This is a genomic window from Actinomyces faecalis, from assembly GCF_013184985.2.
Taxonomy (GTDB): Bacteria; Actinomycetota; Actinomycetes; order Actinomycetales; family Actinomycetaceae; genus Actinomyces; species Actinomyces faecalis.
In genome coordinates, this window is record NZ_CP063418.1 from 2,357,311 (window position 1) to 2,414,981 (window position 57,671).

General features: G+C 63.9%; 46 protein-coding genes (2 of these 46 only partly in view). 21 read left to right on the top strand and 25 right to left on the bottom strand.

Annotated features, from left to right (window positions below; all coding sequences use genetic code 11):
* A protein-coding gene (locus HRL51_RS10130; RefSeq protein WP_172191616.1) for a hypothetical protein crosses the window boundary here: on the bottom strand, positions 1–503 show its 5' portion. Its footprint begins 439 nt before the window's first position; 503 of the gene's 942 nt are visible here — the first part of the coding sequence; its start codon is at positions 501–503; the stop codon falls past the left edge of the window.
* A 389-nt stretch (positions 504–892) separates the two neighbouring features.
* Between HRL51_RS10130 and HRL51_RS10135 the strand changes: the two genes are divergently transcribed.
* From HRL51_RS10135 to HRL51_RS10150, 4 genes are all read left to right on the top strand, one after another.
* The gene (locus HRL51_RS10135) at positions 893–1,336 is read left to right on the top strand and encodes a phage holin family protein (protein ID WP_172191618.1); all 444 of its coding nucleotides are present in this window, start codon (positions 893–895) and stop codon (positions 1,334–1,336) included.
* Positions 1,333–1,764 (top strand): DUF3618 domain-containing protein, encoded by a 432-nt coding sequence (locus HRL51_RS10140; protein WP_172191620.1) that lies wholly within the window; start codon positions 1,333–1,335, stop codon positions 1,762–1,764. Before HRL51_RS10135 ends, HRL51_RS10140 begins: the two co-directional genes overlap by 4 nt.
* Entirely contained in the window at positions 1,761–2,117 is a 357-nt protein-coding gene (locus HRL51_RS10145; protein ID WP_172191622.1) for a DUF3618 domain-containing protein, read from the top strand. Before HRL51_RS10140 ends, HRL51_RS10145 begins: the two co-directional genes overlap by 4 nt.
* 191 nt (positions 2,118–2,308) lie before the next feature.
* Positions 2,309–2,533 carry a DUF3073 domain-containing protein gene (locus HRL51_RS10150; protein WP_172119547.1) on the top strand — a complete coding sequence of 75 codons (225 nt, stop codon included), beginning with the start codon at positions 2,309–2,311 and terminating at the stop codon, positions 2,531–2,533.
* A gap of 392 nt (positions 2,534–2,925) precedes the next feature.
* On the opposite strand, the gene HRL51_RS10155 is transcribed toward HRL51_RS10150, so the two are convergent.
* From HRL51_RS10155 to HRL51_RS10190, 8 genes are all read right to left on the bottom strand, one after another.
* Positions 2,926–3,921 (bottom strand): acyltransferase family protein, encoded by a 996-nt coding sequence (locus HRL51_RS10155; protein WP_194256521.1) that lies wholly within the window; start codon positions 3,919–3,921, stop codon positions 2,926–2,928.
* 389 nt (positions 3,922–4,310) lie between these two features.
* Positions 4,311–5,468 carry a phosphoribosylformylglycinamidine cyclo-ligase gene (gene purM / locus HRL51_RS10160; protein ID WP_172191626.1) on the bottom strand — a complete coding sequence of 386 codons (1,158 nt, stop codon included), beginning with the start codon at positions 5,466–5,468 and terminating at the stop codon, positions 4,311–4,313.
* Positions 5,465–7,216, bottom strand: a complete 1,752-nt coding sequence (purF, locus tag HRL51_RS10165) for an amidophosphoribosyltransferase (RefSeq protein WP_194256553.1) — start codon at positions 7,214–7,216, stop codon at positions 5,465–5,467. Before purF ends, purM begins: the two co-directional genes overlap by 4 nt.
* Before the next feature lie 124 nt (positions 7,217–7,340).
* A complete protein-coding gene (locus tag HRL51_RS10170) occupies positions 7,341–8,405 on the bottom strand; it encodes a 1-phosphofructokinase family hexose kinase (RefSeq protein ID WP_172191628.1) in 1,065 nt (354 codons plus the stop codon).
* Between the two features lie 20 nt (positions 8,406–8,425).
* Positions 8,426–8,866 carry a sterol carrier family protein gene (locus tag HRL51_RS10175; RefSeq protein WP_172119377.1) on the bottom strand — a complete coding sequence of 147 codons (441 nt, stop codon included), beginning with the start codon at positions 8,864–8,866 and terminating at the stop codon, positions 8,426–8,428.
* A gap of 197 nt (positions 8,867–9,063) precedes the next feature.
* On the bottom strand, positions 9,064–11,484 hold the full coding sequence (locus tag HRL51_RS10180) for a bifunctional metallophosphatase/5'-nucleotidase (RefSeq protein ID WP_172191630.1): 2,421 nt from the start codon (positions 11,482–11,484) through the stop codon (positions 9,064–9,066).
* A gap of 247 nt (positions 11,485–11,731) precedes the next feature.
* Positions 11,732–13,069, bottom strand: coding sequence for an NADP-specific glutamate dehydrogenase (gdhA, locus tag HRL51_RS10185; RefSeq protein ID WP_172119375.1), 1,338 nt, complete (start codon positions 13,067–13,069; stop codon positions 11,732–11,734).
* A gap of 155 nt (positions 13,070–13,224) precedes the next feature.
* Positions 13,225–14,421 (bottom strand): nucleoside/nucleotide kinase family protein, encoded by a 1,197-nt coding sequence (locus tag HRL51_RS10190; protein WP_218957633.1) that lies wholly within the window; start codon positions 14,419–14,421, stop codon positions 13,225–13,227.
* Positions 14,422–14,684: 263 nt separating this feature from the next.
* Between HRL51_RS10190 and HRL51_RS10195 the strand changes: the two genes are divergently transcribed.
* Entirely contained in the window at positions 14,685–15,857 is a 1,173-nt protein-coding gene (locus HRL51_RS10195) for an LCP family protein (RefSeq protein WP_244960164.1), read from the top strand.
* A gap of 128 nt (positions 15,858–15,985) precedes the next feature.
* Here HRL51_RS10195 and HRL51_RS10200 read toward each other — a convergent pair whose 3' ends face one another.
* The 4 genes from HRL51_RS10200 to HRL51_RS10215 form a co-directional block, all read right to left on the bottom strand.
* Entirely contained in the window at positions 15,986–17,692 is a 1,707-nt protein-coding gene (locus HRL51_RS10200; protein ID WP_172119373.1) for a tyrosine-protein kinase domain-containing protein, read from the bottom strand.
* Between the two features lie 62 nt (positions 17,693–17,754).
* Positions 17,755–18,408: an arsenate reductase/protein-tyrosine-phosphatase family protein gene (locus tag HRL51_RS12030; RefSeq protein ID WP_425321737.1), complete on the bottom strand. Its 654-nt coding sequence runs from the start codon at positions 18,406–18,408 to the stop codon at positions 17,755–17,757.
* On the bottom strand, positions 18,409–18,687 hold the full coding sequence (locus tag HRL51_RS10210; protein WP_172191634.1) for a PqqD family protein: 279 nt from the start codon (positions 18,685–18,687) through the stop codon (positions 18,409–18,411). It lies immediately after the preceding gene.
* On the bottom strand, positions 18,684–19,550 hold the full coding sequence (locus HRL51_RS10215; protein WP_172191636.1) for a nucleotidyltransferase family protein: 867 nt from the start codon (positions 19,548–19,550) through the stop codon (positions 18,684–18,686). The genes HRL51_RS10210 and HRL51_RS10215 overlap by 4 nt, the downstream gene beginning before the upstream one ends.
* 119 nt (positions 19,551–19,669) lie before the next feature.
* Here HRL51_RS10215 and HRL51_RS10220 point away from each other — a divergent pair, with 119 nt between their 5' ends.
* Both HRL51_RS10220 and HRL51_RS10225 read left to right on the top strand, forming a co-directional pair.
* Positions 19,670–20,968, top strand: coding sequence for a rhamnosyltransferase WsaF family glycosyltransferase (locus HRL51_RS10220; RefSeq protein ID WP_172191638.1), 1,299 nt, complete (start codon positions 19,670–19,672; stop codon positions 20,966–20,968).
* Complete coding sequence (locus HRL51_RS10225; protein WP_172191640.1) at positions 20,965–21,927, top strand: glycosyltransferase family 2 protein; 963 nt, start codon at positions 20,965–20,967, stop codon at positions 21,925–21,927. Before HRL51_RS10220 ends, HRL51_RS10225 begins: the two co-directional genes overlap by 4 nt.
* Here the strand turns inward: HRL51_RS10225 and HRL51_RS10230 are convergent.
* The 3 genes from HRL51_RS10230 to HRL51_RS10240 all read right to left on the bottom strand — a co-directional run bounded on the left by HRL51_RS10230 (position 21,915) and on the right by HRL51_RS10240 (position 26,068).
* Positions 21,915–22,712, bottom strand: coding sequence for a glycosyltransferase family 4 protein (locus HRL51_RS10230; protein ID WP_172191642.1), 798 nt, complete (start codon positions 22,710–22,712; stop codon positions 21,915–21,917). The two genes, HRL51_RS10225 and HRL51_RS10230, sit on opposite strands and share 13 nt — an antisense overlap.
* A gap of 621 nt (positions 22,713–23,333) precedes the next feature.
* On the bottom strand, positions 23,334–24,278 hold the full coding sequence (locus HRL51_RS10235) for a glycosyltransferase family 2 protein (protein ID WP_172191644.1): 945 nt from the start codon (positions 24,276–24,278) through the stop codon (positions 23,334–23,336).
* Positions 24,275–26,068, bottom strand: a complete 1,794-nt coding sequence (locus tag HRL51_RS10240) for an ABC transporter ATP-binding protein (protein ID WP_172191646.1) — start codon at positions 26,066–26,068, stop codon at positions 24,275–24,277. The genes HRL51_RS10235 and HRL51_RS10240 overlap by 4 nt, the downstream gene beginning before the upstream one ends.
* Before the next feature lie 683 nt (positions 26,069–26,751).
* On the opposite strand from HRL51_RS10240, the gene HRL51_RS10245 reads away from it, so the two are divergent.
* The 11 genes from HRL51_RS10245 (at position 26,752) to HRL51_RS10295 (ending at position 41,283) form a co-directional block, all read left to right on the top strand.
* Positions 26,752–27,114, top strand: coding sequence for a hypothetical protein (locus HRL51_RS10245; protein WP_194256522.1), 363 nt, complete (start codon positions 26,752–26,754; stop codon positions 27,112–27,114).
* Positions 27,115–28,032: 918 nt separating this feature from the next.
* Positions 28,033–29,067 carry a CgeB family protein gene (locus tag HRL51_RS10250; RefSeq protein WP_172191648.1) on the top strand — a complete coding sequence of 345 codons (1,035 nt, stop codon included), beginning with the start codon at positions 28,033–28,035 and terminating at the stop codon, positions 29,065–29,067.
* 464 nt (positions 29,068–29,531) lie between these two features.
* Complete coding sequence (locus tag HRL51_RS11610; RefSeq protein ID WP_218957634.1) at positions 29,532–30,185, top strand: hypothetical protein; 654 nt, start codon at positions 29,532–29,534, stop codon at positions 30,183–30,185.
* A 15-nt stretch (positions 30,186–30,200) separates the two neighbouring features.
* A complete protein-coding gene (locus HRL51_RS10260; protein WP_172191650.1) occupies positions 30,201–30,905 on the top strand; it encodes an acylneuraminate cytidylyltransferase family protein in 705 nt (234 codons plus the stop codon).
* A complete protein-coding gene (locus HRL51_RS10265) occupies positions 30,902–33,160 on the top strand; it encodes an N-acetylneuraminate synthase family protein (protein WP_172191652.1) in 2,259 nt (752 codons plus the stop codon). Before HRL51_RS10260 ends, HRL51_RS10265 begins: the two co-directional genes overlap by 4 nt.
* A 95-nt stretch (positions 33,161–33,255) precedes the next feature.
* Positions 33,256–34,275 (top strand): glycosyltransferase family 4 protein, encoded by a 1,020-nt coding sequence (locus HRL51_RS10270; RefSeq protein WP_235954031.1) that lies wholly within the window; start codon positions 33,256–33,258, stop codon positions 34,273–34,275.
* Positions 34,272–35,315 carry a glycosyltransferase family 4 protein gene (locus HRL51_RS11615; RefSeq protein ID WP_172191654.1) on the top strand — a complete coding sequence of 348 codons (1,044 nt, stop codon included), beginning with the start codon at positions 34,272–34,274 and terminating at the stop codon, positions 35,313–35,315. Before HRL51_RS10270 ends, HRL51_RS11615 begins: the two co-directional genes overlap by 4 nt.
* Positions 35,316–35,734: 419 nt before the next feature.
* Complete coding sequence (locus HRL51_RS10280; RefSeq protein WP_172191656.1) at positions 35,735–36,859, top strand: glycosyltransferase; 1,125 nt, start codon at positions 35,735–35,737, stop codon at positions 36,857–36,859.
* Positions 36,860–36,870: 11 nt separating this feature from the next.
* Positions 36,871–38,280: a sugar transferase gene (locus HRL51_RS10285; RefSeq protein ID WP_172191658.1), complete on the top strand. Its 1,410-nt coding sequence runs from the start codon at positions 36,871–36,873 to the stop codon at positions 38,278–38,280.
* Positions 38,281–38,902: 622 nt separating this feature from the next.
* A complete protein-coding gene (locus HRL51_RS10290; protein WP_172191680.1) occupies positions 38,903–40,201 on the top strand; it encodes an ABC transporter permease in 1,299 nt (432 codons plus the stop codon).
* A complete protein-coding gene (locus HRL51_RS10295) occupies positions 40,198–41,283 on the top strand; it encodes an acyltransferase family protein (RefSeq protein WP_172191682.1) in 1,086 nt (361 codons plus the stop codon). The genes HRL51_RS10290 and HRL51_RS10295 overlap by 4 nt, the downstream gene beginning before the upstream one ends.
* Positions 41,284–41,881: 598 nt before the next feature.
* Here the strand turns inward: HRL51_RS10295 and purL are convergent.
* Positions 41,882–44,284 carry a phosphoribosylformylglycinamidine synthase subunit PurL gene (purL, locus tag HRL51_RS10300; protein ID WP_172191684.1) on the bottom strand — a complete coding sequence of 801 codons (2,403 nt, stop codon included), beginning with the start codon at positions 44,282–44,284 and terminating at the stop codon, positions 41,882–41,884.
* Positions 44,285–44,537: 253 nt separating this feature from the next.
* Positions 44,538–44,969 carry a TM2 domain-containing protein gene (locus HRL51_RS10305; RefSeq protein ID WP_172191686.1) on the bottom strand — a complete coding sequence of 144 codons (432 nt, stop codon included), beginning with the start codon at positions 44,967–44,969 and terminating at the stop codon, positions 44,538–44,540.
* Positions 44,970–45,107: 138 nt separating this feature from the next.
* On the opposite strand from HRL51_RS10305, the gene HRL51_RS10310 reads away from it, so the two are divergent.
* Together HRL51_RS10310 and HRL51_RS10315 are read left to right on the top strand one after the other, a co-directional pair.
* The gene (locus HRL51_RS10310; protein WP_172119350.1) at positions 45,108–46,538 is read left to right on the top strand and encodes a glycosyltransferase; all 1,431 of its coding nucleotides are present in this window, start codon (positions 45,108–45,110) and stop codon (positions 46,536–46,538) included.
* A gap of 396 nt (positions 46,539–46,934) precedes the next feature.
* The gene (locus tag HRL51_RS10315; protein ID WP_172119349.1) at positions 46,935–47,966 is read left to right on the top strand and encodes a hypothetical protein; all 1,032 of its coding nucleotides are present in this window, start codon (positions 46,935–46,937) and stop codon (positions 47,964–47,966) included.
* 940 nt (positions 47,967–48,906) lie between these two features.
* Here HRL51_RS10315 and purQ read toward each other — a convergent pair.
* The 5 genes from purQ to HRL51_RS10340 form a co-directional block, all read right to left on the bottom strand.
* On the bottom strand, positions 48,907–49,605 hold the full coding sequence (purQ, locus tag HRL51_RS10320) for a phosphoribosylformylglycinamidine synthase subunit PurQ (protein ID WP_172119348.1): 699 nt from the start codon (positions 49,603–49,605) through the stop codon (positions 48,907–48,909).
* Entirely contained in the window at positions 49,602–49,865 is a 264-nt protein-coding gene (purS, locus tag HRL51_RS10325; protein ID WP_172191688.1) for a phosphoribosylformylglycinamidine synthase subunit PurS, read from the bottom strand. The genes purQ and purS overlap by 4 nt, the downstream gene beginning before the upstream one ends.
* A gap of 222 nt (positions 49,866–50,087) precedes the next feature.
* Positions 50,088–51,005 (bottom strand): phosphoribosylaminoimidazolesuccinocarboxamide synthase, encoded by a 918-nt coding sequence (locus HRL51_RS10330; RefSeq protein ID WP_172191690.1) that lies wholly within the window; start codon positions 51,003–51,005, stop codon positions 50,088–50,090.
* Positions 51,006–51,151: 146 nt separating this feature from the next.
* Positions 51,152–52,405, bottom strand: coding sequence for a phosphoribosylamine--glycine ligase (gene purD, locus HRL51_RS10335; RefSeq protein ID WP_172191692.1), 1,254 nt, complete (start codon positions 52,403–52,405; stop codon positions 51,152–51,154).
* A gap of 196 nt (positions 52,406–52,601) precedes the next feature.
* Complete coding sequence (locus tag HRL51_RS10340) at positions 52,602–54,446, bottom strand: phosphoenolpyruvate carboxykinase (GTP) (protein WP_172191694.1); 1,845 nt, start codon at positions 54,444–54,446, stop codon at positions 52,602–52,604.
* Positions 54,447–54,657: 211 nt separating this feature from the next.
* Between HRL51_RS10340 and HRL51_RS10345 the strand changes: the two genes are divergently transcribed.
* Positions 54,658–55,527, top strand: coding sequence for an LppM family (lipo)protein (locus HRL51_RS10345; protein ID WP_244960165.1), 870 nt, complete (start codon positions 54,658–54,660; stop codon positions 55,525–55,527).
* Positions 55,528–55,768: 241 nt separating this feature from the next.
* Here the strand turns inward: HRL51_RS10345 and efeB are convergent, their stop codons facing one another.
* Together efeB and efeO are read right to left on the bottom strand one after the other, a co-directional pair.
* Positions 55,769–57,184 carry an iron uptake transporter deferrochelatase/peroxidase subunit gene (efeB, locus tag HRL51_RS10350; RefSeq protein ID WP_172192008.1) on the bottom strand — a complete coding sequence of 472 codons (1,416 nt, stop codon included), beginning with the start codon at positions 57,182–57,184 and terminating at the stop codon, positions 55,769–55,771.
* 49 nt (positions 57,185–57,233) lie between these two features.
* Positions 57,234–57,671, bottom strand: partial view of an iron uptake system protein EfeO gene (gene efeO, locus HRL51_RS10355; RefSeq protein ID WP_244960166.1) — the 3' portion only. The gene runs 906 nt beyond the window's last position; 438 of the gene's 1,344 nt are visible here — the last part of the coding sequence; its start codon lies beyond the right edge, outside the window; the stop codon is at positions 57,234–57,236.

Consider the following 57,671-nt stretch of genomic DNA (forward strand, 5'->3'; position numbering starts at 1 on the left):
TCCTTCGACGTCGTTCCCTGACGCAGGGCATCGTCCAGACTGACGAGGGTGGAGGAGAAGGAACGACGGCGCCCCAGGTCAATCAGCGTCTGCCGCAGGCTGGTCAGCGGCACACCGTCGCTCTCCTCAATCTCGCAGTCGGGCCGGGCGGACAGGGTCCGCGTCGTCGGTGTGAGACGTCCTCCACCACGGGCAATCTTGACCAGCTGGACCTTCTCAGGCATCGGACCAATCAGCGGGATGCCATGAAGGACCGCGGCGGACTCGCGCGCCAGGATGGCCCCTGGCTCGAGGTCGCCAGTGAGACGCATGGCACACATGCGCGTCAGGTGCTGGTCCCGCCACGTCGCCGACTCGAACTCGGACCTGTACACATAGGCGCCCGGGCGCAGCCGCAGCAGCTCAGCCCGACGTTGCCTGGCCGAACGCGCCAGCAGGTCGGGGTTCAGCATGGAATCGGCTGCGTCGCCACGCAACGCGATGCTGACTGGTGACTCCCACATGCCACTAGCGTGACGCATGACCGGCTCTCCGCACTGAGGGCCTGTGGACACAAGGGCGGGAGGGTGTCACGGGGCCGGCCTGTGGAGCCCGAGCACCCCGGCCCCGCCCTGCCTTCTCCCATATACGGACAACCTTTTCGTAACTTGGACAACATAAAACCCCGGTTCTTGGTTGTCTGACTTACGAAAAGGTTGTCCGTCCGAGGTGTGAGTGGGCGGTGGTGGGAGCGTTGGGCAGGCAGCGGTGAGATCAGGTAGTACGCCGTACGTCCCTTGCCTTCATTGGTTCCCTCCTCAGCACCTGCACGATCGCGGTAACCTTCACCTGTCTGTCATGCCCGCAAGCGGCTTAGCAGCCAGTCGCATCATGAGAAGAAGGTCGGCCCTCTATGTCTCAGAACCTGCCCCCGACACCCGAGCGTGAGGCCTCCCAGCCCACGCTCGGTGAGCTCGTTGCCCGCATCTCAGAGAACGTCTCCGGTCTCATCAAGGGTGAGATCGACCTGGCCAAGGCCAAGGGCAAGCGTATGGCCGTCAAGATGGGCACGGGTATCGCCCTGCTCGCCGTCGCCGGCGTCCTGGCCCTGTACGCCCTCGGCCTGCTCTTCGACGCCGCGGCTCACGGCATCGCGGTGGCCCTGCCCCTGTGGGCGGGCTACCTCATCGTCGCCGTCGCGATCCTCATCGTCGTCGCCGTCCTCGCCCTCGTCGGCGTCAAGAGGCTCCAGGCCGGGACCAAGGACGTGCCCGCCCCGCAGGAGGGCCTCAGGGAGGATCTGGAGACCGCCAAGACCGCGGTCCAGGCCGGTCTGAAGAAGGGAGACGCCCAGTGAGCGCCCAGGACACCGAGACCTCGCCCGCACCGCTCAGCGTCGAGCAGATCCAGGCCGAGCTGGCTGAGCGCCGAGGTCGGCTCACCCACGACCTGGAGGACCTCGGCTTCCGTCTGGCCCCCACCTCGCTCAAGATCCAGGCCCGCCACGCCGCTGACGAGGCCAAGGTCCGTGTGCGCGCCGGGCTGGCTGACCTCAGGGACCGCGCGCAGGACGCCGCTGACGCCGCGAGGGACCGCGCTGAGGACGTCGTCGACGAGCTCAGCACACCCGGCGAGCCTCTCGCTGCCGGCCCCGCCGACCACGCTCGGCGTCTTCTGGACGACGCCGCCGACGGAGACCCCCGTTCGCTCGCGATCGTCACCGGAGCGGCCCTGGCCCTGGCAGGCCTGAGCCTCTACGCCGTCGTCAAGGCTCTACGGTCATGAGCGCCCAGGACCGCAGAGCGCACGAGGACTTGACACTCGAGCGTACGCCCGAGGAGATCGAGGCGCACCTGGCCCGTCAGCGCGCGGACCTGGTGGCTAACGTGGACGCGCTGGCAGACCGCGTCTCTCCTTCCGCACAGGTGCACGAGGCCGTTGAGGAGGTCAAGGCGAGTGCTCGCGAGCTCGGGAAGTCGTTGCGAGAGCTGGGCACCAACCTGCGTGACCGAGCCAGCCAGACCCTGTCCGACGCCCGTGAGGGCGAGCCAGGCGCGGTCAAGGCGGCGGTTGCCGGCGGTGCGCTCGCCACGGCTGCGGTGCTCGGACTCGCTGTCGCCCGTCGCTCACGACACTGACTAATGCGGCCGCGGACGGCACGCTCAACGCGTACCGTCCCGGTCGGCCATCACGTGGCTGGCACCACGTCAGCCACTCACAGCTCCGAATGGTGCTCACCTATCGGTCCGTTGTAGGCTCGACCTACGACACATTTGCCCAAGTGAAGCGCGCCCAGCGCGCCCAGAGATTGTTGGAGGGGGTCGAGCCTATGGGGCGCGGCCGTCAGAAGGCCAAGGCGACCAAGGTCGCTCGTAAGCTCAAGTACTTCAGCCCGGAGACCGACTACGCGGCGCTCGAGCGTGAGCTCGTCAGTGCGTCCAGCGGCGCGGAGACTGACGACGACGAGATCGACTACGAGGAGCTGGCCTCCAAGTACAACGTCGACGACGATGAGGACGACTGGGGCACAGGCCCTGCCGGTGCAGGCAGGTAGTAGCTCTTCCTCATCACAACGGTGCAGGGCCCGCCAGGTATTTTCCTGGCGGGCCCTGTTGACTTATCAGTGGCTACTGAGAGCGATACCGAGCGACATCCAGCCTCAAAGAGGTTGCTTGGTGATCGGCGCAGGACATGAGGCAATGATGGCGCCTAATTGAAGCCAGAATCCCCTTCCGTGTGTCGCTGACCGTCACCATAATCGTTTGGGGCTCTTTGCGCCCCCACGGTGGGGAGAGTTCCGGGAACAAAGCCGTGACAACGCCCAGCGGTTGCCTGGGCGGCGCCAGCGTCGCAACCCTGACACTTGATGCTGGCCAGTAGCACTGGCCAATTGACAGCTACCAGCCGCAGCCTTATCGAGGTACTAAAGACTGCCTCGTAGCAGCTCTATCTACTCCGCTTAAGAAACGAGGGCATGGGCAGCTCGAACAGGAGCCGAACACGGTCATAGCCGTAGATCATCAGGATCGGGATCACCAACCCTCCAAGCCCGCAGGCCAGGATCAGGAGCAGTGAGTGATCCAGGGCCAGGAAACCGAACCAACGGCTGATGAGCACCTGCACGGGAAAGTGGACGCAGTAAAGCACCATGGAGCGCCGCCCAAGAAACTCAAGCGCCGGGATACGTGGCAGCCTTGGCCACGCCCAGAGAATCGCCAGGACTCCGGGCGCCACGTACGCCAGGGTCCACGGTACTTTCGGGTCCACTGACACTGCACCCATAAGACCCCCCCCCGCGATGCCGATTGCGACGACCCCGAGAAGGGCTGGCAGAACCGGTCTCAAGGACATCCACCTACTCAGCACCGGACGCAGAGACGCACCAAAGAAGAATATCGCCCCGTAAAACAGCGCCCGTCGGACCGAACCGACCTGAGGATCCACGATGACCAGCATCGCAATGAAGGCTATGGTGATAGCCCATGACGGCACCCAGCGCGTAAGCACCCCCACCATATAGGCGACAATAAGCACCGACAGATACCACATATGGAAGGGGCCGCCAATCCAATACCAGAAAGACGCAAGGTGGCTCCGCTCCCCCGCTGCAACGACGGTGATCACGCTCCACAACACAAACGGCCATACCACCTTGCAGATCTTCCCGAACCCATAAACAGGAAGAGGCTTCCTCAGTGAGCGCTCCAGCATGAGGCCCGAGAGCACAAGAAGCACCGGAATGCGAAAAGGCGCCAAGGACGCCCTCATCGCCTGCTGGAGGACCGGCGTATCAATGGCACCGAGTATCACATCCGGTACGCCAGAGGCGTGCTGCAGCACCACCAAGGTCACGGCGAGCCCTCGCAGTGAATCAGCCCAGTAGGCACGTCCACCCGTGGTGGACGCCCCCGTCAGGTTGTCCGCTTGACTATTGCGTGTCACGCGGACAAGTTTACAGTAAGAGTTTTCGGCCAACAAATTTACAATCAGGAATTATCGCCGACACATCGAGTCCCTCATACGTGCCGACAGACCTCAGGAATTGAGCACTCCCGTACCCTGAATTCCACCAATCGCCTAGGTGAAACCCCAGCATCGGTGGACTCATGATGGCCTTCATAGCCTCCAGTGACATCGCATTGACGAACGTCACCCCTATGCTTCTTGCTAGCCCCGATGGTGCGGATGACAGCAGTGCCTATTGGGGACGTGATGACTGCGAACTACTCACAATGCCACGAACAGACGAACAGTACTCAGTGCGTTATTGAGGTTCGAGAGGGCAGATCCGAGACTCATGTCAGTGCTAGGCCCGTTACCAACTGCGACGCTCATACCGTGCGGTAGCTGCCGAAGATGTCCACCGCTCCGCCGTCGACACCCTTGGTGCCCGATACCAGGCGGCCTGCCGCCTCGTAGCCCGCTGCCTCGTGGACCTCACCGAGTACCCAAGCACCGATGCCCGATCCCTCGGCCACACGGATCACCGCCTCAGCGGCCTCAGGAGCGACGACGGCAATCATGCCCACACCCAGGTTGAGCGTGCCCTCCAGGTCCTCCCACGGCACCGATCCGAGCCGCCGCACGACGTCGAAGACCGGCGGGACCACCCAGCTGGCGCGATCCACGTCCCCGACGAGGCCGGCAGGCAGGACGCGGGCAAGGTTCGCTGCCAGGCCGCCACCCGTGACGTGAGAGAGGGCGTGAACCGGGCCGGCTGCCGCACCGGTGTCCAGCGCGTTGATCATGGCCAGGCACACCCGCGTGTACAGCGCAGTCGGCTCCAGCAGCTCCTCGCCCAGCGTGCGGCCGAACTCGGGAACCTCACGCTCCAGCCCCCAGCCCGCGTGCTCGACGACCCGCCGTACCAGGGAGTAGCCGTTGGAGTGCAGGCCGGAGGAGGCCATCGCGACCAGCACGTCACCAGCGCGGACCCTGTCCGCCCCCAGCATGCGGTCCGCCTCGACGACGCCGGTGGCCGCACCAGCGACGTCGTACTCGTCAGGCGCCATGAGACCAGGGTGCTCGGCAGTCTCCCCGCCCAGCAGCGGCGTGCCGACGGCGGCGCAAGCGTCGGCCACACCGCGCACGATGTCCGCGATGCGCTCCGGCACGACGTGACCGCAGGCGATGTAGTCGGTCATGAGCAGCGGGGTCGCGCCGACCACGACGATGTCGTCCACGACCATACCCACAAGGTCCTGACCGATGGTGTCGTGGACGTCGAGGGCCTGGGCGATAGCGACCTTCGTCCCCACGCCGTCGGTCGAGGTCGCCAGCAGCGGGCGGCGGTACTCGCGCAGCTCGGAGACGTCGACGAGTCCGGCGAAGCCTCCGACGCCGCCGACGACCGCCGGGGTCATCGTGGCCGCGACCGAGGCCTTCATCAGCTCCACCGCGCGGTCTCCAGCGGCGGTGTCCACCCCGGCCGAGGCGTAGGTGATGCCCTGCTCGTCAGTGCTGGGGACAGGGGCGGAAGTCTGGCTCATCGGGTCTCTCCTTGGGATGCTGCGGAGGCGGGGCTGGCTGAGGACGGGCTGGTGGGCTGAGGGCTGCCGGCGGCGAGGTCAGGCCGAGTCACCTCGTCGATACGCACGGGCGCGGCGTCGCGACGACGTCGGTAGACCGAGGGCACGCGGCTGACCGGCAGGGTACCGATCGGCACGCCCTCGACCGGGGGCTTGACCGGGTAGGAGCCGGTGAAGCAGGCCATGCACAGGTCGTCAGTCTTCTGCCCGGAGGCCTCGACCATTCCGTCGACCGACAGGTAGCCGAGGGAGTCTGCACCCACGGACTCGCGGATCTCCTCCACGCTCATGCCTGTGGCGATCAGCTCGGCGCGCGTGGCGAAGTCGATGCCGTAGAAGCACGGCCACATCACCGGCGGGGAGGAGATGCGGATATGGACCTCGGCGGCGCCGGCCTCGCGCAGCATCCGCACGAGCGCGCGCTGGGTGTTTCCGCGCACGATCGAGTCGTCCACGACGACCAGGCGCTTGCCCTCGATGACCTCACGCACGGGGTTGAGCTTGAGGCGGATACCGAGCTGGCGCAGGGTCTGGGTGGGCTGGATGAAGGTACGGCCCACATAGGCGTTCTTGACCAGGCCCTGGCCGTAGGGGATGCCCGAGGCCTGGGCGTAGCCGATGGCTGCGGGGGTCCCGGACTCCGGGGTGGCGATGACCAGGTCCGCGTCGACCGGGTGCTCACGGGCCAGGGCCGCGCCCATGGCGTTGCGCGCGGCGATCACCGAGCGACCGGCGATCTTCGTGTCCGGGCGAGCCAGGTAGACGTACTCGAAGACGCAGCCCGCACGGTTGGCGACGGCGAAGCGGCTGGAGCGCACGCCGTCGGCGTCGATCTGCAGGAACTCGCCGGGCTCGATCTCGCGCACCACCGTGGCGCCCACGATGTCCAGGGCCGCGGTCTCAGAGGCGACGACCCAGCCGCGCTCCAGGCGACCGAGGACCAGGGGACGCACGCCGTGGGGGTCGCGGGCGGCGTAAAGAGTGTGCTCGTCCATGAAGACCAGGGAGAAGGCACCGCGCAGCATCGGCAGGACGCGGCACGCGGTCTCGGCGACGCTCAGCGGCGGCTGGTCCGGCTGGGCACCCGGCTCAGCCTCGCTGTCAGGTCCCAGGCCCGCGGCCTCCTGGTCAGCGGCGGCGTCGCGCCCCTCCAGGCCGCCACGCTCGGAGACGAGGCTCATCAGCGAGGCGATGACGGCGGTGTCCGTGGACGAGCCGCGACCGAGCTCACCGGTTAGGTCCTTCCCGCTGGTAGCGCGCACGGCCTCCATGAGCTCGCGGGTGTTGGTGAGGTTGCCATTGTGCGTCAGCGCCAGCGTGGACCCAGCCACCGGGCCGAGCATGGGCTGGGCGTTCTCCCAGGTGGTAGCGCCGGTGGTGGAGTAGCGCACGTGACCGACCGCCATGTGCCCGGTCAGCGAGGACAGGGCGCGGTCGTCGAAGACCTGGGAGACCAGGCCGAGGTCCTTGTAGACCAGGATGTGGGAGCCGTCGGAGGTCGCGATGCCCGCCGCCTCCTGGCCCCGGTGCTGCAGGGCGTACAGACCGAAGTAGGTCAGGCGGGACACCTCCTCGCCCGGCGCCCACACGCCAAAGACGCCACACTCCTCACGAGGAGCGGGCTCCAGCTCGTCGGTCAGGTCGATGGCTGGGGCGGTCGCGTCCAGGTCCGGAAGGACCGGCGACGGCGCAGGGCGGGTGGACTGCATGCTCTCACCAAGGCTCACCGCCACAGTCTCCCACACTGTGGCCCGTTCCTTCGTGTCAGCCTCTCGCTCAGGCCGTCCTCGCCGCCCACCATCGGAACCGGGGTTTTCCGTGCGGGACCGGGGTCTACGCCGGTTCCAGACCCCGGTCCTGCACGGAAGACCCCGAACGCGGGGGGTCTGTCCCTAGGAGAGCCGACACGTCCTCCGGCCGTGGCAGACCGGTACCAGGAAGTGCCGCCGCAGCGCTGCCGTAGGCCACAGCCCGCGCCAGGCTCTGTGCCTCTCCTTCTCCGCGCACCCGTCCCAGAAGGTAACCGGCGAGGCAGGAGTCTCCTGCTCCGACCGTCGACCGCACGCGTACCTGTGGAGCCCTCACGCACCAGACCCCGTCGTGCGCGGCCAGCACAGCTCCTGCCGCCCCGAGGCTCACCAGCACCCGCCCGATGCCGCGAGCACGCAACCGTTCCACGGCGTCGAGCACGCCGTCGTACTCCCCTGCCGCCGCCTGCTCCTCCAGCGCCCAGGCCTGCTCACGCCCCAGCCCCGCCAGCTGGCCGAGCTCATAGCCGTTGGGCTTGAGCAGGTCCGGCGCGGCGTCCGGCCCTGACTCCACCAGCGCCTCCAGCGCCGCGTCGGAGGTGTCTACCGCGATCCTCACCTGCGGCGCGTGAGCACGCAGGAGCCTGGTCAGCCGGGCGTACCAGCCAACCGGCACCCCCGGCGGCAACGAGCCAGAGAGCACCACCCAGGACGTCTCAGGCCACGAGGCCTCCTCCAGCAGGGTCTTCTCCAGGCCACTGCGCTCCTGCGCACTCAGCCCGGCTCCAGGCTCATTGAGCTTGGTCGTCGTGCCGTCCGACTCAGTAACCGCGGTGTTGACACGCGTAGCGCCGGCGACAGCCACCTGGCACACGCGAACAGGCCGGCCCGGCACCGGGCACCCGGCCTCCTGCGGTGCTCCGGCGCTGGCCGCCATCGCCTCAGCCGCGGCACCGAGCGGCCCTGGGCCCACGGGGAGGACCGCCGTCGTCTCCACGCCGGCAGCAGCCAGCACCCAGGCGACGTTCAGGCCCTTGCCGCCCGCCTGGCTCGTCACCGAGGCGACGCGGTTGACCGCGCCGCGCTCCAGCGCCGCCGGGAGGCCGACGGTGCGGTCCAGCGAAGGGTTGGCGGTGAAGGTGACGATCACGTGGTCCCAGCCCGCCTCGCTCAGGCTCGCATGAGCGGCAGGTAGGGCGAGAGGTCGCAACGCTCGCCTGAGGCGTGGAGCGCCCCGCTGGCCAGCGCCTCGTCCCAGGTGAGCCGCCCCGTCGCCAGGCGCAGCCAGGTCTGCGCGTCCGTCTCCACCACCGACGGCGGGGTCCCACGCCGGTGCACCGTGCCCGCTACGGCCTGGGTCGCCCCGAAGGGCGGCACGCGTACCTCCACGGAGTGCCCAGGAGCGCAGGCCGCCAGCTCCTCCAGGCTGAAGCGCACCGCCGTCGCCGTCACGCGACGTCGGGCCGAGCGGGCGGCCAGCGAGCCACGGTCCTGAGACGGCTCAGCCGGTGCGGGCTGGTCCTCTGCCCCGTCGGCGGTGTCCTGGGAGCTCGCCCACTCGCGGACTGCCTGGGCTCCGGCGGAGATGTCGATGCGTCGTCGTGCAGCCATGGTGGGAGCCTAGCGGCTCTGCCGCTAGGCTCCCGGCGCCGGTGGCTGGCCTGGGCTCTCTCCCCTGTGGACCAACGGTAAGCCCCTGGTGGGGTGCCCGGAGACACCATTCTCCGGGTACCCCACCAGGGGCTTACCTCGCGGCTACGCAGTCGCCACGAGCAGGACCAAGCCGGCTCGGCGTGCCGCCTAGCAGCTCACTCCTGCGAGTCGTCCTCGCTAGCGTCCTGGGCCGAGCCGTTATCGGCTCCACGCCTCCGCGCCACGAGGACGCCTCCGGCACCCACGAGACCGACGACAGCCAGGAGGGCGATCCCCACCGAGGCTCCGGTCCTCGCCAGCGCGGTCTTCTTGGAGGTCGGAGCCTCGGGCGTCCCGTCGATCTCCTCCGTGACCTGGGTCGGAGGCACAGCCTGCGGAACGGTGACCTCCAGGGCGAGCTCCAGCTGGCGCGTGGAGCCGTCGTTGTTGGTCACCACCAGGGAGATGCCGACCGGCAGCAACGCCGCATGGTCCCCCACGCTGGTCACTACCGCGGAGCTGGCCACGGCACCGGGGACCTGGAAGGTCAAGGTCGCGGTACCCGTGCTCGGAAGCCCGGAGTCCACGAGCGTGCGGTCGACGTCAGCCGAGGCCAGGACCTTGCTCGTCCCGTCAGCCAGCGTGATGACGGCCGCCACCGACCTCGCGGCACCGTCAGCCTGCTGCTCGACGGCGTTGGTGAAGCTCAGGCCCGTGAGGCGGATGGTGGCCTGGTCCTGGTTCTGGGACACCGCGACGCCGATCTGACGCTTGGCATAGCTAGCGGTGAGGTCACCGGCGTCCTGGAGGTACTCGCTGGTGGCATCCAGGTCGATGATGCCGGTGTTGGTGAAGGACGCGGCCTTGAAACCGACGAAGTTGTCCCCACCGGCCAGGAGGAAGGAGTTGGAGGCCACGACGACCTTGGCGTCGTCCGCCAGCGGGGCGCCGTCAACGTACACGGCCTTGATCAGGCCCGTTCGGTCCGCGGTGCCGTCAGCCTGCACGGCATCGGCCACGTCCTGGTCGATAAAGACGCTCACGTTGCCGGACACCCCCAGCGTCAGCACCGAGCGTGAGGAGCCCGCGGGCTGCCACTGCTCGGCGAGGATCTGGCGCAGCTGGGCACCGGTGTAGGTGCCGTAGCCCAGCTCGTTGCCGAAGGGCTGCACGGTGTAGGCCTCGCCGTAGGTCAGCTCGCCCTTGCCGTAGTCGGCGCGCACGCCGCCGGGGTTCATGATGCCGACGAAGTGGTCCCCGGAGGCGGTGGTGTTCTTCTCCACCCACCAGGCGAAGGAGTCTGCGATGAGGTTGGAGGCGGTGGACTCGGTGCCACGGTTGGAGCCGGGGGCGTCGACCTTGCCGTCGGTGACCTGGGTGCCGCGCAGGAAGTCCGAGCCGAGGGTCGCCACGACCTGCTTGCCAGCCTCGTCCGAGTCCGCCTTCGCCTGCTCGACGATCGCGGCCACGCCGTAGGCGTCCTCGCAGCCGGTCAGGCCCACCAGGGGCGTGTTCTCAGCGGTCCGGTCCGTGACGCTGGCCTTCCCGGACGCGTCCTTCTCGACGGTCAGGGTGATGCTGCCCAGCAGGTTGCCGTAGTGGTCTGGCTGGACGACGGCGATCTTGGTGCCCTGGGTGGAGTCGACCACCTTGGCAAAGGGCACGTGGGTGTGGCCGGCGACGACGGCGTCCACGGCACCGTTGAACTGGTGGCCGTAGATCTCCGCGTCCTCGTGGGCCAGGACCACGACGACGTCCGCCTCTCCGTTGGCCTCGTCACCGTCCTTGAGCGCCGCGGCGCGCTCGTTGGCGGTCGCGGTGGCGTCCGCGACCGTGAGGCCCTCCAGCGCCTGCGCGGAGACGAGGCTCGGCAGCTCGTCGGTGACGACGCCGACGAAGCCGACACGCACGCCGTCGACTTCCTTGATGAAGACGCCGTTGCCGTCTCCCTCAGCGCTCAGCGGGGCGTTACCGGTGACGTTGGCGGACAGGACCGGGGCGTCGAGCGCCGGGAGGATGCGGTCAGCCAGGTCCGTGATGCCGCGGTCAAACTCGTGGTTGCCTGCGGCCGTGACGTCCAGGCCAATGGCGTTGAGGGCGTCGATGGTTGGCTGGTCCTTGAGGATGGAGGAGATGTAGGCCGAGCCACCCACGTTGTCCCCGGCGGAGACGAAGAGGGTGTTCTCGTTGGCCTGACGCGCCGTCCTGACCGCGCAGGCCAGGCCGGTGGCCCCGCCCGTGACCTCCTTCTTGGTCCCGTCCTTGAGGGACTCGGTGTCCTTGAGGAGGTGGCCGTGGAAGTCGGTGATGCCCAGGATGCTGATCGTCGTGGCCGACGGCGCCGCGGCGGCTCGGTCCGCACCCAGCCCCTCAGCAGCGTGCTCGACGTCCTGGTCCGTGGCAGGCCGAGCCTGGGCAGGATCGCTCACCTCAGAGCCGGTGGCGGGCGCAGGACCGGTCTGTATCGAGACAGAGGCACTGGTGCCAGGCGCCGGGGAGGTCGGCTGCTCCTGTGCAGCCAGGGCAGCGGGAGCAAGGGAGCTGACGGCCAGCGCCGCGATGGCGAGGCTCGCCGTCGTGCGTGAAGGCAAACGCATGAGGAGTCCTAGTGAGCGGGGACAAGGATCACCACAAAACTACGCACTGGAAGGCCTTGTGCCTAGGGCGCCACACGAGTGCTCACGAAGTTGTCGCTCCTCGGGTCCTGTCTTCCCCTGCCCGAGCACGCCTCGCTCCAGCCACAGGGCCGCTTCACGCTGGTCGCCCCCGCAGCGCGTGCGGGGGCGACCAGCGGTGCCGGCAGGGGCCGGTCCGTTCAGAGAGGTCAGGTGGCGGCTATCTCACTCAGACGATGCCGTGGGCGATCATGACGTCGGCCACGCGAGTGAAGCCGGCGGCGTTGGCACCGAGCACGTAGTCACCCGGGCGTCCGTACTCCTCGGCCGCCGCGACGCAGGAGTCGTGGATGTCAGTCATGATGGCGGTCAGCTTCTCCTCGGCGGTGGCAAAGTCCCAGCGGGTGCGCCCGGCGTTCTGCTCCATCTCGAGGGCAGAGGTGGCCACACCACCGGCGTTCGCGGCCTTGCCGGGTCCATAGAGGATGCCCGCCTCAAGGAAGGCCTCGACCGCCTCCGGGGTGGAGGGCATGTTGGCTCCCTCCGCGACGACGGCGCAGCCTGCGCGCAGCAGGGTGGCCGCGTCCTCGCCGTCGAGCTCGTTCTGGGTGGCACAGGGCAGGGCGACGTCCACCGGCACGTCCCAGGGACGTCCCTCGGTGACCAGGCGCGAGCCCGGGCGGCGCGAGACGTAGTCCGAGACGCGACCGCGCTCAACCTCCTTGACCTGCTTGAGCAGGTCAAGGTCCACGCCCGCCTCGTCGACGACGTAGCCGGAGGAGTCAGAGAAGGTGATCGGGGTGGCGCCGAGCTGCTGGGCCTTCTCGATGGCGTAGATCGCCACGTTGCCCGAGCCGGAGACCGCGACCTTCTTGCCCTCCAGACAGTCGCCCTTGGTGGCGAGCATGGACTGGGCAAAGAGCACGGTTCCGTAGCCGGTGGCCTCGGTACGCACCAGGGAGCCGCCCCAGGCCAGGCCCTTGCCGGTCAGGACCCCGGCGTCGTAGGAGTTACGCAGGCGCTTGTACTGGCCGAACATGTAGCCGATCTCTCGGCCGCCCACGCCGATGTCGCCGGCGGGAACGTCCGTGCTCGGGCCGATGTGGCGAGAGAGCTCGGTCATGAAGGACTGGCAGAAGCGCATGACCTCGGCGTCGGACCTGCCGTGCGGGTCGAAGTCGCTTCCGCCCTTGCCTCCGCCGATGCCCTGGTTGGTCAGCGAGTTCTTGAAGATCTGCTCAAAGCCCAGGAACTTGATGATGCCGGCGTTGACCGACGGGTGGAACCGCAGCCCGCCCTTGTAGGGGCCCAGCGCGGAGTTGAACTCGATGCGGAAGCCGCGGTTGACGTGGACCTGACCTGCGTCGTCGACCCACGGGACGCGGAACATGATCTGGCGCTCAGGCTCGACGATGCGCTCCAGGATCGCGTTCTCGGCGTAGTGGGGGTGCTTGGCGATGACGGGGTCCAGCGACTCCAGCACCTCGCGGACGGCCTGGTGGAACTCGGCCTCTCCACGGTTGCGGGCCACGACCTGCTCGTAGACCTTCTCGACAACGTCCTGCATGGTGGGACTCCTTCGGTCGGCGTGTGCGGCACCGGGAGAGCACGTCGTCGGGCGAGCGGCTTCCCGCGCCGCTCATATCCTCACACCCGGCCGGAAACTGAGATGAAACATCTCAGCCAATGGCCTATATCGCGCTCAGAGCCCGGCGACGTCGGTCACGGACGAGCGCCGACCTTAAGCACCCCTTGGGTGACGAGCTGATGAGCTGCCTGCGCCACGAGCGCCCATGAATCGGGATGGTCACCCATCACCGACAGAACCCGGTCATGCGCCTGCGCGAGACTCATCGGCTCGTCAAGCGCCAGCCACACCGCAGCGCCTGGGCCGCCCAGGGTCACCGGCGTGCGGCCATAGAGCAAGATGACACTTCCCTCGGACTCCACGGCGTCATCCCAGCAGGCACGCCTCAGGACCTCGTCAGGGGCGAGGACAGGGCGGTTGCAGACGTCCAGCGAGCCGCCCTCCTGCGGTCCATCCGCCGGAGGGTGAGGAGCTGGAATATGCTTCCAGGGCACCGTATGGGCCTGGCTCTGTTGCGCGAGGGCCACAAGCATCTGCCCGCACGCAGCCTGGTCACTGAAACGCAGCAGCCACGGTCCTCCCGCCAAGGTCAGCGACCGGCTCAGCACCCGAAGGGGCTCATCCAGCTGGTAGACGGACGAGCTCTGGGCGACGGCCAGCTCCAGCGCCTGAGCGAGGGTGATCGGGACCAGCTCGTTTCCCTCAGCCACCCGCTCAGCCACGACAAGGGCAGCGAGGCGGCAGGCCGTGTCCGGACGGACGGGCGTCAGCCCGAGCTCCGCCGGCGCGTGATCGGCCTTGTGCCTAGCGAGGACGAGCGCTTTCTCCGGCTCCTCGTTGACGACGGACAACGGCTTGGGGTAGGAGATAACGCTCAGGTCCCCGGGACGGATCGCCAGGGTCTCATCCGTGACGTAGCCGAAGCCGTCGACCAGCCGCTTGCAGAACGTCGTCTTGCCCGTGCCCGAGGCGGCGATGATGCCGACGACGGCAAGCGGGACGGCGCCCTCCTCCTCTGCGGGGACAGGCAGTGGCGCAAGCCCTGCCGCGTGGAACATCAGCAGCTCACCGGCGGCGTGACGGATGGCGTAGGCGGTCAGGTGCTGGGAGACGGTGTAGGTGTGGTCGAGGCCCAGATCACCTAGTACGAGGTCCTCCACGCCGGCCTCGTCAGAGCACCCGGGCGGGAGGAGACGAATAACGTCCTGCGGGGCCTCGCCGTCGTCAGCCGCCAGGCAGTCCTGCCACACGTGCTCAAGACGGCGCACGGCAGCTGGAGGGACACGGCTGGTATCGACGCCTACGCGTCTGCCTAGCAGGAGGAGCTGCACAACATGGACCTGACATAGGGGAATAGGAACCAGTGGCGATGGTAGCGTGGCCGCACCCAGTTGAGCCATTGCGCGCCCATCCGGGTGCCTCCCGGTGCACGCGCGAACCAGGAGGGGATCCACATCTCCATCGGGGCACAGCGCCCCTCGGCGAAAAAGGTGGTCGAATGGCGGGTCATCACTCCACGAACGCCAGCCAGTCACGCTCGGGCCGCAGCGGTCGGAGGTCCCGTCGCCGCGTTCCCACTGGACCGGCCGTGCCCGTGACCACAAGCGAGGAGTACCTGGAGGGCCTTGACTCCGTGACGGATCTTTTTGAGGGGATGGCACCGGAGAAGATTGACGAGGAGCCTCCGCGACGGCGCCGGAGACGTAAGAAGGCAGCCTGGTACAAGCGGCACAAGGCCCTCACGGTGGTCCTGGTCCTGTTCCTCGTCATGACGGCAGGGCTCGCCGGAGGAGCATTGTGGCTCCGGAACGCCCTGGGGGAAATCGGCTCCCTTGGAGACCCATTCGCACAGCTGCCCTCCCGCGCCCCTTATGCCACCTCCACCGCGAGCAAGGATCCCGTGACCTTCCTCGTTCTCGGGTCCGACTCCCGAATTGACACCGCTGACCCAGCACAGTGGGAGGTCGGCGCCCAGCGCACAGACACCATCATGCTCGTACAGATCGCCGGAGACCGTCGCAGCGTCAACGTCATGTCGATTCCGCGAGACTCCTGGGTCACCATCCCCGCCAACGAGGTTGTCAGCCACGAGTCACGAGCGAAGATCAATGCCGCCTACTCCTGGGGCGGCCCGACCCTGCTCATCCAGACCATTGAGAACAACACAGGGATCCACATCGATCACTTCGCCATCACCAACTTCGAGTCGTTCAAGAAGCTGACTGACGATCTTGGCGGCGTCGAGATCGCCCTGACCCAGCCGTTGGACCTGCGAGGAATCCAGGACGCCGCCACCTCCAACAACGTCCTTGAGCCAGGAACTCATACCCTCACGGGCGAGCAGGCGCTGATATACGCCCGTGAGCGCTACACGCTGCCCAACGGCGACTTTGACCGCATCAAGCGGCAACAGAACTGGATGCGAGCCATGCTCAAAGCGACGATCAGCAAGAACACTTTGACCAACCCGTCCAAGCTGGCCAGCCTCGTGTCCACCATCAAGGACACGATGGCCACTGACAAGGCCCTGACGGCCTCACAGATCACGTCATTGGCAGCCTCGCTCAAGGACGTCCGTGCCGATGACGTCAGCTTCTTCCAGGCGCCAGTAACAGGAACGAGCATGTCAGAGGACGGCCAGTCGATCGTGCTCCTGGACCTTCCGGCCCTGGCCGAGGTTGCGCAGGCCTTCCAGGAGGATGTGCTGACGGACTACGTCGCGAAGAACGCTGACAGGCTCAACATGCTCGGGGCCTCAGTGAGCTAGCTGTCAGTCCCTCGGCAGCTCGTCACCTGACGTGTAGGACACGCGAAGGCGGGATGTGCCTGAGCCAGCCGCTCAGGCACATCCCGCCTTCCGTTGCACTTGACGAGGTTCACCCCCGGTTCCCGTGCTTACTGGTTCCGCAAGCTACGTCGCGTGGGTCGGTTGGGGGCATCGGCGGAAACCCACTGCGTCACCGGGACCTGGGGAGGCAGAGCATCCTCGGCCTCGTCAGCCTGAGCAGGGTGGGCAGCGTGACGACGCGAGGCCCGGCGGGCGGAAGAGTCCGGCTCAGCCGCACCGTCAGGGACGGACAGCGGTGCGCTAGGAAGATCCGTCTGCTCCTCCACCACCATCTCGCCGAACCCTGCGCTGCGACGCTTCTTTCGTCGTGGGAAGATCCCGAGAATCTTGCCCTTGTCACTGCCGTAGTAGTAGTAACTGTGGCCGTAGTTGCCGTAGCCGTAGCCGTAGTAGGCACTGCCGATCTGCCGCTTTGATGCGCGGTTGAGCACGACGCCAAGCAACCGGGCATCGACCTGCCTCAGCACCTTGGCACACAGTCCCGCCTGCTCCTTGTACGTCCCCCCAACCTCCATGACGACGATGGCCCCGTCAGCCAGGCCCGCCAGGAGCCCCGAGTCGGTCACGGGAAGGAGCGGTGGAGCATCGAGGATGACGATCGCCTCCTCTGACAACCGGTCAAGGAGCGCCTTCATTCGCTGGGAACCCAGGAGCTCGGAGGGGTTAGGTGGGATACGCCCTGCTGTGATAACGCGCAGATGAGGCTGGTCAGGCACCTTCTGCGCCACCTGTGAGATCTGCATGTCCCCCGCCAGAACCTGAGTCAGGCCGACAGACCCATCAAGGTCAAAGATCTTGTGGACCACGGGCTTGCGCAGGTCACAGTCCACCAAGATAGTGCGTTGCCCTGATGCCGCTAGCATCTGCGCGAGCACCGCGGAGACGGTGGACTTACCCTCTCCCGGATTGGCCGAGGTCATCACAATGGCCCGAGGAGGATTGTCAACGTCAAGGAAACGGAGGTTGGTGCGCAGGTGACGCAGCGCCTCAGCCGCCTCACCCAGACCATCAACGTGCCGACGCCCGTCCTTGTTGAGCTCATTCGATCGAGGCACGACCGCCAGCACCGAGGCCCCAGTGAGTTCCTCGACGTCAGAGTTGTGACGAACCCGGTTATCCAGGGCGCGCTTGAGGAAAGCGATCATGTACCCCAGGATGAGCCCGCCAAGCGCCCCTGCGAGCGTAATCTTGGGGATGTTCGGGTACACCGGAGCACCAGGCACGGTGGCCTCAGCAAGAGCCACGATCTGAGTCTGCGTGGTCTGGTCGGTGACCGGGGCCATCGGTACGGCCTCCCCGGGAGCCTGCTCGGACGACTCACCGGAAGGCTCCGGCACAGAGAGAGACTCAAGCCTCGTGACCTCCGCGCCCAGCGCGGACACGGAGGCGTTCGCAATATCACGGGCACGCACAGCATCATTCGACGTGGCAGTAATCGTGATGATCGGAGAGGACGACTGCACAGCCCCTCTCAAGGAGCCCCCCAGACCGGTGACGCCGAGGTTCTTCGCCGTGGCCTCGGCAACTGACTGCGACCCCACGAGCGAGGCGAATGAGGCAGCCTTCTGCTGGGCGACAGAGTTCGCCGTAAAGGCGTCCGTACCCGCGACAACAACCAACGCGCTCGTTGTCGCCTCATAGGTGCGCAGCTGCACCTGGGCGTATCCGAAGCCGAGAGCGCCACCGAGTACGGTGCACACGACGATGAGGAGCGCGTTGACTCGAGTCAGACGCATGAAGTCCTGGATTGTCACAGGTCACTCAGTCCTTCGAGGGCCGATTACGGGACACACCTGTCTGGGCGCTAACGACAACGTTAGCAAGCAGCGTGACGCACAGACCTGAGAAAACTGATGAGTGTGCCCACACATACGTCAATGTGGGCGGCCGCCTTGTCAGCCACGTCCGAAGACTGTCGATAGGGGTCCGGGACGTCATGGCGGCGGGAGGCGATCGGGACACGCGCACGTAGCACGTCAACCATTCCTGCACCGAGCTCAAGCCGCTCGACGGAATCCGACGCCAGTCGCGCGGCCGCGACAATCTGGTGGCACGTGAAAAGACGTGGGTGCGCCCCGGGCTCCAGGTCAAGGACCGCGTCACGCTGCTGCTTGGTCATCGTCACGATGATGGACGACTGCGCCAGGAGCTCAGCGCTGACCGGCTGCGAACGATGGGAGTCGCACCACGACGCCGGCACACCCCGCCGCTGCGCCTGGGAGCTCATCTGCGGGTCTATCGCACGTCCCCGCGTGCCTGGCACCCCAGCGCTCATAACGGCCCAGGGCGTCCCTGACCCCAGGAGGTGTCGGGTAAGCAGCTCTGCGTAAGGGCTGCGGGAGATGTTCGCGGTGCACACGAAAAGGATCTGGGCACCCAGGCCCCCCATCGGCGGCGGGGCCACTACACCCTGATCCTCAGTGTCAAACAGTCTCCCGACACCGAAATCATCCAGGCTGCGGTGTCTCATCTACACAACCTCCAGATAGCCATCCCCGATGAGCTGCGCCAGAAACTCACTGACATCACCCTGGATCTGCTCGGCAGGAATACCTACCTTCTCCGAGACACGGAGGGTCACCTCCATGGCATCACCCGGACGCGGCTGGCCTACCGCCGCCTGCCAGATCAGTGCCGCAGATCCTTCCAGGACAACCGGTGAGCCGTCAGGGACGTGAGCCACGTAGACAACGGGTTCCGGCCCGCAGTCCTCAATGTGGGCCACGCGCCGGCAGGGCACGTAGGTCATCGCCCGGCCCTCCTCATCTCACGAAGGGCCTGTGCGATCCTCGCGAAGAACTCCCGGATGATCTCGCCCCGTGTTGGGCGCCGTGCGAGCCGGAGAGCCAGGTGGTCCGTGTTCACCAGGAGGGCCCTCACGAGCAGACGGAGCCTTGCCCTCTTACTGGGGGCAGCCTTCAGCCGAGCCTCCCACTCAGCGAGGCGGGAGTGGTCACCGCCAGAGAACACCGCCCAGAGATCATGGCTTGGGTCATTGGCGTACTGATCAAGATGCCCAAGAGCGGCTGCCAGTCCCACCCGGGCCCCGAGGCGGTCCGCCAGGCCGGTGAGCTCCCGGCGTCCCTCCGCATCCAGCTCCTCCCACGCACGCTGGTAGTCTGCGTCCTCAGTCCGGCCGTTGCGCGCCACGTGGAGCAGCAGAATGAGCCGTTGCGCGGTCAACGACGGCGTCGGGCAGGGCACGCCCGCGATCTCCATCATTCTGTGGTCCTCCCACAGGGCGTCGAAGGCGTCAGCCGCCGTCAGCCCGGGGAACAGACGGTGGACGTCAGCGTAGCCCCACGAAGGGTGGAAGTATGTGGCCGCGTGCTCAAAGGCGGAGCCGGACTCGAACGAGGTCACTGCCGTCCAGCCGTGCTCAACAAGGCCCCGGACATAGGCCTCGATCTGGGAGGGACGTACCAGCACGTCCGCGTCCGTCGACCGGATACGCGACCGGCCTAGTCCCGGGTCAACCGCAGGGCCTTTGATGTGAAGTACCCGAGAGTGCGTCTCCTCCCCGACCACCTGAAGCGCAGCATGGGCGAGGTGAACTCGCATAGCTATCGGTATCGCTATAGGCTTGGTATCAGGAGCTGGAGTCTCATCCACGTAGCCAACATTAGCGCCTGCATGACGCCGTGTTCAGCACGTCTACGACTCAGCGACCCCATGTGGCCTGCACCCAGTTGGATTAGTCGGCCAGTCAAGGAGAACAGGAGCGCCTGTAGATGATGGACATTCGTCGAAGCGTCACCGCGACCGGTTTTCGTGCCACTCGTCGATTGGTTCGCGCCCTCGATCGAGAGATGGCACGCCTAGATACCCAGCTGCAGCACCACGAGACTCGATTAAGCGAAAAAATCGACACTATCTGTCACGGCGGGCCGCCAACCGCAGCGGCTTTTCTGCAGGATCTGAGCCGATTAACGCGCCCCTTCAACGTCAAAGATGTCAGCTCGGAACGCGGACCTGCTGTACTGACCTTTGGCAGCCTCGACACCTCGGCCTCATTTGGAGGTATGGCGACGCTTTTTCGTGTAGCCGACGCCATTGCAGCCCAATCCAATCGCCCCCTTATTGTCGCTCAAACCACTGGAGCAAGACCAGCCGCCGTACGTGAGGTGTTCACGTCGCTGAGGAGCCAGACCCCTACGAGTCGTATTGAGTCTCAAGATCTACGAGACCGTCATTCAAGCACACTTCGACTCCACGCCGACGACATCATCGTCGTTAGCGCGTGGCAAGATGCGGCCACAGTAGCGTCACTCCCCCTCAATCACCCATTTGTTTATCTTATCCAGGATTTCGAGCCAATTTTCTTCGCCAACAGCGACTCATATCTCAATGCGCTCTCGACATACCGCATAGATAATTTTATTCCGCTCTTCAACTCCTCGGTCTTGAAAGACTTTTTTTTATCGCAAGGTCTCGCCAACGCGGCGGACGCCTCGTTTTTCGAGCCCGCCGTGCAACTCCCAGTCTCTATCCACCAAAAACCCCATCAGCCGCGGATATTCTTTTACGCTAGGCGTTCCGTCGAGAGAAATCTATTCGAGACCGGCCTGGCCTCGATCGCCGCAGCATTACACGATCCAAAACTGGCGGACTGGGAAGTCCACTGCGCAGGAGACGACACCATTCCTAGTGTTCGCATGCCAAACGGATCACTGCTCGTCAACCACGGAAAAATGGCTCCAGAGCAGTACTTTAATTTCATCGCTAACTGCGATCTCTGCGTCTCCCCGATGCTGGCGCCCCACCCCAATTACCCAACGCTCGAGTTCGCCGCCGCCGGCATACCTGTTGTGACAACAGCATGGCAGAGTAAAAACGACTTGAGTCGCTACTCACCATTGATTCACACAGTAGACCCTACGATTGATAGCATGAGGGACGCAATCCTCAGGCAGGCAGCCTTGACAACAGAGGAGAGGCAGCAACTATCCTCCCGGACCTCTATCCCTACCTCGTGGAATGAAACACTTAACCCCCCCGCACAGACTGTTCTGAGGAAACTCATCAAATGACTTCCGTCCTGCAACCTCCGCTCAGTGGCGACGACGTCACTGTTGTTGTCGTTTCTTACAATCATGAAAAGTATATCGATACTTGCCTCCGCTCAATTATTGGGCAGACGGTTTTGCCGCACAGCTTAATAATTATCGACGACTGCTCATCTGATTCTTCCGCGAAGATCGCTCAAGACTTCGCGACCACCTCTCCAGTCCCCACGACAGTCATCGCTCACGAAACTAATACTGGCCTATGCGCTGGACTTAACGAGGCCCTTGAGCTTACACGAACAGATTTGTTCGCCTATATCTCAGCCGATGACTATATGCTCAGCGAAAGAATCGAGCGGCAGCTGCAGACACTCAATTCGGCTGGTTCCCGTTACGCTGTCGTTTACTCAGACGCCTGGCGCGAAGATGAATATGGCGAACGGCTCACCGATCGCTTCAGCGAGAAGTACACCTGGCCGTCGCCCGATTTAAGAAGTGGCGACGTTTTTGCTCAGATACTGAGGTCCCCCTACATTCCTGCACCATCCGCTATGTGTCGCACGAATTGCCTGCGAGAAGTTGGCGGTTACGATCCAGATCTTTTTTTCGAGGATCTCGACATGTGGCTACGACTATCGGCACGATACCCATTCGTCTGTGTCGATGAATGTCTAGTAACCTTCCGCGAGCTCAGCACATCACTTGGCCACAAGGAATTCGATTCAGAAAATCCTTCTTTTATTCGCTCCCTTCTCAAGATTTTAATCAAGGTCGAGACAGCGCGACCTGAATACACGATCGAAATTCGCGACAGGATTTGGCATCTCGCTATCCGGCTACGGCTGGCGGGAGCACCTGCAGGCGAGATCGCCCCGCTTCTACGTCGGCTCTGCACCAGTAGGCCACAAAAAACAGCTTGGCTGCATGCCGCGATCGCAACTCTGAGGTTACCTGCTCGACTTCACAGACCTCACCGTGCATAGATTGTATGCACCTCATCGATAAACCTATCCCATCCATATCGACTCCGCGCAGCAGACGCACCTCGCCTGGCCCGATTGTCGGCAGACGTTGGATCGCGCATGATGTCAAGAATTCGGGAAGCAAATCCTGTCACATCATCACAGATCCATTCAGGTGCCAAATCGGGCACTCCTTCAGCCCCGATACTGGTTGATACGACTGGTATGCCTCTGACCACTGCCTCAATCGTCTTAAACTTGACGCCAGATCCCATCAGCAAAGGTACGGCGACAACGGCCGCGGATTCATAAATCTCGTCGAGATCCTCAACGAAACCAACAGCTCGAACCCCTGGAACGGATTTAAACGCCCCTAAGGCCTCATGAGGATCAGATCCCACTAGTAAAAGTTCTGCGTGCGGTACATGTTGGCGCACTATCGGCCAAACTTTTCTCACCATCCAGGATACTCCTTGGACGTTGACTTCACGCGCGTAGTAACCTACCACGACAACTCGCGTCGGCTGAGGTCGCCGCTCAAAGTGGGTCGCCAACAATGGCGGGTTAAGTACCGTTACTCCAGAGGCACCCAGCTCTTCGAGCAGCTCCGCATCCTTTTCATTGAGCGTGACCACGCGATCAAGCCTATCCAGCACGTGCCGCTCTCGAACGGAAGTGAGGATGTTCCTCGACGCCCATCGTAGCCGCTCCACTTTCGTAGCCTGATCTGCCTTGCGGGCGAACAGCTGGCTCATCACATCATGGAACGTGCCGACGACTCTCGCACGAGGATTGATCCTCTTCATCAAATCAACTGTGCGTATGTACTCCATCCACTGAAGATCAATGACATCCGCTCCACTGACCGCAGCTCTCCCTATGTGACTCCTCAGCCACAGGGCCGGTCCCATCGGAGTGATCGTCGGATCCACCCGCCTTATCAGGTTCTCTCCGCGTGCGATTGCGGGAGCGAGTGGACGCAGAGGACGTGACCACGCCGCTTGATCTGCGAGCACTACGCTCACTCCGGCCACCAACTCGTCACACGCCGCACGGGACGCTTCAGTAGAGGTTGTCACGTATAGCGTGCGGCTCCACGTCTCGCGCGCCCGACAAAGGTCAGAAACAAAACGATGTCCTGCACTTTGAGCGTGTTGCTGAGGCACACCGCCAGATAGCATCAGTAACGCCGTCTTTGATTCCAATGTTTCCATAAAGTCTCCAAGTGATTCAGTACGCAACGTTTTGAGAAATCTTCCCGATGGCCCACACCATGCTAGGCCTAGCTCAGAACACCGTCTTATTTCGCAAGATGCGTGCACTGCAGGCACCCCCTCTTGCAAGAGTGTTTATAATTGCTCTGAGTCCATCACTACTTCCTGAATCTCACCATAACGAAAACGGCGACAGGATACGGTCACACGGTTTCACTGTGGGACATCGGCACGGTTCGACGGGTCTACCCATTGCTCGGGGCGCAGGATAAGTTCTCTCTGTTCCCGCCATGTCTCCAGTGGATCAACACGCGATCCTACGATAAATCGTGCGGTATTCCATCCAAAGTTTATGACAGATGCCCCCAGCATTAGCCGTTCAAAACGCTTCAAGCCCAACGCTCCCCGCCACTTCCGCTCGTAACGACGGCGGCCGTCTAGCAACCATCCTCGACGCCGTTGAGACGGGGAAGACCCCCCGCCTTCGTGTGTCACAAAAAGGTCCTTCAGAATGACAGACGGTATCCCTATCCTGCGCAGCCGCCGCTGGAAATCAACTTCTTCACAATACATATAAAACCCCTCGTCCAGCCCCTGGACGGAGCGAAACACAGAAGTGGGTATCAGGAGAAGGGCACCCATGGCCCAGTCAACGACCTCATCACGGGATCCGTCCGCCATCGTGTCATGTCCAACGGCCTCATGAAGCCAGCGATGATGCCTCATCCTAACGAGAGGAAGTAGCCATTCCACTACATAATGGGATGTACGCGGAAATTTTCTCCCTGACCATGACTGCGCGCCGTCTTTTGTCAATACAGGTACACTGACAACCGCCGGCAGCCAGGGCGTAGCCGCACCCACCAAACGTTTGATAAAACCGGGATCGATTTCAATGTCAGAATTGAGGACCAATAAAAGATCGCCTTTGGCCTCCTTCACACCCGCATTGACTGCAGCAGCAAATCCGGAGTTCTTCTGGCGACGTACTACCCGCACCCCGCGTACCTGGGGAAACGGACGGGGGGAGCAGTCGTCGGATACGATAATTTCAGCCACTTCCCCGACGTCGTCTTGGATCAGATTAATGAGTTCGAGGACGGGTGTCGGATCACCATAAAATGGGATAATAATACTGATCTGCATTTCATTACTCATGAAGTCGTTGTTAAAGATCCCAGCTCGACAAGCCGTCTAAATCCAGGATCCATCTTCTGAAGATCTTCAAATGTACCTGATGCTCTAATCTCTCCGTCAACCATATAGACCACGAGATCCGCATCCTTGATGGTCGATAGTCGATGAGCCACCACGATAACCGTCAAGCGACCTTTCAATGCGTTGATCATCTCTGTCATACGATGCTCGGTCTCATTATCGAGCGCTGAAGTAGCCTCGTCAAGAACCAGAACGCTCGGCTCGCGATAAAGAGCGCGTGCGATACCGATCCGTTGACGCTGTCCTCCCGACAGCCTCGCTCCTCTTTCGCCGATATCGGTCTCTATGCCATCAGGTAAGGCGCGTACGACATCATCTAGCTGCGCAAGTTTGACTGACTTATCGAGCAGCTCTTCACCTGCCTCCTCTGGAGCGGCGTCAAAGACAATATTTTGAGCGATGGAACCCGTTAGCAGGAAAACGTCCTGAGGGACGATGGCGATGTTTCGCCGCCACGCGAGCATATGCTCAGATATGTCTACTCCATCAACAGAGACTCGACCCGATGAGGGTACCTGCAGTCCCAGAATAATATCAACCAGCGTTGATTTTCCCGCTCCAGATCCACCCACGAATGCCACGGTCGATCCTACGGGTATCGATAGTGAGACGTTTTTGATTACAGGAGCACTGCCACCGTATGAAAACGTCACATTTTCAAGACTAATTTCCTTACTAATAGCGAGCGGTTGCCCGGCGCGATCGACATCATGAGCAATACCTTGCATCTTCTGTAGGTCGTCAGCCACGCTCGACAAACCCGGGGTACCCAGACGAATGAGATTAATTGAATTAAGAAGGGAAGAGATCACCGGAAGAAGACGGAACCCTGCGGCAACGAATACCGATACTGACGCGAGCGCAGCCCCCGCTCCAGATGTTCGCATGACAGAGTACGTCAGTACTCCAACCCCAACGATAAAGAGCATTTCTAGAAGAAATTTCGGCATGCTCCCGTAAAAGTTACCGGCTCGCGACGCGCGAGCACTTTTATACTGAGTGCGCTCAAATTCCTTGAGGAAAAATTCGCTCGCATCGCGCAGCTTAATCTCACGGAATGCGCCGAGCGCATGGAATGCTGCGGCATAACCCTCTTTAGATGCGGCGAGATTTTCTTTGCCCGCACGGATAGACCGCGGTTTGATTACGATGTTATACGTAATTCCAACTATTCCAAAATATGCGATGGACAGTAGTGCCGGTATTGGCGAGACAGCGACTAGTGCTCCTACGATCACCAGCACCACGATGAGGCTGCTGGCTCCTGAGATCGCTCCCGACATGAAATAAGAGTAAACCTGCCCTACGGACGGCCCGAGTGTATTCAAATAGGAAGCTGTGCTCCGCTTGACGTGGTCACTGTAGGGGGAATGCATGTAACCATCCATAAGCAGAACAGACGTACGAGCCTGCTCGTTGGCCACGAATCCGAGATTCCACCATTGAAACCATATATTGAATATATCCCGAATCACAAATCCTGAGATGACAACGATTCCAAGCATCGCAATCATCTCGGAGGCTGGCCGCGCACCGAATACAGCCCCGATCAAAGCCGCCCCCGTGATATCCGCAGGAGCGGCACCCATAAGCAGCTGGAGTAGCGGTGCAACTGCAAGGACGGCTGTCGTGTCAAGAAGTGAAGCGAACACGGTGCCGACCATCGCGAGCACGACTTTCCTGCGAACCTTCGGTGGAAAGATGATTCGGATCTGTTCTGAACGGGTCACAGGACCTCCAGCATTCAAGTTATACATAGGATTTGGTCAGATGATTAATGAGTTCACATGCTCTTCAAGGTCGTGAACGCAGGCCGGTAGTGGTGGCGGGTTGGTCATGGCAGGGCGAGGTCCCTTCATGATGGAAGTTCTCACGCTCTCCATCCAACAGACCCCGGTACGCCCAATGTAGCTGTGCGACTGCTGATCTGACCATGTTCTGCCTGTTGGAGTACCTCGCACTGAGGATCATTGATCAGCGTCTCAGCCTTGAGGGGCGAGCCTGATGTGTTGCTGGGTCAAGTCTGCTGAGTGGTGACATTGCTGTGGTTGTCATAGCCAGCCGCGCGACACGGTAGTGCGCGAACTGGCGCATGTGCCAGTGGGGTGGAGCTTCTCATACTATTTTGCGTGTCCGGCTGCGTCGTCACCACTGCCAGGAGCACCGGCCGTGTCTGACGGGAGGACCTCACTCAAACAACGGATCGCCGATGCACTGGCGTGGCTTGGAAAACCGCGAAGGACACCGTCCTAGCTGAGGGCATGTACGTCCTTACTCACCAGCCCGGCCGCCTGGAGGGTGTACGGAGCATCAGAGCTGACGAGCACATGTGGCGCCACATACCGCGGGGACAAGACGTCACCATCACCTTATCTCTGTCTCCACGCGCACCAGACCGAGTCTCTTGTTGGTGATGATCAAAGGACCTTCGAAGCATGCCTTCAAGACCCGGCTGACCGAGCAACCCCGGACCTACCTCGCGCAGTGGTACCAGGATCACCTCTATTCTCTCCCCACCAGCGCCGGTTTACTCACCGACAAGCAACAACAACGTCTTGGGGAGCGGTTCGCTGGCTGTCACCTCATCAAGGTCGAGGCTACCTCGGGTGTCTATCAGACCAGGATGATGGCCTACCACGACAGTAGCCGGCCGAGGGCGAAGGCCATGACCAGTCTGGTCAAATCGATCAGCTCAAGGAGCCCCACCGCCCTGGTCGAGGTCACCAACCTCAGAGGCGTTTCACCGCACGCGCCAACGACATCCTGCGTTCTTTGACTCTACCAACTCGACCCACGTGCCAGGGAGATGCTTAAACTCGACACTGTGCGCTTCGTCTCCCTATAGAGACAGGAGCAGCTCAGTCACCGTCCGAGACTGACCGCTAGTGCTCGGTCAATGTCAGGGGCACGCGACATGCAGCCCAGACTGCGCTGGGGAGATGCACCCCTGTCTTCCCCTCTTCCAGGGCCGTGTACGGGGAGGGGAGAGGATCTACAGCTGTGCTGAGCATGAGGAGCAGGCTGGCCGGTGTACAGCAAGGCGCTTCCCCGTACCTCACACGCGAGCACCCCCTGGCTCGGACCGGCGTCGACGGTAAGACCAGGTAGAGGACGAACGGTTCCTGATCCTAAGATGGGGACGATCGGCTCCTGACCGCGATGATGACAGACCGAAATTCCTCTGACGGTCATCAGACCGGAAAGTATCATCGGTTCCGGGCAGGGGGTTCACAAGCCTGCACCAACATCTTGGCCATATCTCTAGCCCACCTACGTGAGGGACGCAGTTTGACGATCTATGGAGACGGCTTAGCCGCCCGTAATTCTATGCACGCCTCTGCCCCTGCACACCTCATTGTCTGGACAGCGGGCAACCCGCCAGTTCCTGTGCACCCCGGTATCCTCAATTGCAAAACCGGAGTGCACACCACGCTCACGAAACTCGCACAAGCAGCCGCAGCAGGCAGTCCCCAGGGACAGGTCTCGCGGGAATACGTCGTTGTATACACGCACCGGAAACGTCGATCACGCCTGTGCCAACATGACACTGTCCGCCCAACCAGGCGCCCCGATCTCAATGGGATAGCGATGATGCCATCGCTGACTTCATCCACGCCTCGTGTGGCAAGCCGGAGACTTCCTCCGACACGTGGGACAAGGCCCTGAACGAGCTCGCAGCCTATGAGATGACCACATGAACACCACTCCTCACCTTCTTCTTGTCAGCCCGCAATTCCGTACCTATTGGCGAGCCATTGCGCATGCCTTTCAGCAAAAGGGCTATGACGTCGACACCTATGTCTATGATGAGCGAAGAACGCTCCTTGGAAAGGCGCACCACAAACTACGCTTTGAGCTTCCCGACCGACTCGGATCCGGGAGTACCGATATGCAGCCGCTAGGTAACTGGCTCACGGAACGGGCGGCTCAAGCCGTTCACGAGACTCGACCGGATGTGGTGGTGGTCATCAAGGGAGATCTGTTGGGCGACGCCTTCTGGGAAGCCATCAAGGCGCACCACGCTAGAACAGTCACCTGGTTCTACGACGAGTTGCACCGCATGGCCCTGCGAACTGCACCCCCTGAACAGCTAGCACAACGACAAGCGATCGCCACCTACTCAGTACGGGATGCCCATATCCTCGCCCTCCAGCTCGGCACAGATGTTCCCGTGGCCCACCTACCACTAGCTTTTGATGACAGTCTCCGCTTCTCCCCTCAGAGCTCGTCAGAAATCTCATTCATCGGCGCACGGTACGGAGACCGAGAGCAACTGCTAACCCGTCTCGTCCAGGAGGGAATTCCAAGCCGCGCCTATGGCCGAGACTGGTCACGCCACCCCGTCGACTTGCTCCGAACCTGGTCTCTGCACCGCCCGTCCATCCCTTCCAGCCGGGACCTTGAGCGGTCAGATGCCTACGCTGTTATGGCAGGCTCATCCGCCACGATCAATGTGCACGAAGACCAGGATGGCTTCACCATGCGTACTTTCGAGGCCAGTGGTGTCGGGGGTCTCCAGCTGATCGACCGGGAGGACGTCTCTGATCTGTACGAACCAGGTAAGGAGCTCCTCGTCTTCAGCTCCGCTGAAGAACTCATTGAGCTCGCACGTCGCGCCGTCATTGACAAGAGCTGGGGTACTGCGATCCGTCATGCGGGGAGACAACGTACGCTCGCAGAACACACCTTCGCTTCGCGGATCCCTGTACTCGAATCACTGTGGAGTTAACTAACATGCCTTTCCTTATGCCACAGGATGCTCCTGCGGGGCATCTCCTTCACCCCATGGACCTGGAATCCTGGAGCCAGTGGGAGAAGGCCCAGCACCGCCTGCGCGGAGCTAAGCAGGCAATCGGTCGTAGACTCCACCGCGTTTCAGACCAGGTCAACGTAGATGAGGCCGGCGTTCTTGCCATCGCAGGCTCCGCACCGCAGGTCCTTGTGGTAGTTGACGCAATAACGCCGTCACAACGTGCTGCGCTCGTGCAGCCGTTAGAGCTGTTGCACCGAGGAGGAACAGACGTTGCTGTTCTGTGCAATAAGAATCACCTCTCGCGATTGTCAGAGCTAGGCAATCAGTGGAAGGTCCACCGCTCCTGGTCACTCAGGCAGTGCGAACTGCTTGATAGTGTCAGCTCAGTTCTCGCTATGGGCCATTTTCTCGAGCTCGGCGCCCAGGCCTACCAGTGGGCCATGAGCCGCAGCATCCGCTTCTGCGTCATCCAGCACGGCCTCCTCACCCCCTTCATGGCCCCACTACCCGCGGGTGCCCACCTCCTGGCCTGGTCGCAGCAGGATGCTGACTTCTGGATCTCTGGGCGCACGGACGTGAGCTATGAGGTCGTCGGCAGCCAGCTGCTGTGGCGAGCCGCTCAGGAGCCAGCCCCCTCAACCGGCCTCGATGACCGTCCCACCTTCCTCGGCCAGCTCCACGGCATCGAGCTGGGCAGGGCCTTCATGACCCGTGTCAGCCATGACTTCTGCAAGCGGACCGGGGCGCTCTACCGTCCACACCCCTCGGAGAAGGACAAGCTCTCCCGGCTGACCCACGCCCTGTGGGAGCGCCAAGGGATCGAGATTGACCGCTCCGGCACCCCCTTGTTCGAGACCGGCCAGCCGGTGGTGTCCGTGTTCTCCACCGGCGTGCTGGAGGCGGCGGCCCGCGGGATCCCCGCCTGGTACCACCCAAGGGAGAATGTGAACGTGGGTACAAAGGCCCCCAAGTGGCTCCACGCCTTCCACCAGAGATATAGCATGTCGCCGTGGGGCGGGGCACCAACCCCTCGCCCTGAGATTCCGCAGACCGAGCCAGCACAGGCCGTCGCAGCCGCACTGACCACCACCTAGAAGGAGCCTCGCCTCGTGAGCGCCCTCGCCGTCATCCCTGTCCGCGGGGGCTCGAAAGGTATCCCTCGCAAGAACCTACGGGACGTCGGCGGCAAGCCGCTCGTGGCGTGGACCATTGAGCAGGCTCTGGCCGCAACCGGAGACCTGCGCGTCGTGGTCTCCACCGAGGACGCTGAGATCGCCCAGGTCGCCAGGACTGTTGGTGCCGAGGTTATTGACCGTCCGGCAGAGCTGGCCCAGGACACCACAGCGACTGAGCCCGTCATCATCCACGCCATGGACGTCTTGGCCGAGCAGGGTTATGAGCCGGACTACGTCATGCTGCTCCAGGCTACTTCTCCTGTACGCCGTCCCGGCACTATCGACCGCGCTCTGGCCCAGATCGTTCAGACCGGAGTTGATTCTCTAGTCGGCGTCGTGCCCCAGACCCCGTTCCTGTGGTGGACGGCTCGTGACGGGCACGGGCCGACGGCGGACTTTGACGTCAGTCGCCGACCGCGCCGTCAGGAGCTGACGGAAGACCAGATGCGCTACCGCGAGACCGGCTCGCTCTACGTCACCCGGCCATGGGTCTATCGCGAGCAGATGAACCGTATCGGCGGGCAGATCGGCCTGTTCATCATGGATGAGGTTGAAGGTGTGGACATTGATGGCCCGCTCGACCTCGCCCTGGCCGGCAAGACTCTCACCCAGATGCAGCAGCAGGAAGGCCTCCTATGAGTATCGAGCGCTCAATCACTCCTTACATCATGTTCGGCGAGGAAACAGTCCTGGCCGCCCTGACCAAGATCAACGCCAACCACGCGCGTACCATCTTTCTCGTCGATGAGCACGGCACCTTGGTTGGCTCCCTGACGGACGGCGATGTTCGTCGTTGGCTCACCTCAGGGCACAACGACCTCCAAGTGTCTGCGTCAGCCGTCGCCAATCTCTCCCCACGCTTCGTCACTGAGGGCACGATCCTCGATGAGCTCGACTGGGTCTTCCGGGATGGCGTCACGCTCATCCCGGTGCTGGACGAGCGCCACCGCGTGATCGCCATCGCCTCTCCCGGCAACGACTCCTTCACCATCGGCACTCACAAGGTAGGTAAGGACCAGCCTGTCTTCATCATTGCCGAGATTGGTAACAACCACCAAGGGGAGTACGAGCGCGCCATTGAGCTCGTTGACCTTGCGGTAGAGGCTGGCGCGGACTGCGTGAAGTTCCAGCTGCGGGACATGGATGCGCTCTACCGTGGCGCGGCCGGCCAGATCACCGCGGGTGAGGACCTGGGGGCGCAGTACACCCTGGATCTCCTGACCCGTTTCTCCCTGCCTGCAGAGACCATGGTCAAGGTCTTTGACCACTGCCGTGAGCGCAGCATCGACATCATGTGCACCCCCTGGGACCTGCCAAGCCTCGACGTCCTGTGCGAGTACGGCATTGACGGTCTCAAGATCGCCTCAGCGGACCTGACCAACCACGCACTGCTACGTGCAGCAGCCCGCGAGTCCCTGCCGATGATCATCTCCACCGGGATGAGCACCGAAGCCGAGATCAAGGAGTCTGTCGCCCTCCTACAGCGCTACTCCGCCCCTTATGCCCTCCTTCAGTGCCAGTCCTCTTACCCCGCCCCCTTCAAGGACCTCAACCTGCGCTACATGCAGCGTCTAGCCGAGATTGGGGAGTGCCCGGTCGGGTACTCTGGTCACGAGCGCGGATACCACGTACCCATGGCTGCCGTGGCCATGGGAGCAGCGATCATCGAGAAGCACTTCACCACCAACCGCGATCTCGAGGGCAACGATCACAAGGTCTCGCTCCTGCCCGGCGAGTTCGCGACCATGGTCCAGCAGATCCGGGAGGTGGAGGCTTCACTCGGTAGCGCTGAGCCCCGCGTCGTGCAGCCCGGCGAGTTCATGAACCGTGCGAACCTCGCCAAGTCCCTCGTGGCTGCCCGGAACCTGTCCGCGGGGCAAAAGATCGCCAGCGACGACGTCGAGATCAAGAGCCCCGGACGAGGTCTGCAACCCAACCGGCTTGATGACCTCGTGGGGCGGGTCCTGTCCCGCGATATCGCCGCCGGAGACTTCTTCTACGACAGGGACGTGAACGACGACGCCGCTAGGCCCCGCGCCTATAGCTTCCGCCGTCCCTGGGGCGTGCCGGTGCGCTACCACGACTTCCGCCGAATCCTCGCCACCGGCGCCCAGCCAGACTTCCTGGAGTTCCACTACTCCTACAAGGACCTGGATATGGACGTGGACGAGGTCTTCGCGGACTTCAAGGAAAACCCGCTGCCTATGGGGTACACCTGCCACCTGCCAGATCTGTTCAGCGGTGACTTCATCCTGGACCTGGCCTCCAAGGATGACGAGATCTGGGAGCGTTCTATCCGCGAGCTCCAGCGCACTATTGACGTCACTCGCTCACTGCGCCCCTACTTCCAGCAGAAGGAGGACCCGGTCTTCATCGCGACCCTTGGGGGCTTTACCGAGGAGGGCTTTGTCTCCCCGGACGAGATTCCGGCCATGTATGACCGCATTATTGAGGGACTCACGCGCATTGACCACTCAGGGGTCCGTCTGGCGCCCCAGACGCTCCCGCCTTACCCGTGGCTGCTTGGCGGTCAGAAGTACCACAACCTCTTCATGAGCCCGGAGGCACTGGCAGACTTCGCCGAGCGCTCCGGCCTACAGATCACCTATGACATCTCGCACTCGATGCTCTCAGCCAACCATGAGCACCGACCGCTGCGCGAGTACACCGAGATTCTGGCTCCGCTCTCCGCTCATTTGCATATTGTCGACGGTAAGGGCGTTGACGGAGAGGGCACCCAGATCGAGGAGGGCGACGTCAACTGGCCGGAGCTTGCTGAGCAGCTCGATCGCCTGGCTCCTGGGGTTTCCTTCATCCCGGAGATCTGGATGGGGCACGTAGGTGATGGCGAGGGTTTCTGGAAGGCACTCGATCGCCTGGAGAAGTACTTGTGACGGCTCCACTCATGTCCACCGGCAACCGGTCTCGTACCTACCGAGGCATACCGGGAAATGCACCGATCGCGCTCTGGGCGGTCCCTGTGGCTGACATGGGCGGTGTGGCCCGTCACGTCCTTGATACCGCACGGCAAGGTATCCCGGACACGCGGATGGTCGTGATGTGTCCTCCCGGGCCACTCGCATCTGCCCTGCAAGAGATCGACGTCCCCGTCCTGGTTGAGAGCTTTGGCCCGGAGGCTGGGCTGCATTCCTCGGTGCGCAGTCTGCGCCATGCAGTCGCCAAGCTTCGCCCGGCGGTGCTGCACACGCACCTCGCTTACGCCGATATCGTTGCTGCGCTTGCCGTTCCCGTCAGCTGGCCAGTGCGACTGGTCTCGACTGAGCACGGGATCGCTGCGCCCGGCCAGGACACCGTTTACCACGGCAATGCTGTCAAGAGCCGTCTCATGTCTGCTGCACATGCAGCTCGTTGCGAACGTTTCGATGCACTCATCGCGGTCTCAGAAGCCACCGCTGAGGCTATGAGGCAAGCCTGGCATCCACGGCAGCTCATTGAGATCATCCCCAATGGAGCTGATCCTCTTCCTGTGCGCCCGGAGCGCACTCCTGGTCTACGGATTCTCTCTCTGGCCCGTTTGGCTCCGGAGAAGCAGATCGGCGAGCTGCTCAAGGCCTTCTCTGTGCTCCACCGTGACCATCCACAGGCGCAACTGACCCTTGCGGGTACAGGCCCTGAGGAAGCAGCCTTGCGCCGCTCGGCCGAGGCACTCGGCCTGTCAGAGGCGGTCTCTCTTCCCGGATACCTCGACTCAGCTCGGGCCCTCTCGCAGCACGACGTCCTCGCGCAGCTCTCCGTCTGGGAAAACTGCTCCTACTCACTACTTGACGCAGTCCGCCAGGGCCTAGGCGTAGTCGCTACCCCAGTTGGTGGCAATCCCGAGATACTCCCTGCCCGATGCCTGGTGGAGGCCTCCGACCTCCAGGCCATGGCGGTGGCCATGTATCAACAGGGAACAGATCTCTCATCACGCCCCACACTGACCACGTGGCCAAGCGTGCGAGCCATGACCACGCAGATCCAGATGGTGTACCGGGGGTGCTTCACGTGACCCGTATCCATATCGCCGCGAACAACGGCGAGATCGGTGGCGGCGAGGTCATGCTGATACAGATCGCTGAGGCAGTTCGTGCTCTAGGACACGATGTGCACATCATCGGTCCTGGCGCCGAGGCAGGCGTTGTTGAAACCGCAGCCTCCATGGGTTTTCAGACGACTGCGTTGCCTCCCGGACGCAAGGCCTACATGCGAGCTCTGGCCTCCTGGGACCGAGACCGTGACGGAATCTTGTGGTGCAACGGCCTGGTACCCGCGCTGGCCACCACCGGCAGGCCTAGGCGCATCGTCCACCTCCATCAGGCTCCATCCTGGAAGCACGTGGCTGCGGGCCGCCTGGCCTCCGCTGGCTCGCTGGCTCTACTCGTACCCTCCCGTTCTATGGCCCGTCGTTTTCCGACGGCGCAGATCTTGCCGAACTGGGTACCTCCAGTCCGCGCAACACCTCAATCCACTCCCGCCACCAGCGGCTGCGAGGAGCCGATTGTCCTTGGGTTCCTTGGCAGGCTCAGCACTGACAAAGGAGTCCGTGTCCTTGCTCAAGTAGTCAGGCTACTGGACGCTGATAGCCCCGGTCGCTATCGCCTGCTCCTCGCAGGGGCACCGCGCTTCGTGGATGAGGCCGATCAGCGCCAGCTCGATGCGAGCCTCGTTCCGATCGCTCATCTCACCGAGCGCGCTGGGTGGATGGATCGCGAGGAGTTCTTCTCCTCCGTGGACCTTGCCGTCTTCCCATCCGTGTGTGACGAGTCATTCGGCCTCATCGTAGCCGAGGCGATGAGCGCCCGTGTCCCCTTCGTCATCTCTGATACTGGGGCCCTGCCAGAGGTAGCGGGCAAGGGATACCCGTGGATCTCGCGTCGAGGCTCGGTCGGTTCCTTACTGCGGGTGGTGCAGCAGGTACTCGCCTCTCCCTCCGCGACGGTGGAGGCTCACCTCGAGCATATGCACAGACGTTGGGAAGCAGAGTTTTCCCCGAGTAGCGGCAGAGCGCGGGTGCGCCATCTGCTCACAGACATCCTGCCTCAGGAGTAGCGCCATATGAACACCGCACCAGAGCTCACAGCCTCAGTCATCGTCCCCAGTTACCGGGGTTCACACCGTCTGCCCCGGCTGCTGTCATCCTTTGAGCATCAGAGCCTCCCCACGGATCGTTTCGAGGTGCCTGTGGTAATCAACGGCCTGGTTGACGACTCTGCCGCGATTGTCGATGCGGCGGCGCGAGGAGTGCCCAGCCTGCCCTCTGTACTTGATCGCAACCAGGAGGCGTCAGCCTCTTCATACGGCGGAGCACTGCTAGCGTGGCACCATCGGGCTGCTACTTTCTCGCTCGTCAGACAGACCCGGGAGGAGATTGTTCCTGAGGACATCATGTGCGGTCACAGTTCATGGGCCCCGAGAGCAGACAACGAGTTGACCAGCGCCGTCTCGTCTCAGTGCTGAGGCAGGTCCCTATGTCACGTCCTCGCATCGCTATCGCGCACGATTACCTCACCCAGCGTGGTGGGGCTGAGCGAGTCGTTCTCGCTATGCACCGTGCTTTCCCGGACGCCCCGATCTACACGACCCTGTACGATCCTGAGGGCACGTTCCCTGACTTCGCCAACGCTGATATCCGCGTCAGTGCACTCAATCGTCTCCCTCTTGCCCGCAAGCATTTTCGAGCGACGTTGCCCGTCCTTGCCCCGACAGCGTCTACTTTCACGGTGGATGCCGACCTGACGATCGCCTCGTCCACAGGGTGGGCACACGGCTTTCACTTCACCGGGCAGAGCCTGGTCTACTGCCACTCCCCCGCACGTTTCCTGCACCTGTCACGCCAGTACCTGGGAGACGTCTCCCCACTGAGCCCCCAGGCACTCGCCCTGGGCATACTGCGCCCTGCTCTGCTGCGGTGGGACCGCCGCGCTGCGCTCAGAGCAGATCGTTACCTAGCAAATTCCACCATCGTGGCTGAGCGCATCCGCCGAGTCTATGGGATCGACGCAGATATCCTCTTTCCACCCGGAGGTGTTGATTCTCAGGCGCCACTCGCTCCCATCCCGCAGGCCCAGGACTGGGTAACTGAGACGGATCCACGCCCCTTCTATCTGGTGGTCTCACGCCTGATGCCATACAAGAAGGTCGACGTGGTGCTGGAGGCATTCTCCAGGATGCCGGACCGGTCCCTGCTAGTTATTGGCAGGGGCCCGGAGCAGGAACGGCTCTCACGCCTCGCACCGGCGAACGCCCGCTTAGTGTCCGGTCTTGACGACGCCCAGGTCCGGTGGGCCTATGCCCATGCGCGAGCTCTAATCGCCCCAGCCTTCGAAGACTTCGGGTTGACTCCTTTGGAAGCATATGCTTTTGGGACCCCGGTACTGGCTCGTCACGGCGGTGGGTACCTGGACACTGTGGCCAATGAGGTCAGTGGACTGTTCTTCGAGCACTCCACCCCACAGGACGTGGTTGGCGTTGTTGAGCAGGAGGCGGCTATCTCCTGGGACCGGCAGAGAATCACTGAGCACGGCAGACGCTTTAGCGAGCAGCGGTTTACGGCACGTTTGCAAGCCTATGTTGATGGCATGCTGGCGGCATAGGAGACGCACTCATGACACATGGCAAACTGATGCGGATCATTGGTACAAGCGCCGTCATTCTCGACACGCTTGTCATCCTACTGACCACGGTCGTGGCGCAGGACCTGCGGTCTCGTCTGACGTTCATCGCCGACGGATATGTGCTCGACCACACACTGGACTCCCTGAGGATCCCATTAGTCATCGGGTGGATTGCCGTCATCGCCGCCTTCGGCGGCTACTCAACCCGTGACCTAGAAGCCGGGACTTCCAGCTACAGGCGTGTTTTCAACGCCTCTCTGGCAACGTCATGCCTGATGACCATGTTGCTGTTCTTTGGTCAAGTACCAATGTCTCGCTCCTATGTCCTGATCCTGACAGTCCTGGGCCCCGCTCTGCTGGTGCTGGAGAGATCCCTGCTGCGCCGTGCCGTCCACGCGTTTTACCGGCGTGATCTCGGGGCCCGCCGTGCCATCATCGTCGGCCACGGGCCTGTCTCGGCCGCGCTCATCAGACGGGTCCGTGAAGGTAAGTGGATGGGGCTGAACCCTGTTGCAATGATCTATGCCTCTCCCGAGGAAGCCGCCGCCCTCGATCTACCGCTGGCAAACGCCTCAGCAGGCCTGCTCCCACTGGCGGAGGAGTACGCCGCCGATCTGATTCTCTTCGCGGACGGCTCCGCTCCGTCAACCACAGACTTCCGCCGTTACCTCTGGCAGTTCGAGCGGCACCACACCGAGTTGGCAGTCGTCTCCTCCATCGTTGACGTCGCCTCAGACAGGGTCCGTACCCGGCCGGTTGCCGGGACCCAGATCGTCTACGTCGAGGACCCACGTTCGGCCGGAGCCCTGTCCTGGAGCAAACGGGCTTTCGATATCATTACCGCAACGCTCATGCTGGTCATGAGCTCTCCAATCATGATCGTCACCGCTCTGCTCGTCCGTCACGACGGTGGCCCAGCCCTCTTTCGGCAGACGCGTACGGGCCGCAACGGCAAGCCATTTCAGATGCTGAAGTTCCGCTCCATGGTGGTCGATGCTGAACAACGTCTGCAGTCAGTCAAAGATACTCCGCAGACCAACAAGGTCATGTTCAAACGTGCCGACGATCCTCGCATCACCAAAGTGGGCGCAGTAATCCGGCGTTATTCCATTGATGAGCTTCCCCAGTTGATCAACGTCATCCGGGGAGAGATGAGTCTGATCGGACCGCGTCCGCCGCTTCCCCGCGAAGTTGCCCTCTATACGGATGACGAATGGCGTCGGCTACGAGTCCGGCCCGGCCTCACTGGTCTGTGGCAGATCTCAGGCCGCTCAGACCTGTCATGGGACGAGACCATCCGGCTTGATCTGTACTACATCGACAACTGGTCAGTGCTCCAGGATCTTTCCATCCTGCTGCAGACCGTGAAGGCCGTCTTCACAGGTCGGGGCGCGTACTAACGATGCCGGCCCAAGCGACCGGTATCGAGCCCCGTACGCCTCGCGCACACGCCTCCATCCAACGCTCCACGTTATGGATGGTGGCCTTCTTCATGACATGGCTAGTATCAGCCACCGTAGAACCCGCCCAGGCCTTGGGATACTGGCTGCTCGTTGAGCTTGGCACCATCCGTCACACCTGTCCGACGTGGCTGTTATCGTCCATTATGGCGCTCGGATCTTTGCCGGTAACTCTTGTTATCACCCTCACCTGCGCATTTATCGGCTTAAGGCGATATCCGTGGAGATCAACGGCTCTGGCACTAAGCACCATCAGTGGCGCACTCCTTCTTTCCGCGGCCCTCCCGCATCTGAACGCACACATTGACTACGGTTGGTTCCCACACGAATCCACGTTCCCTTCCGGCCATATGGCGGGATTCCTAGCTTCTTCCCTCATGCTGGAACGCATCGCTCCACGCGGCGGGCAATGGCAGCTGATGACTACTGCGGCCATGGGGGTCTTCGGCTGCGTCCTCGGTATCGTTATCCTGTCTGTCACTGCACATACTCTGTGGGATGTCCTCGGTTCCGTCTGCCTCCTCCTCGCTATCCGTCCTCTCGTCAGCTCAAGGAGCACCGTATGAGCACTCTGCCGATGACTGACCGCGCGCACCCCACCACCTGTTCCGCCAGCGCGCCAGCAGACTCAGCCCCCGTAAGCATGTGGGCGTGGACGCTTCCCACGATCTCCGACAAGAGCTCCACGCATCTCGTGGACGCTTTTTTTGGTGTACTACTCACCTTCCGAGCTCTGCCGGGCATCCCCGCTTCCCTACCCGTCAGTGACCTCGCTGGCATTGTCTTTATCCTGATCCTGCTCTTCCGTGCTCCTCGCTACCGCCTGGGGCGTGCTGAGCTCCTCATCCCCGGCGCCATCGCCATGGGGGTCTATCTCATTGCCGTGTCCAGCATAAATGACGTCTTATGGACACGGCGCCTTGGTCACATCGCGATCCTGCTCATCTTGGCCGTCCTTATTGGAAGTGGCCGCGCGCACCTGCCCTCAATGCTACGTGCAGCCGCCTTCGGTATCCTGGTTAATACCGGCTTGTTCTACGCAGGTGCTGCTCCCGATACTTACGGAGGTTACCTCACCGGATACCTTGAGGACAAGAACCATGCAGCATTGACGATCGCCATCATTGGCGTCACACTATGCGCTTTTGTTCGGCGCCGGTATATCATCCCCACGCTTGCGACTACGGGAATACTGATCTGGCTTACCGGTTCAAGAACTACCCTCGGGGCTTTGGCTGCCGCGGGGTTGTGGATACTTTTTCGACCCCGTATGCGCTCATTAATACCACGAGTAATTCTTGGCGGCTTTATCGCTTTCGCTTTGAATATCCTGGTCGACGACTACTCCCAAGAAGGTGCTTTCACAGATCGAACCGGCAGCGATGCCCTGCGTGAGCGTATCGACGATGCCGTTCAGATCAAGCTCAATTCCACACCCCCCTACGGAGGGGGACTCGGTACGGCAACAGTCGAGATCGATGAAAAAACCTGGTTTTTCCACAACGCTTATGATGGACTCCGCCAGGAAGGTGGTTGGCTACTCCTGATCGTCTTTGTTTCGATTTTTGTGTGGTACGGGCTCCGCCCCAAGCGACAGCACATCACAAACTTCACCCAGCTCGCGGTAGAAGCTGCAGTCATCGTCGAGCTGGTGTGCGCATGGAAACTCGGGGAAGTCTTTTTCTCAACACAAACCGTCCTACTGCTCGCTGCCATACTCGAGGTGTACCTAAAAGACCAGGATCCCGAAAGAGCCCAGATCTCTACCGCGAGTGAAAGCACTATGTCGCGTTATCATCGAAGCCTTGCCCGAAGCAACTCATTAAAAGAAAGAGCCCTCAATACGAGGCGGCAGCCATGACCGCAGATATCTCTCCCAAAGACACATCACCAAGGTTTCGAGAATTAGATGGACTTCGAGGTATAGCAGCATTGAGCGTGGTCATCGGACACCTTACGGTGACATACGATGATCATTATGCCGGTGGAGGCGAACCACTATTTAAATTTACTTATGGAGCCTTCGGTGTCGAGATATTTTTTCTAATAAGTGGATTTGTTATCCTTATGACAGCGTTTAGGGCGGAACGCCCGTTACAATTTGTCATTTCGCGCGTAACAAGACTATACCCAGCCTACTGGATATCAATCGCAATATCGGTAATTTTAGGCCTAAGCCTCCCGTCTCTAGCCGTACCGACTGATGCTATAACAATCATCGGAAATATGACGATGGTACAGAGATGGCTGTTCGTTGAGAATTTAGACGGCACGCACTGGACTCTTGCTGTCGAGATGCAATTTTATCTTTTGATCCTTATTCTTTTGATCGTAACGAAATGTCGGATCAGTAGGAGATCCCTTTTAATTTTTTCCAGCTTATGGTTGGCTGCAAGTTCGGGAGTCTCGGTTTGGGCGTACCCAAAGAGTCACGGAATCGACCCGTCTCTCGTTCCAACAATGACCAAGATCGCAATCAATCTGTCGCTGGCCCAGTACGCTCCTTTATTCATTGGGGGAGCCTACCTCTTCATATCAAGGAAATCCTCACGATACCATCCGATGGTCGCAGTCTCAGGCCTGGCCTCTGTCGGTTCCGCTTATCTACTTGCAGATATACGCCACGCCGCCGCGGTTTCAGTTATTTATGTCATTTTTTCAGTGGTGACACTGAGGAGCGATTCCACCTCAATGTTACTTTGGGCGCCTTTCACATGGCTTGGTAAAATAAGTTACTCCTTGTATATCACACATTCCTTGGTCTGCTATTCTGTAATGCAATTTCTTATTGAGCCAATTGGACGCAATGCAGCCATGTTGCTGGCGTTTATCATATGCCTGTTGGTCGCATGGTCAGTCTGGCGGGTCGGAGAGAATACATTGTCGCCCGCATGGAGGCGGGCATGGACGCGTTCACTGTCCAGAAAATCCGCAAAGCAATGAAGTGGATTCCCTCTTCACTCCAGAACGATCCACAAAAGGGACTGGCCGTCCATGCATCCTGCATAGGAAGTTCTTGCCGCATTGAGTGGCATCTCCTCAAAATCAGAGCACGGCAACAAGCCCCCTTCCCCCTCGTGCACGCGGCTCTTCCCGAGACGAGTCGCCGCAATAGCCGAAGCCACCTTTCATCACGCCACCATAGACGGTATTGCCAACGCCATCTCGCCTTGCTCAACATCTCCTTTCCTTCACCGTTGCTGGCGAGCCGACATTCCTGAGTTAAAACATCGACAACGTAACCCCAAGAAAGATGAAGCCACCCTGGCGGAAGCGGAGGACTCGCCCTGATACGTCGCAAATTCTTCCAGGGAATTCTTGCTCGAGATACTGGGCACACATCATTTCAAAACCTACCGGCCATCTTGAGAACAGCCCTTCACAGACACTGCTCCCCCGACGAGACTCTCCCTCACGTCCAGACTCGAACGACTAGCTCCCGAGCCAGTAGTCACGTCATACTGCCTCTGCGCTTCTTATCGGAGTGAGCCAGAGTCCGATAAGAAGCACAGAGGCGAGGGTATGAGGAGGCACAGCCGAGCTAGAACAACGCCGGCAGCGTCGCCTCGACGCCCTCGCGCAGCTCCGCGAGGTCAAGCGTCAGAGGCTGTCCCTCCCCGCCGTCGGCGAGCAGGTCTGAACCAGTCACGGTCAGCAGCTCACCGCCCGTGGTTCCTAGCCGGCTCCAGGCCACGTCCTCGGCCTCGGCCGCAGCAGCCACCACGGCCACCGCACCCTCCGGCACGGCGACGACGGCACGCGCCCCGGACTCAGAGAACAGGGCGGTGAAGTCGTCCACCTCGTCGCGCCCCTCGATGCCAGACAGGTTGATGCTCGCACCCACGCCATGACGCAGGACCGAGTCCACCAGGGTCTGGATGAGACCGCCGTTGGAGACGTCATGAGCGGCTCGCACAAGCTTCCTGCCGTCCGGGCCGTCGGCCTCGCTCAGGGCCAGCAGGACCCGCCCCAGCGCCATCTCAGCCTCCAGGTCCACACGCGGGGGCAGGCCACCGAGGTGGTCGTGGACCACGCGGGTCCAGGCCGAGCCGTCCAGCTCATCGGCAGTGGTGCCCAGGGCGATGACGGCCAGGCCCTCCTCGAACCAGCCCGAGGGGTTGGCGCGACGCACGTCGTCCATGACGCCAAGGACACCGACCACCGGGGTGGGGTTGATGGAGGAGTCGATGAGCCCCTTGACCTTGCCGTGGGAGTTGTAGAGGGACACGTTGCCGCCGGTGACCGGAATCCCCATGACCTGGCAGGCGTCAGCCAGGCCGGTGATGGCCTCGACCAGCTGCCACATGGCGTCAGGGTCCTCCGGGGAGCCGAAGTTGAGGCAGTCGGTGACCGCCAGCGGCTTGGCCCCCACGGTGCACACGTTGCGGTAGGACTCAGCCAGGGCCTGGGCGGCGCCGGTGGCCGGGTCGAGCTTGGTGAAGCGGCCGTTGGCGTCGGTGGAGATCGCCACACCACGGCCGGTAGCCTCGTCGACGCGGATGACGCCGGCGTCGTCAGGCTGAGCCAGGGCGGTACCGCCGCGCACGAAACGGTCGTACTGGCTGGTGACCCAGGAGGTCGAAGCCTGGTTGACGCTCGTGACGACGGCACGCACCTGGTCCGCAAGCTCAGCAGCTGACTCAGGCCGGGCCAGGCGCGTCGAAGTGTCCGCGTTGAGCTCGTCCTGCCAGGCCGGGCGGACGTAGGGACGGTCATAAGTGGGCCCCTCGTGGGCGACCGTGCGCGGGTCGACGTCAACGATCCGCTCGCCAAAGTGGTCGATGGTCAGGCGGCCCGAGCCGTTGACCTCACCAATGACCGCGGCCTCGACGTCCCACTTGTCGATCACATCCATGAACGCCTCAAGCTTGTCGGGAGCCACGACCGCCATCATGCGCTCCTGGGACTCGCTCATGAGGATCTCACCAGCCGTCAGCGTGGGATCGCGCAGCAGCACGTTCTCCAGGTCCACGTGCATACCGCCGTCACCGTTGGAGGCGAGCTCGCTCGTGGCGCAGGAGATACCGGCCGCGCCCAGGTCCTGGATACCGAGGACCAGGTCCTGGGCGAACAGGTCGAGGCAGCACTCGATGAGGACCTTCTCCATGAAGGGGTCACCCACCTGGACGCTGGGGCGCTTGGCCGGCATACCGTCCTCGAAGGACTCCGAGGCGAGGATCGAGGCGCCGCCGATGCCGTCCCCACCGGTACGCGCACCGAAGAGGACCACCTTGTTACCCGCGCCGGAGGCGTTGGCCAGGTGGATGTCGTCGTGACGCAGCACACCCACGCACAGGGCGTTGACCAGCGGGTTCTCCTGGTAGGAGGAGTCGAACTCGGTCTCGCCACCGATGTTGGGCAGGCCCAGGCAGTTGCCGTAGCCTCCCACACCGGCCACCACTCCGTGGACCACGCGCGCGGTGTCCGGGTGGTCCACCGCGCCGAAGCGCAGCTGGTCCATGACGGCCACGGGACGGGCTCCCATGGAGATGATGTCGCGCACGATGCCACCCACGCCGGTGGCCGCCCCCTGGTAGGGCTCGACGAAGCTGGGGTGGTTGTGGGACTCGACCTTGTAGGTCACGGCCCAGCCGTCACCGATGTCCACCACACCGGCGTTCTCGCCCATGCCGACCAGCAGGTGCTCCTTCATCTCGGGCGTGACCTTGGCACCGAACTGCCTCAAGTGGATCTTAGAGCTCTTGTAGGAGCAGTGCTCGGACCACATCACCGAGTACATGGCGAGCTCGGCGTTGGTGGGGCGGCGTCCCAGCAGCTCCTTGATGGAGGCGTACTCCTCGTCCTTGAGGCCAAGCTCGCGGTAGGGCATCTCCTGGTCCGGGGTCGCTGCGGCGTCCTGGACGGTGTCGGGGTGCTCGACCGGCCGCGGGGCCAGGCCCGGCTCGGGGGCGGGGACGGGGGACTCGGACGACACGGTTGCCATGCGGCTGCTCCTGAGGTCGAGGAGGTGAGTGGACCAGGGCCGAGGATACCTGGCACCGGCCACCCTCCGCTCGCCGGCACCGCCTACCCGCGAGCGCCGGCCACGGACCCGCTCGCCTTCTGGCGCACCGGACGACGTCGAGGCTCACGGCACACAGCACCTCGCCTACCAGCCGGCTGGCGCGGGCTGGTAGGCGAGGTGGAGAGTCTGGGGGGAAACCGCCGTCGTCCCCCTATGACGGACAGGCGCCAGCTCAGCGCAGCGAGCCGTCCTTGGACACAAGGATCATGATGAACTCAACGAAGGCCCACAGGCCGTTGACAGTGGACAGCAGGTAGGCGACAAGCATCGTCCCACCAACCTTGGCAGCCTCGGCGTCAGTGATCTGGCCGTAGCCATCAGCCATCTGTGCGTAGGCGTCAGCGTTCGAGGCAACCGTTACCACACCGGCAATGAACAGGATGACCGTCAGCACCGTGAGGACCAGGTGGCCCACGCCCCGCTTGGTCTGTCCGCGGTAAAAGCTGTGCGCGCCGGTCCAGCCAAGGAAAAAGGCGAGCAGCGCCGCCACGGTCTTGGACTTGGCACTGGGATTGTAGGGCTGCTGGCCGTAGGGCTGCGGGTATCCCTGCTGGGGCTGAACGTAGGGCTGGGCAGAGTTCTGGGGGTAGGGGGTCTGAGCCATGCTGGCCTTTCTTGTCTGCTGCGCGGGCAGCCTGGAGAGGGGACAGGTACACCTTGCCCGATACCCCTCAAGCCTTTCATCCACGACACACCCCCTCAAAGTGCCGCGAATCACATCAAACAGGGGCAGGATCAGGACATGAGAAGCATCGACGTCGCGCCCCTGCCCCTGTCGGACCTGGAGAGTCACCTCGATGAGGTCGCTGTCCGCCGTCTGCACGACGTCGTCACCGCAGCCCACGGACTGCTGGACAGGCGTACCGTGTGGACCGTGACGCCGTCGGCCGCAGCCGAGTCCGGGCCCGCCGAGACGGTGGCGCCGCTGGTGGGCTACGCGCGGGGTCTGGAGATCGACGCCCGCTGGCTCACGCTCGACGCCCCGGCCGAGTTCCTCGCCGTGTCCGCACGCCTCAACGCCGCGCTCCACGGCTGGCACGACCACAGCGGCAAGCTCGGCGACAAGCAGCGTGACCTGTACGAGCACGTGCTGGCCTCTAACGCCGAGAACGTCATCGAGGACGTGCGCGAGGGGGACGTCGTCATCCTGCACGACCCCGCGACCGCTGGGCTGGCGCGCGCCTTCCAGCAGGCCGGGGCCACCGTCATCTGGCGCTGCCACGCCGGTAGCGCCGACGCCGGCGAGGAGGGCCAGCGGGCCTGGGCCTTTCTTGACCGCTACCTGGAAGAGGTCGACCTCGTCGTCGCCTCACGCGCGGAGTACCTGCCGCCCTACACGGAGGAGGAGCACTGTGCCGTCATCGCCCCCTCCATCAATCCCGACTCGCCCAAGAACCGGGTGCTGGACGCCGACGAAGCTGCTTCCGTGGTCCGCCTGGCTGGGTTCTTTGACGGCCAGCCCCCCTTTGACGCTGTGCCCTTCATCCGCGAGGACGGGCGGCCCGACGCCTTCCGCGGCCTGGACGCAGGCGCTCCGGCTGGTGTGGTTGCAGGTGTGCCGGTACCCGAGGGAGCCCGGACAGTGACCCAGGTCCAGCGGTGGGACCCGCTCAAGGGCGGCCTGGAGCTCGTCGAGGCCTTCGCCTCCCAGATCGAGACGCTGCCAGGGGACACCCACCTGGTGCTGGCCGGTCCCACACCCGACCTTGAGCGCGAGCCGGATGCCGCCCGCACGCTGGAAGAGATCGTGGAGCGCGTCTCCACGCTGCCGGAGTCGACCGCGAGCCGGGTGCACGTGCTCACGATCCCGACCTCCGACCGTGAGGTCAACGCCACGGTGGTCAACGCGCTGCAGCGGGTCAGCTCCGTGGTCACGCAGCGCTCGCGAGTGGAGGCCTTCGGGCTCACGGTGGCTGAGGCGATGTGGAAGAAGTCTGCGGTGGTGGGCAGCGCTGTCGGCGGTATCCAGGACCAGGTGGAGGACGGGGTCTCGGGCGTGCTGGTCGCTGCCGACGACGCCGCCGGCTGGGCTGAGGCCGTCCGCGACCTTCTGCTGCTGACTGAGCGCGCCCGTGAGATGGGCGAGGCCGCGCACGAGGCGGTGCGCCGCGACTACCTCCCCGACCGCCACCTCATCGAGGTGGTCAATATGATCGCCCAGGCTGAGGGGTGAGTGCTGGGCGGTACGCCCGTAGCCCTCACCCCGGGCAGCCGCCCTCCCCATTGCTCTCGCCCGCGAACAGCCACCTCCGACCACCACCCACACCGCCACCCCGTCGCTCTCGCCCGCGAACAGTCACCTCCGACCACCACCCACACCGCCACCCCATCGCTCTCGCCCGCGAACAGTCACTTTCGCAGCGGGCGGCATCGAAAATGACTGTTCGCGGGCGAAAACGACCCTACTTGCCCAAGGGCCACCTCGATCAAGGGCTCGCCCCTCCCAGCGCCGACACTTCAGCGCCCGACACCTCGCCCGGGCTCCACAGGTGTCCGCCGTGGCACCCCCATCCACAGCACTCACAACGCAGCCTGGCCCCTCAGCACACAGCCCACCACCCTGAGGCACATGACTGCTTCCCCGCCTCTGTCCTCGGTACCACGCCTGTCCCTGACCACCCTCTATGACGACGCACGATCACTTGTCGAAGCAGGGGCTGTGAAGATCATGCGCGGCGCCTACCTACACCCTCAGCCAGGGCTCGCACCGTGGGAGCAACGCCGCGAGGCGACGCTCGCACGCGCAGCCGCAGTGCTGCATACGCACCCGTCCGCCATCTGCCTCACGCACGAGGTGGCCGCTATCGCGCACGGGCACACCTGCATGACGGCTGAGCCCGACATCCGCATCGCCGTCCCGCGCAACCCCAGCACCGGAAGGCGTCCCCTACCGACGCTGACATTCACCACAGACAGTGGCAGACCGTTCCAGGGACGTACCGTCTCCCTGATCCGCAGCACCCGGGTCCCCTCCCCAGATGAGATCGAGGTCGTCAGAGGACTCAGGGTGACCAACCCGATCCTGACCGCGTTGGACTGCGCCTGCGACCTGCCAGCCCTGGAGGCAGTCTGTGTCGTGGACTCGGTCTTCCGGCAGATCTGCCAGGCGGACCGGTTCACGCGCGTCTGCCTCGGCCGCGACCCGGAAGACCTGCGTGCCGAGCTCATCGAGATGCTCGCCCGGTACCCGCGGCGACCTGGGCTGCGCCGTGCCCGAGCCGTTCTCGCCATCGCGAGCCCCTTCTCAGAGTCTCCCGGCGAGAGCGTTCTGCGTTGGGCGGTACACGCTGCAGGACTGCCTGGGGCTGAGCCCCAGCAGTGCTGGCAGACCCGGGAGGACTCGACGACCTTCTTCATCGACCTCGGCTGGGAGGAGTACCGGCTGGGCCTGGAGTTTGACGGGTACTCCAAGTACAGCAAGGCCAAGGACGTCCGCGCAGAGAAGTCACGTGAGATGCGGCTGCGCCGGGACGGATGGCGCATCGAGCGCTTCGAGTGGTCAGATCTCAAGGACCCCCATGCTCTCGCAGCTCGTCTGAGGTCATTGTTCCCAGCTCAGATCGTGCGCCATGCACGCCCCGTCCGGGATCTCTGGCTCTAGACGTCTGCTCAGGCTGATCCGGATCAGCCCCCGTCCGCCGGGATCCACTCCCCCTCCCCGTCGTTCTCGCCCATGGACAGTCGATCCCGCGCCGGCCCGATACGAAACCGACTGTTCATCCCCCCAAGTGATGAGGGGCGCGCACCACCAGCAACACCCGTCTCCATGCCGCACGCTGCCCCACTTATCCACAGATTCTGTCCACAGCCTTGTGCACAGAATCCCCAGACCCTGGAAATCACGCCGCTCACCCTGTGGTTACCCGCCGCTCACCCACCTGAGGACGTTTCAAGCCCGGACAGGCGTCACGACCCCTTGCCCTCCAACCGCTACTACCGAGGATTCTCGAACGCGTCAAATCGTTGAGATCATGCGGTTTTGTCAACTCCGACCTCGCACAGCACATCGCCGCCTCCCGCGATAGCGATTCACATTCCCCGCAACGCCGCCACCATCCTCCACTGGGCCACGCGGCACAGGACGATCGTCTCGCCACCCGATGTTCGCCGTCCCTTATGAGGACTTTCCCACAGCACAGACCGCTGCATGTGGACGACAGCTCGTGCCCGTGCGCTCAGCACCGTCGCCCCGGCTCCTGCCCCGCCAGCGCAGGCACAACCACCAGGCGGATGGCCAGCCTGGCTGGCAGGGCAGCCCTCTGCTCCGCACGTCTCCCAGGCCCTGGCCCCTTACGCCGTCGGTCGCACCACCATGTCCAGGACCAAGGAGGCCGCACCGAGCGCCGTCGTCCCTGAGCTGAGCGAGAGACGGGCCTCCACCGGTCCGCTCAGCCAGTCCCGCACGCGAGGCACGCCCCGACGAGCGCACCAGGCAAGACCGCTCCACGACTGCGGCGTGCCTCCCGCATCTTGGGAGGCACGCCGCAGGTGCGTGTGCACGCGCTAGCCGCCTGAAGACGGGCTTAGAGGGCGGCTACTTTTCAGGCGCCAACCAGCGCGCTGATGGCCGACTGGAAGATCTTGAGCCCGTCCACGCCTGCTCGCGGGCCAGCCTCGGAGTCCGGCCCGAAGCCCGGCTCCACGGCGTGCTCGGGGTGCGGCATCAGGCCGACGACGTTGCCACGCTCGTTGCGTACACCGGCAATGTCACGGGCCGAGCCGTTGGGGTTGGAGCCGGTGTAGCGGAAGACGACGAGCCCTTCACCCTCCAGGCGGTCCAGCTCCTCGGGCGATGCGATGAAGTTGCCCTCACCGTTCTTCATCGGGATGGTGATCTCGTCGCCGACCTCAAAGAGGCCGGTCCAGGCGGTCGAGGTGGACTCGACCCTCAGCCCCTGCTCGCGGCAGATGAACTTCTGGTGGTCGTTGCGGATCAGCGCACCGGGCAGCAGGTGCGCCTCCGCCAGGACCTGGAAGCCGTTGCAGATGCCGAGCACCGGCATGCCCTTGCCGGCCGCCTCAATGACCTCGTCCATGACCGGGGCGAAGCGGGCGATCGCGCCGCAACGCAGGTAGTCGCCGTAGGAGAAGCCGCCGGGCACCACCACGGCGTCCACACCGTGGAGGTCAGCGTCCTTGTGCCACAGGGAGACAGGCTCGGCGCCAGCCAGGCGCACGGCCCGCAGCGCGTCGACGTCGTCGAGCGTGCCCGGGAAGGTGATGACGCCGATGCGGGTCACGCCTGGGCCCCCTCGTCCTCAGCGCGCACGGAGACGATGTCCTCGATGATGGGATTGGACAACAGCTTCTCGGCAGCCTCGGCCGCAGCGTCCAGGTGAGCCTGGGTGACCGGTCCGTCAACCGTGAGCTCGAAGCGACGCCCCTGGCGCACCGCGGTGAACTGGTCGAATCCGAGCCGCGGCAGGCTGCCGACAACTGCCTTGCCCTGGGGGTCAAGAATCTCGGGCTTGGGCATGACCTCGACGACGATACGTCCCATCGGTTCTCCTGGGTGCAGGTGGGCGGAAGAGGGTCCGGGCCCAGACTACCCGGCCTGGCCACGGCAGACCCAGCCGGCAGGACCGCCAGTGTGATGACGCCGCGGCTCCAGTCGCACCTTCACCTCACCACCAGTGGGCGCTGCGGCCAGCCCGCGCCCACCAGGAGAACCAAGCCGTCCCCTGCCCCGAGCACAGCCCGAGGCAGGACCGGACTCTGGGTGTCACAACGCCAGCGCGCTCCCCGTCAGGCGCTCATACACCTCAAGGTAGCGGTCCCGGGTCCGTTCGATGACCTCGTCCGGCAGCGCAGGAGGCTGCTCACCGCTGGAGCGGCCCCAGCCAGAGGCGGGGCTCGTGAGCCAGTCACGCACGAACTGCTTGTCAAAGGACGGTGTGGCCTGCCCGGGCACCCACTCGTCAGCCGGCCAGAACCGCGAGGAGTCGGGGGTGAGGACCTCGTCCCCCAGAACCATCTGGCCACGAGCGTCGCGTCCGAGCTCAAACTTGGTGTCAGCCAGGATGATGCCGCGCTCACGCGCGATATCCGCGGCAGCGCTGTACAGGCGCAGCGTAACCTCGCGCAACGAGGAGGCTGCCGGCTCACCCACCATCTCAGCCACACGCTCGAAGCTCACGTTCTCATCATGATCGCCGAGCTCCGCCTTGGCTGCGGGAGTGAAGATAGGCTCAGGCAGGCGCGAGGCCTCAGTCAGGCCGTCGGGGAGAGCGGCTCCGCACACCGTGCCGTCGGCCCGGTACTCAACCAGCCCCGAGCCCGTGAGGTAGCCGCGGGCCACGCACTCCACCGGGTACATGTCCAGGCGCTGGCAGATCATGGCACGCCCGGCTACCTGCTCGGGCACATCGAGGGAGACGAGGTGGTGGGGGACGATGTCTGCGAGCTGCTCGAACCACCACGCGGACAAGGCAGTCAGCACCTTGCCTTTGTCAGGCACAGGAGTCGACAGGATGAAGTCGTAGGCGCTGATGCGGTCCGAGGCGACGACCAGGAGAACGTCCCGACCAGCCCAGGGACCGTCCCCCGCCGGGGTGTAGACGTCCCGGACCTTGCCGGAGGACAGGTGCTGCCAGCCCGGCAGGACTGGAGCTGCGGGGATGACAGGCTTGCTCGCGCTCATGAGTCCATCCTAGGGGCCCCACTGACACAAACCCGTGCCGCCAGGAACCAGTCGGTCGCAGCCGCGGGTCCCACCCATGAACGACGGCGCCGCTCGGTTCTCGAGGAAGCGAGCGGCGCCGTCATGGCCGGCCAGGCGGGTCCGGGTCAGCGGCCCAGGGCGATATCGGTGCGGTACTGGGCACCGTCGAGATGGATGTGGGACAGCGCCTCGTAGGCGCGAGCACGTGCGTGCTCCACCGTGTCCCCCAGGGCGACGACGGACAGAACGCGACCGCCGGTGGCCACCAGCTCGCCGTCGTCGTCCAGGCCGGTACCGGCGTGCAGGACGTGCACGCCCTCAACAGCCTCGGCCTCCTCGATCCCGGTGATCCGCCCGCCGGTGGCGACGGTGCCGGGGTAGCCGGGGGCGGCCAGAACCACGTCGACGGCAGCCTGCTCGGACCAGATCGGCGCAGGGACCTCATGGAGAGCACCCGTGGCAGCTGCCAGCAAGAGCTGGGGCAGCGAGGAGGTCAGGCGCGCCAGCACCGCCTGGGTCTCGGGGTCGCCGAAGCGGACGTTGAACTCCACCACACGCAGGCCGCGGCTGGTCAGGGCGAGGCCGCAGTAGAGCAGGCCGGAGAAGGCGGTGCCCCGGCGAGCCATCTCGTCGACGACGGGCTGGGCGACCTCAGAGACGACCTGCTCCGTCAGACCTGCGGGGGCCCAGGTGAGGGGGGTGTAGGACCCCATGCCGCCGGTGTTGGGACCAGCGTCGCCGTCAGCCAGGCGCTTGAAGTCCTGGGCAGGGGCGAGGGGCCGGACGGTGGCACCGTCACAGACGCAGAAGAGGGAGACCTCTGGGCCGTCGAGGTAGTCCTCGACGACGACGCGGCCGCCGTCCTTGTCTAGGCAGGCCAGCCCGTGGGCGAGGGCTGCGGCGCGGTCCTTAGTGACGACGACGCCCTTGCCGGCCGCGAGCCCGTCGTCCTTGACGACGTAGGGGGCGCCGAAGCGGTCGAAGGCCGCCTCAAGCTCGGCCTGGGTGGTACATACAGCGGCTTCAGCGGTGGGGACGCCGGCGACCTCCATGACCTCCTTGGCAAAGGCCTTGGAGCCCTCGAGTCGGGCAGCCTCAGCACCGGGTCCGAAGACGGGGATTCCGGCCTCGCGCAGAGCGTCAGACACGCCTGCCACCAGTGGCGCCTCGGGTCCGACGACGACGAGGTCGGCCTGCATCTCAATGGCGAGCTGGGTGACCTCGGTGGGAGAGGTGGGGTCCGCCTTGATGTTGGTTGCGATGGCCGCTGTTCCCGGATTACCGGGGACGACGACGAGCTCGGTGGTCTGCGGGTCTGCGGCGAGGGCACGGGCAAGGGCGTGTTCGCGAGCGCCGGAGCCTAGAAGGAGGATCTTCACAGGGTCAGGGTAGCGGGAGGAACCCCACACACGCAGGTGGCGCCCCCAGCTCACGCTGGGGGCGCCACCTGTCTGTGAGACATGCGAGATGCACAGTGCGCTAGAAGCACGCACCGCGTTCTCGCGCTATGACCGCCTCGCCAGGCGCACGCTGGTGAGATCCAACGCACACCTCATGGGCGACCGAGGCCAGAAATCAGGCCTTGGCCGCAGCGATCCGCTCGCGGAACTTCGCCAGCTGCTCGGTGATCTCGGCAGGAACCTTGTCGCCGAACTGCTTGAAGTACTCCTCGGTGTCGTCCATCTCGGCAGCCCAGGCGTCGGGGTCGATGTCGTACATCTTGTCCCAGGCAGCCTTGTCCACGTCCACGCCCTCAAGGTTGAAGTCCTCGAACTTGGGGTAGACACCGGTGACGCCCTCGATGCCCTCGACCGCACCGGAGGCGCGGCGCACGATCCAGTCCAGGACGCGGGCGTTGTCGCCGTAGCCCGGCCACAGGAACTTGCCGTCCTCGTCCTTGCGGAACCAGTTGACCTGGTAGATCTTCGGGAACTTGTCGCCCAGCTTGGCCTGCATCTCCAGCCAGTGGCCCCAGTAGTCGGCCATGTTGTAGCCACAGAAGGGCAGCATGGCGAAGGGGTCGTGGCGCAGAGAGCCAGCCTTGACGTCGGTGGCGGCAGCGGTGACCTCAGAGGCCACGGAGGCGCCGATGAACACGCCGTGGGCGCCCTCGTACTGCTCGGCGACAAGCGGCACGTTGGTGGCGCGGCGACCACCGAAGAGGATGGCGTCGATCGCGACGCCCTCGGGGGCCTCCCAGTCGGGGCAGATGATCGGGCACTGCGAGGCAGGCGTGGTGAAGCGCGAGTTCGGGTGCGCGGCCTTCTTGCCGGCCTCGGAGTCGGCCTTGGTGAAGTCGTTGCCCTGCCAGTCGATGAGGTGCTCGGGCTGCTCGCCGTCGATACCCTCCCACCACACGTCACCGTCGTCGGTCAGAGCGACGTTGGTGAAGATGGTGTTGGCCTTCATGGTGTCCATGGCCATCGGGTTGGTCTTGTAGGACGTACCCGGGGCGACGCCGAAGAAGCCGGCCTCGGGGTTGATGGCGCGCAGGCGGCCGTCCTCGCCGGGACGCATCCAGGCGATGTCGTCGCCGACGGTCTCGACCTTGTAGCCCTCGATGGTGGGCTGGAGCATGGCGAGGTTGGTCTTGCCGCAGGCGCTCGGGAAGGCCGCGGTGACGTGGTACTGCTTGCCGGACTTCTCGTCGGTCAGGCGCAGGATGAGCATGTGCTCAGCCATCCAGCCGTCGCGGCGGGCCATGGTCGAGGCGATACGCAGGGCGTAGCACTTCTTGCCCAGCAGGGCGTTGCCGCCGTAGCCGGAGCCGTAGGACCAGATCTCGTTGGTCTCGGGGAAGTGCGTGATGTACTTCTCCTCGTTGCACGGCCAGGCGGTGTCCTCCTGGCCCGGAGCCAGCGGGGCGCCCACGGAGTGCGCGGCCGGGACCCAGGTGCGGCCCTCGTTGATGAGGTCCAAGGCCTTGGTGCCGATGCGGGCCATGATGCGCATGGAGACCACGACGTAGGGGGAGTCGGTGATCTCGATACCCAGCTGGGAGATCGGACCGCCGAGGGGACCCATGGAGAAGGGGATGACGTACATCGTGCGGCCGGCGTAGGTGCCGTCGAACTTCTCGTTGAGGATCTTCTTCATCTCAGCCGGGTCGTACCAGTGGTTGGTCGGGCCGGCGTCCTCCTCCTTCTCGGAGCAGATGAAGGTGCGAGACTCCACGCGAGCGACGTCAGAGGGCAGCGAGCGAGCGAGGAAGGAGTTAGGGCGCTTGTCCGGGTTGAGGCGGGTGAACATACCCGACTCCACCATCTCGGAGGTCAGGCGGTCCCACTCCTCCTGGGAGCCGTCGCAGAAGTAGACGTTCTCGGGCTTACCGAGCTCCGCCAGGCGGATGGCGAAGTCGATGACGTCCTCAGGGGCGTTTGCGGGGGCCGCGGCGCGGACATCCTGCGCAGACACAGTCATGTGAGTCCCTTTCATGGGTTCGTGTGACTTTGGTTGTCGGTCCTATCCTCTCTCAACCCCGCGCTCTCGGCACGTCCCCTTAGGTCCCAAAGTCCCACCCCCATTCCCCCCTAACCGGTGCTTTCCGCCACATCGCGGGCATTCACCGACCTCACAGGCCCGCTGTGCCGCATTCCGCCACGAGTGAAGCAGGCTGCGCTAGCGTCATGTCGTGCTGCACAGACCCCCTCTCGCTCCTGCCCGTCGTCGTCCGCAGGACACGCTCCACCGTCGGCGCCCCGCCTCCGCTGCGCCCATGGTCCTGACTGCGCTCGCCCTAGCCGGTTGCACGGCGCACATGGACATGACGATCTCCCCCTCGGGCACCTACGACGTCACCCTGGAGATGCGGGACACCACCGGTACTGTGCTCACCACCGGTACCGACTGCTCAACCTTCGCCGACCCCTCGCTCGTGGGCTCGTCCTCCTCAGGGACCGTCAGCGCCGAGAGCATCGGATCCGCCGACGACGACGCCGGGACCGGCTGCCGCGTCACCATCCGTGGGGTCGAGGTCAGCAGGTCATCCGGCGAGGACGGTAGCGGGGCCCTCGTCGTGCGCGACGGGGACCTCTACGTCGTCGACCTGACCGACCTGGCCACCTCCGTCACCGGTGGCGTCGACCCCACCGTCACCACCGAGGACGGCGACGACGGCGCCCCGGCTCCGTCCCCGAGCGCAGGCTCCGGCACGGGCTCAGCCGGGCAGGCCGAGCCACGGCCCGACGCCACCCTGACGGACTCACTGGCCGGCGTCGTCGACGTCCGCGTGTCCGTGACCTTCCCCGGCGCCGTCGTCGAGGCCGACGGTGGCACCGTCCACGGCTCAACCGTCACCTGGCAGGACGCCGGCGCGCTGTCTGCCGGGGTGCGCGCCACCGGCTACGCCACCGCCGACGAGGGACTGAGCTGGTGGGACCGGCACGCTACGGCCGTCATCGCTAGTGTGTGCGCCGCCGGGGTGATGCTCGGCACGGCAGCCGTCCTCCGCTGGCGGCGGGGGTCTGGCGGGGCAGGCAGTCGTCGTACGCGCGGCGCTTGAGGACCACCTGGCTCCCTGCACTGGCTATGGCCGGACGCCCAGCGTACCGAGCTGGCTCCCCACAGCCATCCACACCGGGGCCCCGGTCTGAGCCCGATCATCACAGGGCACGGCCGACCACCAACGCCTCCACCGACCACGAAATCCTCGACCGCCCCCTGAAATAACGTTATTCCGGGGGTCGGTCGAGGATTTCGTGATCAGTCGGGGCACTAGTGGTCCGCCGGGGCAAACGTAGCCGTCAGGCAAAGAGCTCCTGCGCCCAGGCCGTGTCCGAGGCGGCCACACCTCGCGGCACCGCGAACAGCGCGGCGCTGCGGTGCTGGAGGTACTCCTGAAGGGCGTCGTTCCTCGTCATCTTGTCCAGGATCGGGTAGAAGTTCGTGCGCGGGTCACGCACGAAGGCGATGAAGAACAGGCCCGTCTGAAGCCGGCCCAACGAGTCGTTGCCCTCGGTGTAGTTGTAACCACGGCGCAGCATCCGCCGGCCTGAGTTGCGCTCAGGAGCGACGACGGCGATGTGCGAGTCCTCCGGCACCAGCGGCTGGCCCTCGCTGTCCGTGGCCCCATAGTCCACCGCCGTGAACTCGTCCTTGGACGAGGTCGGCTCCGCCACGCTCAGGGGCGCACCGTAGCGCTTGTCCCGACCAAAGACCTGCTCCTGCTCAATGAGCCGGATGCGGTCCCAAATCTCAGAGAACATGTGAATCTTGCGCGCCACGAAGTAGGTGCCGCCCTCCATCCACGAGGCGGCGTCGTCATCGCCCGGCTGGACCCACAGGTGCTCGGCAAGCTCGGCGGCAGAGTCCTGGGCCTTGACGTTGTTCGTCCCGTCCTTGAACCCAAAGAGGTTGCGCGGCGTCTCCTGCTCCGTGGAGGTGGAGGAGGTCCGCCCGTAGCCGATCTGGCTCCAACGCATGGTGGCCGTCCCGAAGGCGATACGCGTGAGGTTGCGGATCGCGTGGACCGAGACCTGGGCGTCGTCGGAGCAGACCTGGATGAGCAGGTCACCGTCCGAGTCCGCCTCACGCAGCTGGTCACCGCGGAAGCTCGGCATGCCCTCGTCCAGGACCGCCGGCATCTTGGCCTTGAGGCCGAAGCGGTCGTTGCCGTCAGCGTCCACGAACAGCGACCGGCCCACGCCGAAGGTGATCGTTAGTCCCGAGACCGGGTAGCCCCAGGCCTCGCCGGTGTCCCTGGGCGGGAGCTGGGCGTTGGCGTCCGGCTCCCCGCCCACGAGCTCTCCGGTACACATCTGCTCGGCAGCCACCGTCCAGGCAGCAATGAGCTCCTTGAGCTCCTCGACGTCGTTGGTGACCACGTCGAAGGCCGCCACGTACAGGTTGTCCTGGGCAGGGGTGAGGATGCCGGCCTGGTGCTCACCGCGGAAGTCGTAGGCCAGCGCGGTGTGCTCGGCAGGCGAGGGCGCGCTCGCCCGACCGGCACCAAAACCGGCCAGGCCGGCCATCGCCGCACCGATGCCGGCCGTGGTAAAGGCCGCACGCCGGCTCACCCGGGGACGCCGCGGCGCCGTACCGGCCGACGCCGCCGGCTCAGACCCGCTCGGTTCCTCCCCCACACTGGCAGCCTCCTGCGCGTTCGTGGCCGCAGGCGTCTGCACGACCTCGTGCTCCTCCGCGGGTCCCCTCCCTCTCATCGTCTCACCGCGCTCGGGCGTACCGGGCTGAGTCATCGTCTCCCACCCCTCAGTGCAGGACGGTGCCGGCGACCTGGGAGAGCAACTCGCTCAGGGCGTTGACGGCGTCGGAGAACTCGCGCTGGACCTCGGTGTAGTCGGCGTCCGAGGGGGCCTCGCCCGCGTTGAGCTGAACGGCGGCGATGGTGGAGTAGTCCACGTACGTCGTAGCACCGTCAGCCGTGGTGCCGTCCTCCTGGGCGGCAATGAGGTCATTGACCACCGCGAAACGCTTGGTGATCTCAGCAGCGAGGTCAGCGTCGTTCTTCCTCACGATCTCCTCGACGTTGCCGTAGGCGACCTCGGCGCCCTCGACGTTGGCCTTGAAGTCGTAGAGGTCGGTGTGCGAGAAGGTCTCCTCCTCACCCACGATCTTGGACAGGGCCACCTCCTCCAGCAGCGCCGCGGCACCCGTCGCGACGTCCGTCAGGGTCAGCTCGAAGACGCC

Coding starts and splice junctions, on each gene's coding strand:
- HRL51_RS10230 (WP_172191642.1), bottom strand. CDS start 22,712: ATGAAGAGGATCAATCCTCGTGCGAGAGTCGTCGGCACGTTCCATGAT.
- HRL51_RS10135 (WP_172191618.1), top strand. CDS start 893: ATGTCTCAGAACCTGCCCCCGACACCCGAGCGTGAGGCCTCCCAGCCC.
- HRL51_RS10285 (WP_172191658.1), top strand. CDS start 36,871: ATGACACATGGCAAACTGATGCGGATCATTGGTACAAGCGCCGTCATT.
- gdhA (WP_172119375.1), bottom strand. CDS start 13,069: ATGCAGGACGTTGTCGAGAAGGTCTACGAGCAGGTCGTGGCCCGCAAC.
- purL (WP_172191684.1), bottom strand. CDS start 44,284: ATGGCAACCGTGTCGTCCGAGTCCCCCGTCCCCGCCCCCGAGCCGGGC.
- HRL51_RS10310 (WP_172119350.1), top strand. CDS start 45,108: ATGAGAAGCATCGACGTCGCGCCCCTGCCCCTGTCGGACCTGGAGAGT.
- HRL51_RS10295 (WP_172191682.1), top strand. CDS start 40,198: ATGACCGCAGATATCTCTCCCAAAGACACATCACCAAGGTTTCGAGAA.
- HRL51_RS10330 (WP_172191690.1), bottom strand. CDS start 51,005: ATGAGCGCGAGCAAGCCTGTCATCCCCGCAGCTCCAGTCCTGCCGGGC.
- HRL51_RS11610 (WP_218957634.1), top strand. CDS start 29,532: ATGAGCCGCAGCATCCGCTTCTGCGTCATCCAGCACGGCCTCCTCACC.
- purS (WP_172191688.1), bottom strand. CDS start 49,865: ATGGGACGTATCGTCGTCGAGGTCATGCCCAAGCCCGAGATTCTTGAC.
- HRL51_RS10290 (WP_172191680.1), top strand. CDS start 38,903: ATGAGCACTCTGCCGATGACTGACCGCGCGCACCCCACCACCTGTTCC.
- HRL51_RS10280 (WP_172191656.1), top strand. CDS start 35,735: ATGTCACGTCCTCGCATCGCTATCGCGCACGATTACCTCACCCAGCGT.
- HRL51_RS10315 (WP_172119349.1), top strand. CDS start 46,935: ATGACTGCTTCCCCGCCTCTGTCCTCGGTACCACGCCTGTCCCTGACC.
- HRL51_RS10225 (WP_172191640.1), top strand. CDS start 20,965: ATGACTTCCGTCCTGCAACCTCCGCTCAGTGGCGACGACGTCACTGTT.
- HRL51_RS10220 (WP_172191638.1), top strand. CDS start 19,670: ATGATGGACATTCGTCGAAGCGTCACCGCGACCGGTTTTCGTGCCACT.
- HRL51_RS10265 (WP_172191652.1), top strand. CDS start 30,902: ATGAGTATCGAGCGCTCAATCACTCCTTACATCATGTTCGGCGAGGAA.
- HRL51_RS10270 (WP_235954031.1), top strand. CDS start 33,256: ATGGGCGGTGTGGCCCGTCACGTCCTTGATACCGCACGGCAAGGTATC.
- HRL51_RS12030 (WP_425321737.1), bottom strand. CDS start 18,408: ATGAGACACCGCAGCCTGGATGATTTCGGTGTCGGGAGACTGTTTGAC.
- purM (WP_172191626.1), bottom strand. CDS start 5,468: ATGAGCCAGACTTCCGCCCCTGTCCCCAGCACTGACGAGCAGGGCATC.
- HRL51_RS10245 (WP_194256522.1), top strand. CDS start 26,752: ATGATCAAAGGACCTTCGAAGCATGCCTTCAAGACCCGGCTGACCGAG.
- HRL51_RS10180 (WP_172191630.1), bottom strand. CDS start 11,484: ATGCGTTTGCCTTCACGCACGACGGCGAGCCTCGCCATCGCGGCGCTG.
- purF (WP_194256553.1), bottom strand. CDS start 7,216: ATGCAGTCCACCCGCCCTGCGCCGTCGCCGGTCCTTCCGGACCTGGAC.
- HRL51_RS10150 (WP_172119547.1), top strand. CDS start 2,309: ATGGGGCGCGGCCGTCAGAAGGCCAAGGCGACCAAGGTCGCTCGTAAG.
- HRL51_RS10250 (WP_172191648.1), top strand. CDS start 28,033: ATGAACACCACTCCTCACCTTCTTCTTGTCAGCCCGCAATTCCGTACC.
- HRL51_RS10210 (WP_172191634.1), bottom strand. CDS start 18,687: ATGACCTACGTGCCCTGCCGGCGCGTGGCCCACATTGAGGACTGCGGG.
- HRL51_RS10175 (WP_172119377.1), bottom strand. CDS start 8,866: ATGGCTGCACGACGACGCATCGACATCTCCGCCGGAGCCCAGGCAGTC.
- HRL51_RS10340 (WP_172191694.1), bottom strand. CDS start 54,446: ATGACTGTGTCTGCGCAGGATGTCCGCGCCGCGGCCCCCGCAAACGCC.
- efeB (WP_172192008.1), bottom strand. CDS start 57,184: ATGAGAGGGAGGGGACCCGCGGAGGAGCACGAGGTCGTGCAGACGCCT.
- HRL51_RS10305 (WP_172191686.1), bottom strand. CDS start 44,969: ATGGCTCAGACCCCCTACCCCCAGAACTCTGCCCAGCCCTACGTTCAG.
- HRL51_RS10235 (WP_172191644.1), bottom strand. CDS start 24,278: ATGAGTAATGAAATGCAGATCAGTATTATTATCCCATTTTATGGTGAT.
- HRL51_RS10145 (WP_172191622.1), top strand. CDS start 1,761: ATGAGCGCCCAGGACCGCAGAGCGCACGAGGACTTGACACTCGAGCGT.